At 59.6% G+C, this 57671-nt stretch carries 43 protein-coding genes and 2 pseudogenes (1 of these 45 running past the window's edge); 23 read left to right on the forward strand and 22 right to left on the reverse strand.

Going from position 1 to position 57671, the window contains the following annotated elements; genetic code table 11:
- Positions 1–287 precede the first annotated feature (287 nt).
- Positions 288–1031 (reverse strand): phosphatase PAP2 family protein, encoded by a 744-nt coding sequence (locus B3N48_RS04080; protein WP_296179807.1) that lies wholly within the window; start codon positions 1029–1031, stop codon positions 288–290.
- Positions 1032–1265: 234 nt separating this feature from the next.
- On the opposite strand from B3N48_RS04080, the gene colR reads away from it, so the two are divergent.
- From colR to B3N48_RS04105, 5 genes are all read left to right on the forward strand, one after another.
- A complete protein-coding gene (gene colR, locus B3N48_RS04085) occupies positions 1266–1949 on the forward strand; it encodes a two-component system response regulator ColR (protein ID WP_296179810.1) in 684 nt (227 codons plus the stop codon).
- On the forward strand, positions 1939–3219 hold the full coding sequence (locus tag B3N48_RS04090; RefSeq protein ID WP_296179813.1) for a sensor histidine kinase: 1281 nt from the start codon (positions 1939–1941) through the stop codon (positions 3217–3219). Before colR ends, B3N48_RS04090 begins: the two co-directional genes overlap by 11 nt.
- Positions 3220–3424: 205 nt before the next feature.
- The gene (locus tag B3N48_RS04095; protein WP_296179815.1) at positions 3425–4093 is read left to right on the forward strand and encodes a class I SAM-dependent methyltransferase; all 669 of its coding nucleotides are present in this window, start codon (positions 3425–3427) and stop codon (positions 4091–4093) included.
- Between the two features lie 4 nt (positions 4094–4097).
- A complete protein-coding gene (locus B3N48_RS04100) occupies positions 4098–4817 on the forward strand; it encodes a lipopolysaccharide kinase InaA family protein (protein ID WP_296179817.1) in 720 nt (239 codons plus the stop codon).
- A complete protein-coding gene (locus B3N48_RS04105) occupies positions 4814–5041 on the forward strand; it encodes a hypothetical protein (RefSeq protein ID WP_296179819.1) in 228 nt (75 codons plus the stop codon). The genes B3N48_RS04100 and B3N48_RS04105 overlap by 4 nt, the downstream gene beginning before the upstream one ends.
- Before the next feature lie 269 nt (positions 5042–5310).
- On the opposite strand, the gene B3N48_RS04110 is transcribed toward B3N48_RS04105, so the two are convergent.
- The 8 genes and pseudogenes from B3N48_RS04110 to B3N48_RS04145 form a co-directional block, all read right to left on the reverse strand.
- Positions 5311–6408, reverse strand: a complete 1098-nt coding sequence (locus tag B3N48_RS04110) for a DUF1513 domain-containing protein (protein WP_296179822.1) — start codon at positions 6406–6408, stop codon at positions 5311–5313.
- A 1-nt stretch (position 6409) separates the two neighbouring features.
- Positions 6410–7474 (reverse strand): imelysin family protein, encoded by a 1065-nt coding sequence (locus tag B3N48_RS04115; protein ID WP_296179825.1) that lies wholly within the window; start codon positions 7472–7474, stop codon positions 6410–6412.
- Between the two features lie 27 nt (positions 7475–7501).
- On the reverse strand, positions 7502–8929 hold the full coding sequence (locus B3N48_RS04120; RefSeq protein ID WP_296179830.1) for a di-heme oxidoredictase family protein: 1428 nt from the start codon (positions 8927–8929) through the stop codon (positions 7502–7504).
- A gap of 148 nt (positions 8930–9077) precedes the next feature.
- On the reverse strand, positions 9078–9617 hold the full coding sequence (locus B3N48_RS04125; protein ID WP_296179832.1) for an AP2/ERF family transcription factor: 540 nt from the start codon (positions 9615–9617) through the stop codon (positions 9078–9080).
- A 225-nt stretch (positions 9618–9842) separates the two neighbouring features.
- Positions 9843–11201: an imelysin family protein gene (locus B3N48_RS04130; RefSeq protein WP_296179836.1), complete on the reverse strand. Its 1359-nt coding sequence runs from the start codon at positions 11199–11201 to the stop codon at positions 9843–9845.
- 300 nt (positions 11202–11501) lie between these two features.
- A complete protein-coding gene (locus B3N48_RS04135; RefSeq protein ID WP_296179838.1) occupies positions 11502–13553 on the reverse strand; it encodes a putative bifunctional diguanylate cyclase/phosphodiesterase in 2052 nt (683 codons plus the stop codon).
- 303 nt (positions 13554–13856) lie between these two features.
- Positions 13857–14453: a superoxide dismutase gene (locus tag B3N48_RS04140; protein WP_081565283.1), complete on the reverse strand. Its 597-nt coding sequence runs from the start codon at positions 14451–14453 to the stop codon at positions 13857–13859.
- A 264-nt stretch (positions 14454–14717) separates the two neighbouring features.
- A pseudogene (locus B3N48_RS04145) lies at positions 14718–15320 on the reverse strand (LysE/ArgO family amino acid transporter).
- 105 nt (positions 15321–15425) lie between these two features.
- Here B3N48_RS04145 and B3N48_RS04150 point away from each other — a divergent pair.
- The 3 genes from B3N48_RS04150 (at position 15426) to B3N48_RS04160 (ending at position 18357) form a co-directional block, all read left to right on the forward strand.
- The gene (locus tag B3N48_RS04150) at positions 15426–16325 is read left to right on the forward strand and encodes a LysR family transcriptional regulator ArgP (RefSeq protein ID WP_296179842.1); all 900 of its coding nucleotides are present in this window, start codon (positions 15426–15428) and stop codon (positions 16323–16325) included.
- 88 nt (positions 16326–16413) lie between these two features.
- Entirely contained in the window at positions 16414–17412 is a 999-nt protein-coding gene (locus B3N48_RS04155; protein WP_296179844.1) for an NAD-dependent epimerase/dehydratase family protein, read from the forward strand.
- A gap of 81 nt (positions 17413–17493) precedes the next feature.
- Entirely contained in the window at positions 17494–18357 is an 864-nt protein-coding gene (locus tag B3N48_RS04160) for an ATPase (RefSeq protein WP_296179847.1), read from the forward strand.
- Positions 18358–18619: 262 nt separating this feature from the next.
- On the opposite strand, the gene B3N48_RS04165 is transcribed toward B3N48_RS04160, so the two are convergent.
- The 3 genes from B3N48_RS04165 to B3N48_RS04175 form a co-directional block, all read right to left on the reverse strand.
- Complete coding sequence (locus B3N48_RS04165; protein WP_296179849.1) at positions 18620–19669, reverse strand: alkene reductase; 1050 nt, start codon at positions 19667–19669, stop codon at positions 18620–18622.
- Between the two features lie 80 nt (positions 19670–19749).
- Positions 19750–20916, reverse strand: a complete 1167-nt coding sequence (locus B3N48_RS04170; protein ID WP_296179852.1) for an MFS transporter — start codon at positions 20914–20916, stop codon at positions 19750–19752.
- Positions 20917–20938: 22 nt separating this feature from the next.
- Positions 20939–21241 (reverse strand): ArsR/SmtB family transcription factor, encoded by a 303-nt coding sequence (locus B3N48_RS04175; RefSeq protein WP_296179854.1) that lies wholly within the window; start codon positions 21239–21241, stop codon positions 20939–20941.
- 302 nt (positions 21242–21543) lie between these two features.
- Here B3N48_RS04175 and B3N48_RS04180 point away from each other — a divergent pair, with 302 nt between their 5' ends.
- The gene (locus B3N48_RS04180) at positions 21544–22140 is read left to right on the forward strand and encodes an ACP phosphodiesterase (protein WP_296179856.1); all 597 of its coding nucleotides are present in this window, start codon (positions 21544–21546) and stop codon (positions 22138–22140) included.
- Here B3N48_RS04180 and B3N48_RS04185 read toward each other — a convergent pair.
- Together B3N48_RS04185 and olsB are read right to left on the reverse strand one after the other, a co-directional pair.
- Positions 22101–22907 carry a lysophospholipid acyltransferase family protein gene (locus B3N48_RS04185; protein ID WP_296179859.1) on the reverse strand — a complete coding sequence of 269 codons (807 nt, stop codon included), beginning with the start codon at positions 22905–22907 and terminating at the stop codon, positions 22101–22103. The genes B3N48_RS04180 and B3N48_RS04185 overlap by 40 nt on opposite strands.
- Complete coding sequence (gene olsB, locus B3N48_RS04190) at positions 22907–23662, reverse strand: L-ornithine N(alpha)-acyltransferase (RefSeq protein WP_296179861.1); 756 nt, start codon at positions 23660–23662, stop codon at positions 22907–22909. Before olsB ends, B3N48_RS04185 begins: the two co-directional genes overlap by 1 nt.
- Positions 23663–24026: 364 nt before the next feature.
- On the opposite strand from olsB, the gene B3N48_RS04195 reads away from it, so the two are divergent.
- The 4 genes from B3N48_RS04195 to B3N48_RS04210 all read left to right on the forward strand — a co-directional run bounded on the left by B3N48_RS04195 (position 24027) and on the right by B3N48_RS04210 (position 27264).
- On the forward strand, positions 24027–25115 hold the full coding sequence (locus tag B3N48_RS04195) for a serine hydrolase domain-containing protein (RefSeq protein ID WP_296179863.1): 1089 nt from the start codon (positions 24027–24029) through the stop codon (positions 25113–25115).
- The gene (locus B3N48_RS04200) at positions 25112–25450 is read left to right on the forward strand and encodes an amidase (protein ID WP_296179866.1); all 339 of its coding nucleotides are present in this window, start codon (positions 25112–25114) and stop codon (positions 25448–25450) included. The genes B3N48_RS04195 and B3N48_RS04200 overlap by 4 nt, the downstream gene beginning before the upstream one ends.
- A 72-nt stretch (positions 25451–25522) precedes the next feature.
- Positions 25523–26104, forward strand: coding sequence for a YceI family protein (locus tag B3N48_RS04205; RefSeq protein ID WP_296179868.1), 582 nt, complete (start codon positions 25523–25525; stop codon positions 26102–26104).
- Positions 26105–26106: 2 nt separating this feature from the next.
- A complete protein-coding gene (locus B3N48_RS04210; RefSeq protein ID WP_296179871.1) occupies positions 26107–27264 on the forward strand; it encodes a phospholipase D-like domain-containing protein in 1158 nt (385 codons plus the stop codon).
- Positions 27265–27288: 24 nt separating this feature from the next.
- On the opposite strand, the gene B3N48_RS04215 is transcribed toward B3N48_RS04210, so the two are convergent.
- Complete coding sequence (locus tag B3N48_RS04215; protein ID WP_296179874.1) at positions 27289–30216, reverse strand: RHS repeat domain-containing protein; 2928 nt, start codon at positions 30214–30216, stop codon at positions 27289–27291.
- 188 nt (positions 30217–30404) lie between these two features.
- On the opposite strand from B3N48_RS04215, the pseudogene B3N48_RS04220 reads away from it, so the two are divergent.
- The 3 genes and pseudogenes from B3N48_RS04220 (at position 30405) to B3N48_RS04230 (ending at position 35738) form a co-directional block, all read left to right on the forward strand.
- Positions 30405–30989: pseudogene (locus B3N48_RS04220) on the forward strand (DJ-1/PfpI family protein).
- 44 nt (positions 30990–31033) lie between these two features.
- Entirely contained in the window at positions 31034–31264 is a 231-nt protein-coding gene (locus tag B3N48_RS04225; RefSeq protein WP_414704203.1) for a ribbon-helix-helix domain-containing protein, read from the forward strand.
- A 118-nt stretch (positions 31265–31382) separates the two neighbouring features.
- Complete coding sequence (locus tag B3N48_RS04230; RefSeq protein ID WP_296179877.1) at positions 31383–35738, forward strand: SpvB/TcaC N-terminal domain-containing protein; 4356 nt, start codon at positions 31383–31385, stop codon at positions 35736–35738.
- A gap of 63 nt (positions 35739–35801) precedes the next feature.
- On the opposite strand, the gene B3N48_RS04235 is transcribed toward B3N48_RS04230, so the two are convergent.
- From B3N48_RS04235 to B3N48_RS04250, 4 genes are all read right to left on the reverse strand, one after another.
- A complete protein-coding gene (locus B3N48_RS04235) occupies positions 35802–37325 on the reverse strand; it encodes a fumarate hydratase (protein ID WP_108236967.1) in 1524 nt (507 codons plus the stop codon).
- Positions 37326–37563: 238 nt separating this feature from the next.
- On the reverse strand, positions 37564–40005 hold the full coding sequence (locus B3N48_RS04240; protein ID WP_296179886.1) for an RHS repeat-associated core domain-containing protein: 2442 nt from the start codon (positions 40003–40005) through the stop codon (positions 37564–37566).
- Between the two features lie 75 nt (positions 40006–40080).
- A complete protein-coding gene (locus tag B3N48_RS04245; RefSeq protein WP_296179888.1) occupies positions 40081–42696 on the reverse strand; it encodes a hypothetical protein in 2616 nt (871 codons plus the stop codon).
- A gap of 96 nt (positions 42697–42792) precedes the next feature.
- Entirely contained in the window at positions 42793–43722 is a 930-nt protein-coding gene (locus tag B3N48_RS04250; protein ID WP_296179890.1) for a hypothetical protein, read from the reverse strand.
- Between the two features lie 327 nt (positions 43723–44049).
- Between B3N48_RS04250 and B3N48_RS04255 the strand changes: the two genes are divergently transcribed.
- The 3 genes from B3N48_RS04255 (at position 44050) to B3N48_RS04265 (ending at position 49025) form a co-directional block, all read left to right on the forward strand.
- Positions 44050–45171: a GGDEF domain-containing protein gene (locus B3N48_RS04255; protein WP_296179891.1), complete on the forward strand. Its 1122-nt coding sequence runs from the start codon at positions 44050–44052 to the stop codon at positions 45169–45171.
- Positions 45164–46093 carry an iron-sulfur-binding ferredoxin reductase gene (locus B3N48_RS04260; RefSeq protein ID WP_296179892.1) on the forward strand — a complete coding sequence of 310 codons (930 nt, stop codon included), beginning with the start codon at positions 45164–45166 and terminating at the stop codon, positions 46091–46093. Before B3N48_RS04255 ends, B3N48_RS04260 begins: the two co-directional genes overlap by 8 nt.
- Positions 46094–46235: 142 nt before the next feature.
- The gene (locus tag B3N48_RS04265) at positions 46236–49025 is read left to right on the forward strand and encodes an RHS repeat-associated core domain-containing protein (RefSeq protein WP_296179894.1); all 2790 of its coding nucleotides are present in this window, start codon (positions 46236–46238) and stop codon (positions 49023–49025) included.
- Positions 49026–49083: 58 nt separating this feature from the next.
- Here B3N48_RS04265 and pyk read toward each other — a convergent pair whose 3' ends face one another.
- Complete coding sequence (gene pyk / locus B3N48_RS04270) at positions 49084–50535, reverse strand: pyruvate kinase (protein WP_296179896.1); 1452 nt, start codon at positions 50533–50535, stop codon at positions 49084–49086.
- A 188-nt stretch (positions 50536–50723) separates the two neighbouring features.
- On the opposite strand from pyk, the gene B3N48_RS04275 reads away from it, so the two are divergent.
- The gene (locus B3N48_RS04275; protein ID WP_296179897.1) at positions 50724–51098 is read left to right on the forward strand and encodes a tetratricopeptide repeat protein; all 375 of its coding nucleotides are present in this window, start codon (positions 50724–50726) and stop codon (positions 51096–51098) included.
- 320 nt (positions 51099–51418) lie between these two features.
- The gene (locus B3N48_RS04280; RefSeq protein WP_296179899.1) at positions 51419–51778 is read left to right on the forward strand and encodes a PilZ domain-containing protein; all 360 of its coding nucleotides are present in this window, start codon (positions 51419–51421) and stop codon (positions 51776–51778) included.
- A gap of 11 nt (positions 51779–51789) precedes the next feature.
- On the opposite strand, the gene B3N48_RS04285 is transcribed toward B3N48_RS04280, so the two are convergent.
- Positions 51790–53145 carry a DUF58 domain-containing protein gene (locus B3N48_RS04285; RefSeq protein WP_296179903.1) on the reverse strand — a complete coding sequence of 452 codons (1356 nt, stop codon included), beginning with the start codon at positions 53143–53145 and terminating at the stop codon, positions 51790–51792.
- Complete coding sequence (locus tag B3N48_RS04290; RefSeq protein WP_414704193.1) at positions 53142–54233, reverse strand: AAA family ATPase; 1092 nt, start codon at positions 54231–54233, stop codon at positions 53142–53144. The genes B3N48_RS04285 and B3N48_RS04290 overlap by 4 nt, the downstream gene beginning before the upstream one ends.
- A 411-nt stretch (positions 54234–54644) precedes the next feature.
- Between B3N48_RS04290 and B3N48_RS04295 the strand changes: the two genes are divergently transcribed.
- On the forward strand, positions 54645–56948 hold the full coding sequence (locus B3N48_RS04295) for an AAA family ATPase (protein WP_296179910.1): 2304 nt from the start codon (positions 54645–54647) through the stop codon (positions 56946–56948).
- On the forward strand, positions 56945–57671 hold the 5' end (the start) of the coding sequence (locus B3N48_RS04300) for a UvrD-helicase domain-containing protein (protein WP_296179912.1). Its footprint extends 1238 nt past the window's final position; the window shows 727 of its 1965 coding nt (coding positions 1–727); the start codon lies at positions 56945–56947; its stop codon lies off the right edge, out of view. Before B3N48_RS04295 ends, B3N48_RS04300 begins: the two co-directional genes overlap by 4 nt.

Here is a 57671-nt window from a genome sequence, read left to right on the forward strand (position 1 = left end):
AACCCCGCTTCGGCGGGGTTTTTTTATGGGGTTTTACGGGTGTTGGCTTGAGACGCTTACTTTGATGCCCGTTGGGCCTATTCGCCACCAAGGCGGCTCCCACATCTTTTGCAACGTGCCACAGTCTGAAGGAACCCATTGTCCGCCTTGTGCGTTCGACGCGATATCAAGGCGGGCCCAAAGTCAGGCGATGGGGACTGTCAGGCCACGGCACGTTGCAGCAAATCTGGGAGCCGCCCTGGTGGCGAATAGGCCCAAAGGGCATCAGCGTAACGATCTAAAGCCGACTACCCAGAAACCCCCACCCCCTCAACCACCTTCTCTTGCCCACCCACCGGCCGATACAGCACAGCGTAATAAGCCCCCAGACAAATCAGCCAGCAGAACACCGCCGTCCAGATGTTATGGGAAAAGAAGTGCGCGCCCTGCAACATCCGCCCCACCGAGAACACCGTTCCCAAGCCGAAGGCAAAGATCAGCCCGGCCTTGGCCAGGCGTGGCTTGCGATCACGAAACACGAAGAACAGCGCAAACAGCGTAAAGCCTGTCGCCGCGTGGCCACCCGGCCAGCAACGGCCAGGCTTGTCGGTCGGAGGGCGAGGGCTGAGCAGCTCGCTGTAGGTCTCCTGCCCGCCGAACTGCGTCAGGCTCCACGGGCATTGCACTGAGGTGACTGCCTTGACCGGCGTGACGAAACTGGTCGACAGCGCCATCGACAGCACCAGGCAACCGAATTCGCGTTTCCAGGGTTTCAAACGTCCCACAAAGAACGCTGCGACGAATCCCACGAATGACAGCACGCCCAGCGCGATGACCACCTGTTTGGCGCGATCGTGCAGGACGTTTTCCAGAAAATAACTGTGTTTGCCGATGAACCCGCCTGCCGCAGGGTCGTAGGCCAGTTTGGCGATGTCCATGTCCAGGGAAGTCAGCTCCAGCAACAACAACGCTATGGCGGTGACGGCCGGGATGCCGAGGTAAACCCACAGGTTAATCGGGCGTGAGGCCGGGTGTTCGAAGACTTCAGACATGTTGAATCCCGTGTGAGAGCAATATGGAAAGCAGGGAGTGGACCGACAGCGTTCGGCAGTCTGTTCGCCAGCCTGTTGCGGAGCCGTGAACCGGGAGTGAAAAAAACGTTATGTGCGCTGGTGCTGGCCCTTGGGCGAACTTGGCCTTAAGCTGCCGCCAACTCTGACCCATTGCGCAGGTCGTCTGGTGCTGCGGCGGGTCATGCCGACAACCGCATATGGAGACATGCACCCATGAGAATTCTGCTGGTTGAAGACAACCGCGACATCCTCGCCAACCTGGCGGACTATCTGGGCCTGAAGGGCTACACCGTCGATTGCGCGCAGGATGGCCTGTCCGGCCTGCACCTGGCGGCCACTGAACATTACGACCTGATTGTGTTGGACATCATGCTGCCAGGCATCGACGGCTATACCCTGTGCAAACGCCTGCGCGAAGACGCCCGCCGCGACACCCCGGTGATCATGCTGACCGCCCGCGATCAACTCGATGATCGTCTTCAGGGCTTCCGATCCGGAGCAGACGATTACCTGCTCAAACCTTTTGCGTTGTCCGAACTGGCCGCGCGCATCGAAGCGGTGCTGCGTCGGGCGCAGGGCGGAGGGCGTCGTACGCTGCAAGTGGCTGACCTGATCTACGACCTCGACACGTTGGAAGTCACCCGCGAAGGCCGGTTGCTCAAACTCAACCCGGTCGGACTGAAGCTACTGGCAGTGCTGATGCAGAAGAGCCCGCACGTTCTGCGCCGGGAAATTCTTGAAGAGGCCCTGTGGGGCGACGACTGCCCGGACAGCGACAGCCTGCGCAGTCACGTCCACCAGTTGCGTCAAGTGATCGACAAACCGTTCGACAAGCCTCTGCTGCAAACGGTGCATGGCGTCGGTTATCGCTTGGCCGAGGGCCGTGATGGAGTTTAAGCAAAGCCTTGCCCAGCGGATCATCATTGCGTTCGCGCTGATGAGTGCGTTGGTGGCCGGCTCGTTCGCCATGGGCATCGTGGCGACGGTTCATCTGGTTGAGGAGAAGCTGATTTCGGCTGGCCTTGGCGGTGATCTGACGCGCCTGTTGCTGATGGACAGTGTTGAGGATTGGAGTCATCGGCCGGAGCCTGATCAGCTGTTCTATTTCAGTGGCGGCCCGGGAGATTTCGAGCTGCCCAAAGACCTTCGGCATCTTGAGCCCGGTTTCCATGAAGTGTTCCGAGGGCCGCTGTCGTACCACGCGATGGTCGAGGTGGTCGACGGTCGACGTTACGTGTTGCTTCAAGACCAGAGCGATTTTGAAGAGCGCGAGCGCGTGTTGTTCGCGGTCGTGCTGGTCGGTTTTGTGCTGGCGCTGGCGCTGGCGATTTTCCTTGGATGGGTACTGGCCCGTCGAGTCATGGCGCCGGTGGTGCGGCTTGCGCGTCAGGTGCGTCATCGCGACCAGTTGCTCGGCCTGGCACCGCCGCTGGCGCCGGATTATGCGGCGGACGAAGTGGGCGAACTGGCGGTGGCGTTCGATGCCACCCTCGGACGCCTGCGCGATGCCTTGACCCGCGAGCGAATGTTCACCAGCGACGTCAGCCATGAATTGCGCACGCCACTGATGGTGCTCGCCAGTTCGTGTGAGTTATTGCTCGAAAACCCGGCCCTCGACCAACGCGCCCGTGCGCAGGTCGAGCGGGTGGGACGCGCCTGCGAAGAAATGCGCGACCTGGTGCAAACCTTCCTCATGCTGGCCCGCACCCAGCGCGATGACGCGGGCATGACCCCGCAGTTGACGTTGCAAGGGGCTGCCCAGCAGCTGCTGACCCTGTGGCGCGAACCTATCGAAGCCAAGGGTTTGCATCTGGAGTATTACCCCGACGGCGCCTTGCAAACGTCGTACAACGCGACCTTTCTGTATGCCGTCATGGGCAACCTCCTACGCAATGCCCTGCACTACACCGATCACGGCTTCATTCGTTTGACGCTGCTGCCCAATGGCTTCGCCGTGGAAGACTCGGGCGTCGGCATTCCGGAAGAAAAACGCGAAGCGATGTTCCAGCCATTCGTCCGTGGCAATGAAAAACGGGGTGAAGGGCTGGGGCTCGGCTTGTCGTTGGTGCAGCGTATTTGCGAGAACCAGGGCTGGACCGTGAGCCTCGACACCATGGAGCCAAACGGCTGCCGGTTCAGCGTCGAGTTCGGTCAATCAAAGGACTGAAGCACCCGCTGACTGTTTGCGCGGCAATGTATACGCAATGTAAATGTTGCTGCGATTTGCCTATACGTAGCTTTATGCTTGCCCACTTTCCGGACAAACCTCGTAACATTTGCGCACATAAATGGATGTTTTTTTCACATCGTACTCACCTGAGCACGACGTAGGTCCACTTAGTTTTGGCGGCATCACTTACGGAGATGCAGCCATGAGCAAACGGATCGAGTTGGATTTTTCGCGCAAATACAACGACGAACATGCCCGAAAATATTTGCATAAGCATCGGGACGGATGGGCGCGGCAGCTGTCTGATCGTCGCGACAAGCAGCTGGCACGGCGTGCGCTGGCCCTGGCAGGCGAGCCCGGGCTGGTGCTGGACCTTCCCTGTGGCGCAGGACGTTTCTGGCCCTTGCTGGCGGAAAAAGCCAATCGGGTGATCATCGGCGCTGACAATTCAGCCTCGATGGTCAAGACGGCCTGCCAGTCGCAACCGACGGACGTGGTGAAACGGGTACAACCTTTGCAGACCTCTGCATTTGCCATCGACATGCCTGACAACGCTGTCGACAGCATCTTTTGCATGCGCCTGCTGCACCACGTCGGCAAAGCCGAGGACAGAGCGGTTTTGTTGAACGAGTTTCACCGCGTGACCCGCGACAGCGTGATCCTTTCGCTGTGGGTGGATGGCAATTTCAAGGCCTGGAAACGCAAGCGTGCAGAACGTACCCGCCATCAGGAGGGTTACCAGAATCGCTTCGTGTTACCGGCCGCCACAGTAGAAGCCGAATTCAAGAAGGCAGGATTTCGTATCCAGGAGCGCCTGGATTTCCTGCCGTTGTACGCCATGTGGCGAGTGTATCTATTACGTAAGAGGTAACAGGATGGCCGTGGATTTTGCAGCAGAGTTGACCGTTCCCGCCAAGGATCGCTTCGCCTATTTCTGGAACACCAAGGGTGACTGGGTGGAAGAGCCCAATGTGCGCCGTGGTGGCGAGAGTGGCGTGCAACGCGTGGTGTCGGAGAACGGCCGCCTGCTGTACGTCAAACGCCAGGTCGGTCATATCTATCGCAGCTGGCTGCATCCGTTCGGGCGTCCGACCGTGCTGCGCGAGCGCGATGCGCTGGAAGGGCTGCGCCAGCTTAACGTCAATGTGGCGCGCATTGTCTTCTGCGGCGCCGAGCGTGATGAACACAACGAATGGCGCGCGCTGCTTGTCACGGCGTCGCTGGACGGCTTCGACGAATTCGAGAACTGGCTCAAGGCTGGCGGTCGCGAGCAGTACGGCGAAGTGGTTTATGAGCAGATGCTCAAGGAACTGGCCGAGAATCTGGCGCGCATGCACAAGGGGCGCTGGCAGCACAGTTGCATCTATATCAAGCACGTTTTCGTGCGGGTAGTCGGCGAGGGCGCCAATGCCAAACCCGAAGTCGCCCTGCTGGATCTGGAGAAATGCCGTCAGCGGCTGACCGCTTACGGGGCGGCTCAACATGACATGAAGCAGCTGCGTCGCCATTCGTCGTTTGCACCAGCGGACTGGAGCAAGCTCGTCTACTTTTACGAAACGGCGTTTGGCAGCCCCATCAAAGGTTTAGAGCGATGAAGTTAGAACTGGCGCGAGGTTTGTTTTTGGTCGGGGCATTGGGCATCACGTCTATCGCCATGGCTGCCTGGGAGCAACCCAAGGCCCAGATTCTGAGTGCGGTCCACGGCGAAGGACGTTGTTCTTTGCCGCGTGTGGCGAAAGCGGCTTCGCCGGTACGGCCTGATCACGATTTGCTGTTGTTGATGTTTGGGTTGGCGCAGGGGGCAGGGCCACAGCACTGAAATCACTGTCCGACTGAAAAGCCCCGATGATTCGGGGTTTTTTTGGATTTGGCTTGGGATACTTTACGCTGTTGCCCTCTGGGCCTATTCGCCACCGAGGCGGCTCCCGTATTGGCTGCAACGTGCCAAGGCCTGACAGGCCCTATCGTAGGCTTTAGCGCCAGCTTCGATAGTGTGTCGAACGCACAGGGCGGACAATTGGAGTTCAAATACGGTGGCACGTTGCGAACACTGTAGGCGCGAGCCAGCTCACGCCTACGACGACTGCATCACACCAGATGCAAATGGTTGTCCCACAACCCCGCAGGTAACGCTAACGGCTGCGCTACCAACGTATCCTGCCGACAATCGTAGAACCGACAGCGCCCTTGCCCGGACGTGACGACGAACCCATCCTTCACCGCCCCAACCCCGGCGCAGTCTGGCAGAGGCGCGTCGAGCTTCACGAGGCCGCTGTCCAGATCCCATATGAAGAACCGATTGCCTCGCGGCGCCGTCAAGGCAACCAGCCGCAAGTCATCGTGGATGGCTACGCTGGCGGTGTAATGGGCCATTGCCTGCAACTGTTGATCGGCCACCGGGAACGCCTGGAACGGCTGGCCAGGGCGTTTGATCGCCAGCAGTTCGGCAGACTCGTGAGACGGCCCCATGAACTGCTGACCGGCGACGATCGTGCCGTCGCGGGCGATCGCCATGTGCCGCACACTGTTCATTGGCTGCGACAACGTCTCTTTGCTTAACAGCGTGCCGTCCCGCTGCATCAGCACCAGGCTCGGCTCCATGGCATTGAGGTTCATCTCGACCCGGCTCTCTGCCTCGGTGCGAATACCGCCGTTGGCCACCGCGAGCGTTTCGCCATCCGGCATCCACGACACTTGATGCGGGCCGATGCCGTGGGTGGATATTTCGCCGGCATGTTCCAGACGCTCGCCGACGAACCGATAGACGCCCAGCACGCCGCGCCCCGGCTCGGAGGTGTCGTTTTCAGTGGCGTACAGCCATTCGCCGCTTTTGTGAACGACCGCGTGACCGTAGAAATGGCGGTTCGGCCGGGACGTGATCGTCTGCAACAGGCGCCCGTTGCGCAGATCGATCAAGTAGCTCTCGGTGCCGGGACGTCGGGCGACGAACAGCGCAATGGGCTGCTCGGGATGATTGATGATGTCGTGGCAGCGTTGAGCAACCTGCGTGGCGAACACCTGGGTGCCATCCACGCGATAGCCCACGGCATAGTGCTGGCCGTTGCCGTCGTCACGGGCCGACAGCAGCAGTGGGGCCTCACCTTGCTTCTTGAATAGCGTCCAGCCGCCCAGCGTGCACGCGCTGAGGACGAGGCTGCCGAGCGCCAGAGCTTGACGTCGCAACATATCAGTCACCATCGTTGGCGTTGAAACCCAGTTGAATGCCCAACGCCTTGGCCAGCTCGCCCTCATGCAGGCGGTGGACCACGTTGAGGCTGTCATAGAACGCGTTCAACTGTTGACGGCCTTGTTCGGTCGCCAGCAGCTCGACCAGTGGCGGCTTCAGCGCGGCCAGCTGTTTGCGACTTTCTGCGTAGGCCGCGTCGATCTTGTCGGCCAGCGGTTTCTGCTCGGCCGTCAGCAGCCCGCGCAAGCCTTTGTTGTCCACGCCCACCCACACCGTCTCGGCGCTGGCCAGGCTGGCTTGCAGGCTGCTCAACGACGCCTTGCTGCGCCATGCTTCGGCCTGGAACGGTTGCGGCACACCTTTGGATTGACGACCCAGCGGCGTACCGAGTTTTTTCTTCAGCGTGTCGAGGGCCGTGACTTGCACGCGCAGCAGCTCGGCGATGGCTTCATGGGCGTCGGCGTAGCGTTGATTCGGGAACTTGCTCAGCTGCGCGAGCATGCCGTCGGTGCTGTTCCAGCGGTCGAGAATCTCTTCGGCCAGGGTCTTCTGGCGCTCGCCGATGGCCGTCAGCAAGGGGCAATAGCGCGCTTTCTGTTCGGCGGTGGCCATGTCGATGTCGGCGTCGAACAGGATGTATTCATACGCGGACAAACCCTGAACCACGACGCTGGATTTGGCCAGCGCATCGACGCCGATCTGCGGTTGCGCGGTCACCAGTTGTTCAACCTGACGCCCGACGAGGTTCTTTTTATCCGGCCAGAACTGAATCTGCCAAGACCGGTTGCCCTCGGCCAGCGGCCCGATCAGCAACGGCTGCAATTCGGCCCAGGCTTTCTGTGCATGAAGGAAGTCGGCACGGGCGCTGTCCAGATCGGATTTGCCCTCGCAGAACGCCAGGGCGCTGACGGCCAGTTGCCGATCCGCGTCGACCCAGCGGCTGTACGTCGGCAGAATCACTTGCTTGGCGATGGCCGCGGACGTCACGGCCTGTGGGTCCGATGGCGCGCAGGCACCTAGCGCAAGCGCGGCGAGGCTGGTGAACAACAGCTTGGGACGGAACATGTCCGGCTCCTTATCGTTTGAAAGGTTTTATAGGGAATTCAGGAATGCCAGCAGGGCCGCGCGCTGCTGGGCGTCGAACGCCAGGACCTGACGCTGCGCGGGCAACGCTTCACCGCCATGCCAAAGCACGGCTTCCATCAGGTTGCGGGCGCGTCCGTCGTGGAGAAATTGCGTGTGGCCGCTGACGGTTTGAGTCAGCCCGATGCCCCACAAAGGCGGGGTGCGCCACTGCTGGCCGGTCGCTTGAAACTCGCTGAGGTTGTCGGCCAGCCCTTCACCCATGTCGTGCAGCAGCAGGTCGGTGTACGGGCGGATCACCTGATTGGCCAGCTCGGGTTCGGCCGCATTGGCCGCAGTGGTGAACTGTGGCGTATGGCATTGCTGGCATCCGGCTTTGAAGAACAGATTCTTGCCTTCCAGCACTTGCGCGTCGCCCGCATCGCGACGGGCCGGAACGCCCAGGTTGCGGGTGTAGAAGGTGATCAGACGCAGAATGTTATCGCTGACTTCCGGCTCACCGTTCGGGCCTTCGCCGTTGGGCGCTTCGCGGCAGGCAGTCTGCGAGGGCGTGCAATCGTCGGCGGGCTTCAGGTGAGAGGTCAGCCCCATGTCGCCGGCCAGGGCGTGAGCATTCTGTTGATGAACGCTGGGTTGTGCCGCTTTCCAGCCGAAGCGTCCCAGCACGGTTTTCTGCTGAGCGTCGTCCCACACCCAATTCGGTGTGCCGGTAATCCCGGTGCCGTTTTCATCGTCGGGATTGGCGTTGGCCAGGATCGCCGCTTCAGGGATGGCTTCAAGCAAACCGAGGCCGATCATCGGCGGCGCTATGCGGGCGGATGCGCGAGTTTGCGGGTGCATCGGCCCGTAGCCAAGCTGGGTGATCTGCAATGTCGGGCGACGTAAATGGGCGGGTGTACCGTCGCGGAAGTGCACGGTCATTGAGTCGTATTCGACCCGCACCTTCGCCTCGGGGGGGACGCCGGGGATCGCCATGTCTTGCAGTTGCGTGCCGTAGACCGGCTCAGGCGTCAGGCCCAACTGCTTGATGTGTTCGGCATACGCGGGCGCATCGGGAATCGACAGGCGCACCAGCATCGACACGGCATTATCGGCGCCGGGCTCGGGCGGGTGACCGCGGCCATCCTTGATGTGGCAGTTCTGGCACGCGTTGGTGTTGAACAGCGGTCCGAGGCCGTCCCGTGCCGTGGTGGTGGACGGCGCAATGATCCAAGGATTGCGAAAGAAACTGTTGCCGACGCTGAAGTCCAGGCGCCGGACGGGGGAGAGGTTGGCAGAGGGCAGGGAGAAGGCATTGCGATCGCTTTTATTGACCGTACTCGCGCCGCCAGACAGTGCTTCCCCCGGTTCCGCAGCCGTAAAACGCGGGGCGTCATCGCACCCGCCCAGGGCGAAAGCCATCGGCAGGAAAAACGAAAAACGGAACCGCGCAGTCATACACATCCTGCAAAGGGGTGGAAATCGGGGCGAGCAAGCTTACCAGCCCCGTCCGTGATGAATAAGAGCAATTAGCGTTTGTAACTGCCTCTCGAAACGTGTTGTAACCAATTTGCTGGCAGCGCGGGTGCACGGCCAGAAATCCCCGTCAGAAGCCCGAAATGTCCAAGGACGGGTTCTCCACCAACAGTTGCATCATGCGTTTCTCGCCTTCCACGACTTTGAAACATCGGTAGTCGCCGATGCTGTCGAGCTGTCGCTCGCGCTCACGTATCGCCAGTTCCTTCGCGCGTTCGTAGCCGTAATGTTCAACCCTGAACGACTTGGTCACGCTGCTGCCGTTGCGCAGGGTGGTGCGCGCCACCCAATAGGCGATGCCGGTGTAGCAGCGGTAATGCACGCCGGGATAGCCGCTGGTGTTGGTGGCGATGATGCGTTGACGGATGTCGCGGCTGAGCTTGGGCAGGTAGGTCAACAGCAACTCGTCCCGGCAGGCATCGGCGGCCTTGCGCGCGGCTTCACGACCTCCGTAGCGAGAGAATGAGAAAAGCCGGTTGAGGGTCTTGCCATCGCGATAGATCGTCACTTTCCAGGCACGCGGTCCCTTGATACCGACCAGCAAATGGATTCCATAGTTGTTGGCTTTGTGCTTGCTGACGCGGCGCCTTTTATTGTTTCTCTTGGGCACTGTCTGTCTCCTCCTGGATGGGATGGGGTCTAGGAAGTGCGCATGATCGGCGGCGAATTGGGGGTGTTCAATCCGACAAATAATGAACAGGAAAAGGCCTACAAAACTTACGGAGCGGTCCTCAGAAACCCTTTATTTACTGGGGATTCCGACTGCTGATGAGGCACAAAAAAAGGCCAATCCGAGGGGGATTAGCCTTCTTTTGACGTTTATCGCAGATGTCGATCAGAACTCGTGATCGGCGTTGTCCGGATTCAGATCGCTGATGCCGAGTTTGCCCGCCGCCTGTTCGATCGCGCCGGTCTGTTTGACCAGCGCGGCGATGGCATCGCGCACCACTTGATTGCCGGCAGTGTTGCCCGCTGCGATCAACTGATCGAAATGCTCGCCTTTGTTGGCGTGATCGACGATCACCTGCAACTTGGCCTGGGTTTCATCCAGATCGGCGCGCAGCGTGGTGTCGGTCGCCGCATCAGCCTTGGCCACCAGCGAAGACAGGCTCGGACCGCTGACCTTGCTGCCGTCTACGCGGGTGTATTCGCCCAGGTAAACGTTGCGGATGCCCAGCCCGTTATAGAAGTGCGAATTGTGGGTGTTGTCGCTGAAGCAGTCGTGTTCGTCTTCACTGGAGTTGGCTTCCAGCGCGACCTTCATGCGCTCGCCCGCCAATTCGCCCAGAGACAGGCTGCCCATGCCGAACAGCATCTTGCGCACTCCGCTTTCGCCGGATTCACCTTCCAATGTGGCGCGGTAGTTGTCGGCGACGCCAGGCTTCCAGTTGCCGACCATTTCTTCCAGGTCGCTGACCAGCAGATCGGTCGCGGCTTTCAGATAGGCCCGACGGCGGTCATTGTGCCCACCTGTGCCGCCTGCGCCTTCGATGTAATCGCTGGCAGGGCGCTCACCGGCGCCTGCGCCGTTACCGTGCAGGTCCTGGCCCCAGAGCAGGAACTCGATAGCGTGATAACCCGTGGCCACATTGGCCTCGGCGCCACCCAGCTCGTTCAGGCTGGCGAGTTTTTCAGGGGTGATTTCGGTGACATCGACTTTGTCTTCGCCGACTTGAATGGACGTATTGGCGATGATGTTGGCTGTGGCGCCCGGGTTGCCCAGCGCGTGCTGGTAGTCCTTGGCGACGTAATCGATCAGGCCTTCGTCCAGCGGCCAGGCGTTCACCTGACCTTCCCAGTCGTCAATGATGGTATTGCCGAAACGGAACACTTCGGTCTGCATGTACGGGACCCGAGCGGCCACCCACGCCTCGCGTGCGGCTTTCAGGGTTTGGTCGTTCGGGGACGCGAGGAACGCGTCGACCGCCGTGCTCAGTTTCCTGGCAGTGGATTCGGCATCGCTGAAGGCGGCGAATACGATGTTCGCGTAGTTGGCGACCACCGCCTTCGCGGCGGCATCACTGGTCTGCGCGGGCGCAGCGGCCGGTTGGGCTGCAGGCGCGGGGGCCGCAGCAGAGGCGGTGGGAGTGGACGTCGGAGCGGCGGCAGCGGGCTTGTCCTTGCCTTGGTCGCAACCGGCCAGGGCGATAGCGATGGCCAGCAGACTGGCAGTTGCCAGGGGCGTACGAATCATGACGGAATCCTGCGTCGAGAGGTCTGTGAACGGTGGCGAACGCCAGAAAAAGCCGCGCAATGATGCGAAAGATTTGCATTCTGTGTAAAGGCCAAATGCCCTGAGGCGGGCGGGGAGGTATTTCAAGCTGTTACAGGGCGTTTCAAGTCGGCGGCTCGGTTCCTGGCCGCAGCCCATGGGCGCCGGCGTGCTGGCGAATGGGGTGTGCCATTCAACGCAGGGTTTTCTGACACCCCGCCTTCGCCAGCACGCCGGCTCTCACAGACATGCAACAGCCAGTTCCCATAGATCAGCTGGTGGTTAGAGCACGCCGATATGCGTGCGCTGAGCCTGCTTCAGATACGCCAGCAATTCCCGGGCGGGCAGCGGCTTGCTGTAGAAGTAGCCCTGTCCTTCGTGGCAACCCTCGGAAATGATGTACGCCTCTTGTTCGGCGGTTTCCACGCCTTCGGCGATGACCTGCATGCCCAGGCTTTTACCCAGCTGGATGATGGCACGCACGATGGTGGCGTCGTCATCGTCGTCAATCAGGTCCTGAACGAAGCTCTTGTCGATCTTGATCTTGTCCAGCGGCAGGCTCTTGAGATAACTCAGGGATGAATAGCCGGTCCCGAAGTCGTCAATGGCGATCAATGCGCCGGAGCGGCGTAGGCTGAGGAGGTGCTGCGCGGCGGTGCTGATGTCTTCCATCAGGCCGGTTTCGGTGACTTCCAGTTCCAGGCTGCGCGGCGGCAGGCGGTAGATCTGCAGCAGGTTGTTGACGACCCGCGGCAGCTCGGAGTGGTGCAACTGCACGGTGGAGAGGTTGACCGCCATGCGCAGGTCGGTGAAGCCCTGGTCGTGCCATTCGCGCAGCTGTTTGCAGGCCTGGTCCAGCACCCATTCACCGATGGCAATGATGGTGCCGTTCTGTTCGGCCAGCGGGATGAATTGGTCCGGCGGGACAAAGCCGTGTTCAGGGTGGGTCCAGCGGATCAAGGCCTCGACGCCCACCACGCGTTGATCGCGGTAGCTGATCTGCGGCTGGTAAACGAGGTGGAACTGGTTGCGCACCAAGGCCTCGCGCAGGTCTTTTTCCAGCTCACGGCGCCGACGCATTTCGCTGTCGACGCTGGCGATGTAGAACTGATAGCGATTGCGCGAACGGGTCTTGGCCAAGGTCATGGTCTGTTCGGCTTTTTGCAGCAGCTTTTCGGTGCTGTCGCCGTCTTCCGGGAACAGGGTGATGCCGATGGTGGCGCGCAGGCGGATTTCCTGCCCGTCCACGGCGAACGGCGCTTCGAGGTCATCGAGGATGTTCTGTGCCAGTTCGGCGGCTTCGTAGGGCTGTTCAATGTCGGCCTGAACCAGCGCGAATTGATCGCCGCCCAGCCGTGCGAGCGCGCCGAGGCGTCCGCTATGGCTGCGTAAGAGGTCGGCCAGTGCCAGCAGCAATTGGTCGCCCGCCTGATAGCTGAATTGCTCGTTGATGCCTTTGAAATCGTCGAGGCCAACGCACAGCACGGCCACACGATGCTGCACACGCCCGGCATCGATGAGAATCTTGTCCAGCTGCTGTTGCAACTGCTGTCGATTGGGCAGGCCGGTGAGAAAGTCGTATTGCGCCATGCGCAGCAGGCTGGATTCCGCTTCATGGCGCAAGTGCGTGTTGCGTTCGATCGAGGCCAGTAACTCGTTGGCAGTGTTGACCCAGATGCCCAACTCGTTTTTCTCGTGGCCCTTGAGCAACGGCAATTGGTGTTCGCTGGGGCGGTCTGGGTTGATGCTGGTCAGGTGTTCGATGATGCGCGACAGCGGTTTGGTCAGCAGCCAGTGATAGACCAGATACAGCACCAGGCCCATCGCCAGTGCCCGCAGTACGCCGGAGATGAAGATGATCATCGAGTTGATCAGGAAGCCTTCGCCGTAAGTCGCGGTATCCAGGGTGATGCGCAGGTCGCCGTAATATTCGCTGTATGGGCTGCGGCCCACCAGTTGCGTGGTGAAGCTGCGCTCCTGACCGAGAATCGGATCGGTCAGCCAGCGCGTCGGAGAGGGTTTGAGGTCGCGGGTTTTTTCAGCGAGTAACGTTTCGTTCGGATGGCCAATGGAGGCCATGCGCACGGCTTTGTCCTGAAACAGACCTTCGATGACCTGCATGCCCATTTCCCGGTCCAGGCTATAAACAGCCTGAGTGGACGGGTCCCTGAACATGTCGAGGATTCGCTCGGCGTCAGTGGCCACGGCCTGCCGGGTCTTGTAGGCGTCGTACACGATCTGCGCGCAGCTGAGGACCACGCCCACGATCAGTGCCGAAAGCAGCACCACACGCAGCAGCTTTACCGACAAGCTGTTTTTGAGTTCCAGCTTCAAATGGGCATTCCTTCATCCATGCTGGGTGACTGCTTGCAAGCATTGGCAATGCAGACCTTCGGGTCGAAGTCGTCATAGACCCCTGACCTGTTTCATCCGGATAACGATTCGCCGGCGGGCAGGAAAGGCTATCAACACTGTGTCGGTAAACGGTGGGCGGAACTTGAATGGTGTTTCGTCGATTCCGGATCGAGTCTGATATTAGTCCGCTATCGCTTTCTGACAATACATAAAGGACGAACAGAAGGCGAAAAAAAACCCGGCCAGGCCGGGTTTCTCTTGAGACCGCTGTTAGAGCAGTGATCAGGCAGTGAAGGTCTTGCCTTCGAATTGCTCAGCCACGAACTTCCAGTTCACCAGGTTCCAGAACGCCTCGACGTATTTTGGACGCAGGTTGCGGTAGTCGATGTAGTAGGCGTGTTCCCAGACGTCGCAGGTCAGCAGCGGGGTGTCGCCGCTGGTCAGCGGGTTGCCGGCGCCGATGGTGCTGGCCAGTGCCAGGGAGCCGTCAGCCTTTTTCACCAGCCAGCCCCAGCCGGAGCCGAACGTACCGATGGAGGTCTTGCTGAATTCTTCCTTGAACTTGTCGAACGAACCGAACGCGGCGTTGATGGCATCTGCCAGCGCGCCAGTCGGTTGACCGCCGGCGTTTGGTGCCAGGCAGTTCCAGTAGAACGTGTGGTTCCAGACTTGGGCCGCGTTGTTGAAGATACCGCCCGAGGAAGACTTGACGATTTCTTCCAGCGTCTTGCCTTCGAACTCGGTGCCAGGGACCAGGTTATTCAGGTTCACGACATAGGTGTTGTGGTGTTTGTCGTGGTGGTATTCCAGCGTTTCCTTGGAGATGTGCGGTGCCAGAGCATCATGGGCGTACGGCAGCGGCGGCAATTCGAAAGCCATGGTAATTCTCCTAATCAGGTCAGGTTGCGGTTAGCGCAAGGCCGATCACGGGCGGCCAGACAGAACATACGCCGGCGAGTTTTTACTCTTTGCGACGCAGGGGCAGGATCATAGCACCGGCCCCGGCCCATAACCACGCAACAACTGTGTGGGATAGAGGTTCCGGCCCACGGACAGGAGATGATGGAAGGTTCTGACGAAAGGCGTCGCGGTGACAGTAAACGTGGCCACGTCTGGGGGAGATTTCCACCTGTGCATCGCATGTCACGCCGTTCTCATCAACTGCACCGCCACGCTGAACATCATCACCGCAACCATCACATCCAGCAGCCGCCAGGTAGCGGGGCGTGCCAGCCAGGGGGCCAGCCAGGCGGCGCCGATGGCCAAGGTCGAGAACCACAGCAATGACGCACTGGCGGCGCCGGCGACATAAGCGCTCGGCTCGGTCTGTTGAGCGCCGAGGGAGCCGATCAGCAACACGGTGTCGAGATAGACGTGAGGGTTGAGCAGCGTGACGGCCAATGCCGTCAACAGCACCGCGCGCCGTGAGCGCTAGCCGTTGCCGTCGCCCTCCAACAGGCTTTGCGGCGAGATCGCGCGGCGCAGGGCCTTGGCGCCGTACCACAGCAAAAACACCACACCGCCCCAGCGCGCTACCGCCAAAAGAGTGGGGTTGTGTGCCAGCACGTTGGCCAGGCCAAACACCCCGGCGGCCACCAGCACCGCGTCACACAAAATGCACAGCACCGCCACGGACAGGTGATGCTCGCGACGCAAGCTCTGCGCCAGCACATACGCATTTTGGGTGCCGATGGCCATGATCAGACCGAACGCGACCAGCAGTCCGTTGAGGTAGCTTTGCCACATGGGAGGGGCTCCGAATTAGCGGTGATGCGAAGAAGAGGTGGCGATTATCTGGCTCAAGCCTGTATAAGAAAAACCAATAATGCTGATCGCTCATTAGGAAAAGTGATGTTCGATTACAAACTGCTCTCTGCACTGGCAGCGGTCGTTGAACAGGCGGGGTTTGAGCGCGCCGCGCAAGTGTTAGGGCTCTCTCAGTCGGCCGTGTCTCAACGCATCAAATTGCTGGAGGCGAGAGTGGGGCAGCCGGTGTTGGTGCGCGCTACGCCGCCGACGCCCACCGAGATCGGTGGACGCCTGCTCAATCACGTGCAGCAGGTGCGCCTGCTGGAGCGTGATTTACAGACGCTGGTCCCTGCTTTGGACGAAGGCGGCGCCCCCGAACGGCTGCGCATCGCTTTGAATGCCGACAGTCTGGCGACCTGGTGGGCGCAAGCCGTGGGAGATTTTTGCGCCGAACATCAAGTGCTGACCGAGCTGGTAGTCGAAGATCAGGACGTGGGCCTCAAGCGCATGCGCGCGGGGGAAGTGGCGGCGTGTCTTTGTGGCAGCGAACGGCCTGTGGCAGGGGCCCGGAGTTTGCTGCTCGGCGCTATGCGCTATCGTGCACTGGCCAGCCCGGGGTTCATCGCCCGCCATTTTCCGGAAGGCGTCACGCCACAGGCAGTGGCCCGCGCCCCGGCGCTGGTATTTGGCCCGGACGACTTCCTGCAGCATCGTTATCTGGCATCGTTAGGCGTCGAGGGCGGTTTTCAGCATCACCTGTGCCCTTCGTCCGAGGGCTTCATGCGCATGACAGAAGCAGGCATGGGCTGGGGGCTGGTGCCCGAGCTTCAGGTTCGCGCGCAGCTGGCGAGTGGAAATCTGGTGGAATTGTTGAGCGATCACTGCATCGATGTGCCGCTGTACTGGCATCATTGGCGCAATGGCGGACAGTTGCTGACGCGGCTGACCGATCATCTGGCGAAAAAAGCCGCCCACTGGTTGGTGCCACTGGCGGCGGAATGAGCGTCAGTACCCGGTATCGAACTCAAGACTGTCCGACGCCATTGCGGCGGCATTCGATGCGAACTGTATAGATGAGATGGAGCGGTAAATGAAGATTCTGGTCACCGGCGCAGGCGGCTTCATCGGCGGACGCTTTGCGCGTTTTGCGCTGGAGCAGGGGCTGAGCGTTCGGGTCAGCGGCCGTCGTGCAGAAGGCGTCGAGCATCTGGTGCGCCGCGGCGCCGAATTCATTCAGGGCGATCTGAATGACCCGGAGCTGGTGCACGCGCTGTGCGAGGACGTCGAAGCCGTGGTGCATTGTGCCGGAGCGGTGGGCACGTGGGGGCGGCGTCAGGATTTCCACCAGAGCAACGTGCAAGTCACCGAAAACGTGGTCGAGGCCTGCCTCAAACAGCAGGTACGGCGGCTGGTTCATCTGTCGTCGCCGTCGATCTATTTCGATGGCGATTCCCATGTGAACATCCGCGAGGAGCAAGTCCCCAAACGTTTCCACAATCACTACGCCGCGACCAAGTACCTGGCTGAACAGAAAGTCTTCGGTGCAGAAGAGTTCGGCCTCGAAGTGATCGCGTTGCGCCCTCGTTTTGTCACGGGCGCGGGTGACACCAGCATCTTCCCGCGCTTGTTGCAGATGCAGCGCAAGAAGCGCCTGTCGATCATCGGCAACGGCCTGAACAAGGTCGATTTCACCAGCATCCAGAACCTCAACGAAGCCTTGCTCAGCAGCCTGTTGGCCGCCGGTCCGGCACTGGGCAAGGCGTACAACATCAGCAACGGTACGCCGATCCCGATCTGGGACGTGGTCAATTACGTGATGCGCCAGATGCAATTGCCGCCCGTGACCCGTTATCGCTCGTACGGCCTGGCCTACAGCGCGGCGGCAATAAATGAGGCGGCGTGCCTGCTGTGGCCCGGCCGGCCTGAACCGACGCTGTCGAGAATCGGGATGCAGGTGATGAGTCGAGATTTCACCCTTGATATCAGCCGCGCCCAGTATTATCTGGATTACCAGCCCAAAGTCAGCGTCTGGACCGCGCTGGACGAGTTTTGTAGCTGGTGGCAAGCCCAGCATGGCGCAGCGCTGTAACGCGTTGCGATTAGGGTGGTCCTAACCTTCGGCGGACAGCGTGCCGCCCTCCAAGATTCAACGGATTTCAAAGGGAAACGCATGCGCAAAGATCCGTATGACGACGTCGATGACGTCCCGAGCCTCAGCGCCAAAGATGACGACGACGATTTCATCCCGACCACCGCAGGCGCGCGCGAGCGCACCACGGTTTACTCGCGGACCACGCCCGTCGTGAAAGTCAAAGCCCCCGGCACCGGCGCCCTGTGGGCGTTGATCGGCGCGCTGTTCATCGCGTTCTGTGGTCTGGGCTGGTGGAGTTTTCAACAGGTTTCGCTGATGGAGCAGCAACTGGTCGCGACCCAGGAAAGCTTCGCGCGGATCAGTGAGGAGGCCGCCGGGCGGTTGCAGGACATCTCCGGCAAGGTGGTGGCAACCGAATCGGTGGCCAACAGCGGCGGCGAGGCGTTGAAAGCGCAGATCAAGGCCTTGCAGGATCAATTGGCCGAGCAGAACAAACAGCAGCAAGGCGTGGCCGGATTGCAGGGCGGTCTGGACAAACGTCTGGAGCAGATGACCGCTCAGGCGACGCAACAGCAAGCCACGAACCAGCAGTTGCAGGATCAGCTCAAGGCTGTGACGTCGGAATTGGCGGCGTTGAAAGCATCGGTAGCGGACGGTAAGTCGGCACAGGCGGATCAGGATCGTCTGGATGCCCAGCTCAAAAGCCTGAGCGCCGATGTGGCAAACCTGAAGAAGAGCAACAACAGTCAGGCGATCGAGCGTCTGGAACAGGACATGATCGTACTCAAAAGCGAGCAGGACAATCGTCCGGCGCAAGCCGCGTCGTCAGGGGCAAGCACGCAGGAATTCGATGCGTTCCGTGGGCAGATGACCCGGAGTTTGAACACATTGCAGAGCCAGATTCAGACGTTGTCGCAGCAGATCAATTCGCGAGCGCAGTAGCGGTTTGGCGTAGGCCCGCGACTTTGCTGCCCTGTGGGCCTATTCGCCACCAGGGCGGCTCCCACATCGGTTGCAACGTGCCATGGCCTGACAGTCCCCATTGCCCGCCTTTGGGTTCGCCTCGAGATTGAGTCGAACAAATCAAGCGAGCAACGGGATCTTCCGGACTGTGGCACGTTTCAAAAAATGTAGGAGCGCGCTTGCCCGCGATAGGCCCGAAGGGCATCAAATTATCGATTCAAAGCCCCAAGCCCCTGAAGCGTTACAACGCCGGGTAGTCGATATAGCCCACTGGCCCCTTGGCGTAGAACGTCTCGGGATGCGGCTCGTTGAGCGGTGCATCTTTTGCCAGGCGCGCCGGCAGGTCCGGGTTGGCGATGAAGGGCACACCGAACGCCACGGCATCCGCTTTGCCGCTGGCCAGCCATGCGTTGGCGCTTTCCTTGGTGAATTTCTCGTTGGCGATAAAGACGCCGCCGAACGCTTGTTTCAGGCGCGGCGACAGGCTGTCGTCCAGTTCACGCTCGCGGGCGCAGATAAAGGCGATGCCGCGTTTGCCCAGTTCCGTCGCAACGTAGGTGAAGGTCTCGGTCAGGTTGTCGTCGCCCATGTCGTGCAGGTCGGCGCGCGGCGAGAGGTGCATGCCCACGCGGCCCGCGCCCCAGACTTCCACCACGGCATCGGTCACTTCCAGCATCAAACGTGCACGGTTTTCCACCGAGCCACCGTAGATGTCGGTGCGCTGGTTGGTGCTGGTTTGCAGGAATTGATCGAGCAGGTAGCCATTGGCGCCATGAATTTCCACGCCGTCGAAACCGGCAGCCTTGGCATTCTCGGCACCCACACGATACGCCTCGATAACGTCTTCGATTTCCGCCAGTTCCAACGCGCGCGGGGTCGGGTAATCCGACAGCGGTCGAACCAGGCTGACGTGGCCTTGCTGCTGGACAGCGCTCGGCGCGACCGGCGCTTCACCGTTCAAGTACATCGGATGGGACACCCGACCCACGTGCCACAGTTGCAGCACGATCTTGCCGCCTGCGGCGTGCACCGCTTTGGTGATGTTGCTCCAGCCGCGCACCTGATCGTTGGACCAGATACCGGGAGTGTCCGGGTAGCCCACGCCCATCGGGGTCACGGACGTCGCTTCGGAGATGATCAAACCTGCCGACGCGCGCTGCACGTAGTACTCGGCCATCATCGCGTTGGGAACGCGGCCTTCGTCGGCGCGGCAGCGGGTCAGCGGCGCCATGATGATGCGATTGTTCAGTTCGAGTTCGCCAATCGTGATCGGGTCAAAAATCGTGGTCATTTGGAGAAATCCTTCAGGAGTCTGGAAACGTTGAATCCGCAGTTTTTTACGCACATGGCTGTCGCACTGAAGCTTGAAGCTCAGTTGGCAACAGCGGCCAGCCCGGCATCGCCGCGCTGACGGAAAACGATCAGGGTCACCAGCAGGGCCAGCACTGCCAGTGCGCCCGCTGCCAATGGCACGCTGGTCAGGCCGAGGCCGTGGGCGATGACGCTGCCACCGACCCACGCGCCCAAGGCATTGCCGACGTTGAAAGCACCGATGTTCAGGGTCGAGACCAGATTCGGCGCATCTTTGCCGAAGGTCACGACGTTGATTTGCAGGGCGGGTACGGCAGCGAAACAGGCGACGGCCCACAGGAACAAGGTCACTTCCGCTGGAATCAGCGCAACGCTGGTCCAGCTCAGAACCGTCGAGACCACGGCCATGGTGATGAACACGCCGATCAACGTGGCCGCCAGCCGACGATCCGCCAGCTTGCCGCCGATGAGGTTGCCGAGGGTCAGGCCCAGGCCGATCAGCATGAGCGTCCAGGTCACGCCATGGGGCGATACGCCAGTGATTTCGCCCAGCAGCGGCGCCACGTAGGTGAAGAGCGCGAACACCGAGGCGGCGAACAGCGCGGTCATGCTCAGCGACAGCCAGATGCCGGCGCCTTTGAGCATCGCCAGCTCGGCGCGCATGTCGAGTTTTTCTTCGTCACGTTTCGCGGGCAGAAAGCGAATCAGCCCGATGAACGCGATCACACCAATGACCGTCACGGCGTAGAACGTCGAACGCCAGCCGGCCTGTTGACCCAATGCCGTGCCCAGCGGCACCCCCAGCACGTTGGCGAGGGTCAGGCCGGTGAACATCAGGGCCACGGCGGAGGCACGGCGGTTGGCCGGCACCAGCCCCGCGGCGACCACCGAACCGATGCCGAAGAACGCGCCATGACACAGGGCCGTGATCACCCGGGCGAACATCAGCACGTTGTAATCGGTGGCAACGGCGCAGAGCAGGTTACCGACGATGAAGATGCCCATCAGGATCACCAGCGCGGCTTTGCGCGGCAAGCGTGAGGTGGCCATGGCCATGAACGGCGCGCCGATCGCGACGCCCAATGCGTAACCGGTGACCAGCCAGCCTGCGCCGGGAATGCTCACGCCCAGGTCAGCAGCAACGTCGGGCAGCAGGCCCATGATGACGAACTCGGTCGTGCCGATGGCAAAGGCGCTCAGGGCCAGAATAAGGAGTGAAAGAGGCACGCGGCGTCTCCTGTGAATGGGTTCAGAGCTGTTCAGTCAGCTCTTTCAAAAACGCCTGAACGGCGTCTTCGTTACGTTTGAAGAAATGCCACTGACCATGCTTTTTGCTCGTGATCAGCCCGGCGCGTTGCAGCGTTGACAAATGGGCGGAAATGGTCGATTGCGAAAGCCCGGCGCGTTGGTCGATCTGACCCGCGCAGACGCCGCCATCAAAGGTGTGTTGTTGGTCCGGGAAGCACGTCGCAGGGTCTTTCAACCAGGAAAGAATCTGACGGCGCACCGGGTGCGACAGGGCTTTTATGATGTCGTCGAGGTCGATAGGCATGTCGTTCTCACTCCGCGTATAGCGGTATATCGCGATGGGGCGAACCTTATATCTGTCCATCGCGATATACAAATATGAATGTGTGCTAAGGGCTGTGTGAATGGGTATATCGGGTTATAACGATACGAGGTTGTAAGGAAGCGATGTAGGCTAATGTCGAAAACTTCAGTCGAGGCATACGTGTAGGAGTGAGCTTGCTCGCGATACGCCCTGTCAGGCAGCTCAATGTTGAATGAGAAATCGAAATCGCGAGCAAGCTCACTCCTACAGGGTTTGTCGAATATGTGAGATAGGCGTTTCCCATGAATTACCTCGCACACCTCCACTTGGGCGGTCAGACGCCCCCACAATTGCTCGGCAGCCTGTATGGCGATTTCGTCAAAGGGCTGCTGCCGGGGCGGTTTCCTGCCGAGATTGAGGACGCCATCCGCTTGCACCGGCGCATCGACGCGTTCACCGACGCCCACCCTGTCATCAAGCGGGCCATGGCGCGTTTTCCGGCTGAGCGCAGGCGTTATGCCGGCATCGTGCTCGACGTGTTTTTCGACCATTGCCTGGCGCGGGATTGGGCGCAGTATTCGGACGTTCCGCTCGGGATGTTCACGGCCAGGGTGTACCACGTCCTGGCAAACGAGCCGCAGTTGCCTGAGAGGCTGGCGCTCATTGCCCCGCGCATGGCGGCGCAGGACTGGCTCGGCTCGTACGTGGCGTTCGAGGTGGTAGGCGGAGCGCTGGCGGGCATTGCCCGACGCCTGTCACGCCCCGAGGGACTGGCCGGCGCCATGCAGGAACTGCAGGCGCTTTATGGGCCGTTGAGCGAAGATTTCCGTACGTTTTATCCCGAGCTGCAAGCGTTCGCTCAGGCGGCTCTCGCGGCGGAACGCACGTCGGCGGACTGACCGGCGTGTGCAGGTTGATTCGAGTCACCGAACAGCGCGGCGTGCACGGCTTGTTGCGCTTCGAACGCCAAGACTGCGCGTTCCTTCCCCTGAGACGCGATCGGCGTCAGCAAGTGAATGTGCACGTCACTCACCTCATTGGCGAACAGGCGACGCAGGTGCGACAACAAATCGTCATCGCCAATGAACGGGGCGATCTGGTCCGGCTTGCCATCGCGCAGGTATTGAATCGCCACCGGCTGCACAGCCACTTCGGTTTCGATCGCGCTGGACAGCAGGCGACCGTGGAACGTGCGCAAGCTGCGGCCATCGGTGGTGGTGCCTTCGGGGAAGATCACCAGCGAGTGATTGCCCAGCAGGTGCTGGCCCATTTGTTTCTGAATCAGCTTGCTATCCCCCGACCCGCGGCGAATGAACAGCGTTCCCGCCTTCAACGCCAACCAGCCTGCCACCGGCCAGGTGCGCACTTCCGCCTTGGACAGAAACGACAACGGGGCGAGCATGCCCAGCAGCGGGATGTCGGTCCACGAGACGTGGTTGCTGATCCACAGCATCGGCTGGCTTGGCACTTGGCCGCTGACCTTCACGCGAAAGGGCAGGGCGGCGGTCAGGCACACCATGAACCAACGGGTCCAGCGCTGGCGGCGGGCCATGGAATTGCCGATGCGCAGACGCTCCATCAGGGCGAACGTGCCGGCAATCGTCAACCCCAAAGCGATGACGCTCAACACCCGAATGACCCGCGCATGACTGCGCAACCGGCTCATCACACCGCTGCCTTGAAGTGGCGAGCGTAGCGCGGGCACAGCTCGTCGCGCTTGAGCAGGATGAACACGTCGGCGACCTGGAAATCTTCGTCCCAGCAAGGCTCGCCGCAGATCTTCGCACCCAGGCGCATGTAGGCCTTGAGCAACGGCGGCATTTCGCAAATGACGTTGTTAGGCAGGTCGAGGGTGGGCAATGGATTTTTCGGCTCGGCACGCAAGTGTTCGGTGCTCAGGTAACGTTCGCGCAGGCGCTGCATGATGGCGTGGGCCTGAATGCCGCCGTCTTGCATCGGGATGCTGGCGCAGCCCATCAGGTAGCTGTAGCCGCCTTCGTTCAGCACTTCGGCCAGCTCACTCCACAACACGGCGATGGTGCCGCCGTTGCGGTAGGCAGGATCGACGCACGTGCGGCCCAGTTCGAGGATCGGGCCTTGCAGATGGCCGAGGCCGTGCAGGCTGAATTCTTCTTCGCTGTAGAACCGGCCCAAGGTGTTTGCAGCCTTGTGATCCAGCAGGCGTGTGGTGGCGACGAGGCGACCGGTGCTGAGGTCGCGCACGCCGATGTGCATGCAATGTACGTCGTAATCGTCGATGTCCAGGCCCTGCTCGGCGCCATTGAGCTTGGCGTTGAATTCGCCGCTGAACACTTGAAAGCGCAACGCCTGTGCTTGCTGCAAGGCGTGAGGACCGATCAGACGCTCGGCCTGCAGGCGACGGTCGGAGGAGGTGTCTCGAATGCTGGCAATCTGAGTCATGTGGCGTCTCCGTGGGCCAGCCTTGGTCCAGGCCGGTCGACTGATTATTCGAAGCAATGCGGTACGAATGCAGGCTAGGGAGGGCCCGTGTCATCACCATTAAGCTTTGGTGATGGTTGCGTGACAGGGAAAACGCGACAGGCAATTGCGTTTGATTCTGGTCGTAGGCGCGTCCCGAGACCTGCCGCATTGCAGCAGTCAATCCGGTTTACGCGGTGTGCCAGACACATCGAGTGAGTCAGTTTGTTGCCGGTTCCCGGCAGATCGCGGGACAGGCCACGCTCCTACAGAAAGCGCATCGCGTTGCGCAGGTTGTCATCATTGCCTGCTAGGGTTTCGGGCATCCCGCATTCGAGACTCGTTCATGCGCCGTCCGCTATTCACGCTGTTTCTTTTTCTGATCGCCTGCCAGGCCGCGGCTCAAACGTGGCCGGGTGATCAATGGGCCGTCCATTCACTGGCATCGAGCCCAGCCCTCGACGATCTGGAGGCCTACGCCTTCCCTCCTCGCAATGAACAGGAACGCAAGGGCATTCGCACCGACGCGCTGTTGATTATCCGCGACGGTGAGGTGATCTATGAACGCTACGCAGGCGTGACGAACGCCGAGACGCCGCACCTCACCTGGTCGATCAGCAAGAGCATTCTCGCCACCGTGCTCGGCGTGGCGTTCGGGGAGAACCGGTTCAAACTCGATGACCCGGTGGCCAGATTTTACGGGCCGTTCAGCGCCCATCCGGCCATCAAGATCCAGGACCTGCTGCATTGGGCCTCGGGCCTGGACTGGCAGGAAGACTACGAATACGCGCCGCTCAATTCCTCGGTCGTCGCCATGCTGTACACCCGAGGACGCGGCGACATGGCGCGGTTCACGGCGCAACAGCCTGTCGCCTCCGCACCCGGCACGGCCTATCGCTATTCGAGCGGCGACAGCACGGTACTCGCCGCCGCATTGAAGGGGATGGTGGGCGACAGCGCTTACCCCGATTACCCGTGGACCGCGTTGTTCGACCCGCTGGGCATCAAAAGCGCGGTCTGGGAAACCGACGCCACCGGGACCTTCGTTGGCTCGTCTTACGCCTACATGACCGCCCGGGATCTGGCGCGTATCGGCTTGTTGATGCAACGCGGCGGGCGTTGGCAGGGGCGTCAATTGCTGCCCGGTGCCTGGGTCGATTTCAGCCTCAGGCCGTTCGCTTCCGAGACCGTGATCAATGAAGCGCCGGGCGGACACTGGTGGCTGAACAGGACCGCGAATGGCCAGCCGGGCAATTGGCGGGACGCACCGCCCGACACTTTCGCTGCCCTCGGGCATTGGGGGCAGGCGTTGTACGTGATCCCCAGCGCCGGGTTGGTGGTCGTGCGTTACGCCGACGACCGAGACGCCACTTACGATCACGACCAGTTGCTCAAACGAGTGCTGAAGGCCGCGGCCGGGGAGGTCGCCCAATGAGCACGCGCAAACGCTTCATTCAACGACGTTCCTTCAGCTGTCTGGCCATCCTGATCCTGTTGGCGTTGATGGCGGTGATCTGGGTCTGGCGCGTTCAGTTGCAAGCCTTCCCGACCATCATCAGCGCCTACACTGCCAAGGAATATTGCTCGTGCCGGTATGTCATGAACCACCCGGCGGACTACTGCGAGAGCTACGTCAAACAGTGGCTGCCCAGCACGTTGACCGAAAGCCACAGCGACAAGCGCATCACCGCCAGCGGCCTGGGGCGTGAGAGCAGCGCCCAGTGGCAGGGGGCGCGGCAGGGCTGTCGATTGCTGCCTGCCGGGCCATGAGGGCGAACGTCCCCGTTTGTCAGCGGTCAGACAGCCGGATAAGGTTGCCTCAATCGCGCCGCTGGAGTTCACATGCCCACATTCACCCGCCTGCTCTTGGCCGCGCTCGCCGTGCTGGCGCTGCCTGCCCAGGCAAATTGGTATCTGGACAACGAGTCGTCGCGACTGTCGTTCATCTCCACCAAAAACGCTGACATTTCTGAAGTTCACCGCTTCCTTAATTTGCACGGCAAAGTCGATCTCAAAGGCGTCGCGGAGCTTGAGGTCGAGCTGGATTCCGTCAGTACGGGCACTCCGTTGCGCGATGAGCGACTGCGTCGGCAGCTGTTCGACGTCAAGCAATTCCCCGAGGCGAAAATCACCGCGCAACTGGACATGCGCCCGATCAACGCACTGGCCCCCGGCGCTCAGCTCGAACTTCGCTTGCCATTACGGGTGCAACTGCACGGCCAGTCGCAAAGCTATAGCGCCGAACTGCTCGCCACGCGTCTCGACGACCGACGTTTTCAGGTCGTGACCCTGGAACCGCTGGTGTTGCATGCCGAGGATTTTGGCCTGTTGCCAGGCCTGGATGCGCTGCGCACGGTCGCTGACTTGTCGGCCATCGGCTTCTCGGTGCCGGTCGGCGCCGTGCTGATCTTCACGGCGCGCTGAGCATGAGAGGCGCGATCTTTCCGTGGCGTGAAGACAACCAATTCAATCTGCTGATCGACGGCCCTGCCTTCTTCCCGCGCATGATCGCCGCTATCGAAAACGCCCAGCAGCAGGTCGAATTGGAACTGTATCTGGTGGAGGCGGGCGCTTGCGCCGAAGCTGTGGTGCAGGCGTTGGTGAACGCAGCGACACGAGGGGTGATCGTGCGCTGCCTGTTCGACGACTTCGGGTCACTGGCGTTTACCCTTGGCCTGCGCAAGCGATTGACCGATTCGGGTGTGATCCTGCGCTTTTACAACCCTGTGAATTGGCGGCGCGGCATTCGCAATTTCTACCGCGACCATCGCAAGCTGCTGTTGGTGGACAAGGCGCTGGCGGTGGTCGGGGGCACCGGGGTGACCGACGAGTTCTGGCGCCCGGACCAGGACGCCAGTGAGTGGCATGAGGTCATGGTGGAAATTCGTGGCCCCATGGTGCTTGACTGGCAGGCGCTGTTCGATCGTCAGTTTCACGCCAACCCAAGGCGTCGCGCCTGGCGCCCGGCCGAAAACTTCGGCCTGCCGCGCTTGCCGAAAGCCCCGGTCAGCGGCGAGGGCCTCGGGCGTGTGGCCTACGCCGATTCGCGACAACACCGCGACATCCTGCAATCGCTGGTTCGCTCGCTGAACACCAGCAAACAGCGCATCTGGCTGGCGACCCCATACTTTCTGCCCACCTGGAAAGTGCGCCGCGCCTTGCGCCGGGCAGCCTCCCGAGGTGTTGACGTGCGCCTGCTGCTCACCGGCCCGCGCACCGATCACCCCTCCGTGCGCTACGCCGGGCATCGCTACTACCCCCGTCTGCTCAAGGCCGGGGTCAAGATCTTCGAATACCAGCCGTGCTTCCTGCACCTGAAAATGGTCCTGGTGGACGACTGGGTGAGCATCGGTTCGTGCAATTTCGACCACTGGAACCTGCGCTTCAACCTTGAAGCCAACCTTGAGGCCATGGACCCGGCGCTGACGATGGCCGTGCAGGAAAGCTTCGAGCGGGACTTTCTGGTGAGCAACGAAGTGAGCCTCAAGGACTGGCAGAGCCGACCGCTGTGGCGCCGAGTCCAGCAGCGGTTGTGGGGGTGGGTGGATCGGTTGGTGGTGAATGCGCTGGATCGTCGGGGCTGATTGGCTCTCACATGGGCTGAACATTTACCTACGGTGGAAAGACAGGAAATTCCCGATGGGTCTGGCGGGCCTGGAGGCTCTTGAATTGATCTTCAATGTATCAACCCGCATCGCATGCGCGCCGTTTTCATCAATGACCCCGAGCGTTGAGGAGTCTCCACCGTCCAGATTCCATGATGACGCTGCCACAAGCCCTGGTTCGGAATCACCGTTAACTGGATTGTCATTCAATGCGTCAAGGCGAGTCATGACAGCCGTCCATTCGAGCATGGTAAAGCCCGGTTCGTCAGTTTTACGTGCGTAGGAACCTCTGCCCTGATTCAGACCCACTGCCAACCGTGTTTTTGCCGTGTCTGCTGCCGCCAGGCTGATTCCTGAGCGGGCATTGGGATCACCGGCATGTCCCAACGCGCCAACATGTGATGTCTCAGCGCTGTATTGGTTTTGCTTAAGACCACTGTCCTGTCTCGTAAAGCTAGGTCTCCGATTCATTGTCAATTTGGGGGCCACATGAATAAACGAACCATCTTGCAGCGTTAGCTTTGAATAACTGTTGGCATAGGTCGCTGGAATCGGTACGGATGCCTTGGCTCTGCCATCAATGAGGTTCTCGCCAACCGAGGCGTATTCAGCAATGCCTTGATTGGGCGCAGGGCTTCCCATGTTGAAGTAGCTGCCATTTATATAGGCGGTTGGCATGGAGCCGCTGGCATTGGCAATTTCCCCACTTGAGGCTGAGCTCAGACGTATTGTGGCATCACCGCCAGAAACCTTGCCCTGCAGACTGTTGTCCAGAGCAAGATAAAAAAGTTGTCGGGCGGCTTTCGCTTCACGGTCGAGAGCAATGCCCACACGGTCAAAGACTGAGTTGTCGCCTTTGATCGAAACACTGATGACGCCCTGAACGGGGGTTTTGACTTTGACGGGAGACAGAAACCTTCGGACGTGGCTCTGAATGAGAATCGCGGCCTGATTGGGGTCGACTCCGTTCGCTCCTTGTACGTCGAGTTTGCGAACCGGTGTATTGCTGACGAAGCAGTATCGGTTCAAGTGATCGACACTGCCTGCCGGATCGGTGTTTATCCATCGCATCAACCACGGAGCGTAGTACCTCAAACCGTAGTAATACAGCCCGGTTGCATCGCGCTCTTTGCCTGAATAGCGAATGGTTTTGTATTTGGCGTCCATCGCATTTGTCGCCGCCCACCATGATGTGCCGCCGAATGGGTAGTAGATTTCCTGGCTGATCAAGTCGCCTGTGTCATCCAGTTCCAGTGTGCTCGAACCCAGATGATCGTTGAGGTTGTAACGCACCTGATCGTTTTTGATACCGTCGGGTGTGTTGGCAACCCAGTGCAGTGTATGGACAAGGTTGTGCGCGGTGGGCATCGTGCAGACATGCAGGATCTCTCCATTGGGTTGCGTGCGGATTTCGAGGCCGGGCAGATAGCGGGTTTCGGCCATCAAAGTACGGCGTTTGGCTCGTGTGCTGCGTACCTTGCGGCAGCGCTGGTCATTACCGTCGTAGACATAGGTTTCGTCGTCATCGTTGGCGTCGTCACGTTTTACGCGGGTGACCTGCGCCAACTGATTACGCAGATCCCACGTCAAATCCTGTCCGCGTATCAACTGTTGCAGATTGCCGTTGGCATCGAATCCGTTGTCAACATCCGGATCAACATCCGCCTCAGGCAAGCTGCGATTGCTGTCCGGGGCGACCAGCATCGCGCGCGTAAACGACTGCGCGCCGACATGGCGCATTTCCAGCAGATTACCCCCTGCGTCGTAGTCATACGTTTGGGTGTAATTGCTCAGGTGATTGGGGTCTTGCGGCAGGTTTTGCAGTGCTGGCAGTGCAGGGCCATGGCTCGCGCCGTTTGCCACTTCGCGGCCTGTGGCTTCGATCAACTGATACAGCGTGTCGTAGCGATAGAGGCTGACGGGGTCGATGCGTTGGTTGGCGAAAAAACGAGTGGCCTGAGCGGCATCCTCGATTTCGAGGACGTTGCCGACCGGGTCATAGCGGTAGTTCAGGTCTTGCAGGACGGTATTGTCAGCTCTTGAAGAGAAGATGCGCGTCAACTTTCCACTTTGCGGCTCGTAAGTTTTTTCGCTGACGACGCCGTTACCCAGACGCTCGCGTTCCAGTTGACCAGTTGGGTTGTAGTGAAGGTCGCTGATGAGTGTCTGAAAAGTCTGTGCGTCCGCCAGCTTCAGGCGTATTTCACGCAGAAGTCCACCCGTATTATTGAAGTGTTCAGTGCGATTGCCGACAGCATCGGTCTGGACAATAAGCGCAGCCGCAGCATCGAAAACTGTCGTGGTGGTGTGCCCAGTCCCAGGCTCCAGCAAGGCATCGCGTTGGCCGGAATCGAGAGGCCAGTCGGGCTGTTCGTCTGTCTGCAGAAACCTTCGATTCTCGATGAGCACACCCCCTGCCAAGCCGAACTCTTGAGCGCACAGGGTTCCTGCCGGATCGTCATGACGAATCAACCGCCCGCATTGATTGTGCTCTGCGCACAGTCCTGAAGCATCGCCATAGGTAAATCGCTCAACCACGTTCGGCTGGGCATCGATCAATGTTTCAGTCACCGAAACAGGCCGCAGGCACTCGTCGTAATCGATCCGGCTGTAGCTTGCCCGACCATCCCATCGCTCGACCGATTGCCCGTCAGCGCCCGACAGCTCCAATCGCCAACCCGCATCGACGTTCTCATCAAGCAGGGGTTGACCCGATAACGAAGGTGTTTTTCTGTTGTTCGCGGTTGCAGCCGTTTCCCACAGGCGAGGATCCCATTCGGCCACCGAGCGACCTGCTTCATCCCACACATGACGCGTCACACGCGCCTGCGCTTCTGCGGCCTGATCGATTCGATGCCAAGCCACTTCACGCGCCAACAATCCCCGAGGGTCGATGATGCGCAATTGGGGCGTAAAGGAATGGAGGCTCATGCCAGTGACATCCGTGTCGGCTCATTACCCAAGCCTAGAACCCGTTTGACCGGACGAACGGGACTCGCGACCAACGGCGCTCCGGTCATCCATCGGCCGATGTGTCGACCCTTCACTGTGGTACTAGGCTGTTACCCGGGACGTGAAGGCTGTGCGAATACTCGACGTCACACATACAGAGGAGATTGATAATGGCTGCGAAGAAAATTCTCATGTTGGTCGGCGATTACGTCGAAGACTACGAAGTGATGGTGCCTTTTCAGGCGCTGCAAATGGTCGGTCATACCGTGCACGCGGTTTGACCCGGTAAAAAGAAGGGCGACGTCATTCGCACGGCGATTCATGATTTCGAAGGCGATCAGACCTACAGCGAAAAACGCGGCCATAACTTTGGACTGAATTTCGATTTCGACAGTGTGAAATCCGCAGACTTCGACGCGCTGTTGATCCCCGGCGGGCGCTCGCCCGAGTACCTGCGCCTGAACCAGCAGGTTCTGGAGCTGGTGCGCGAGTTTGGTCGCGACGACAAACCGATCGCGGCGGTCTGCCACGGACCGCAGTTGCTGGCGGAAACCGGCGTGCTAAAGGGGAAGTCGCTGAGCGCGTATCCCGCATGTGCACCAGAGGTCAGGCTGGCGGGTGGCGAGTATGTCGAGATCGGCATGGATCAAGCGCACACCGATGGCAAGCTGGTGACCGGCCCTGCCTGGCCTGCGCATCCCGCCTGGCTGGCGGCGTTTCTGAAGGTGCTCGGCACACAGATCATTCTTTGAGAGCAGAGGTTTGACCCTGTGGAGTCGACGTAAAAGTTGACCCGATCCTCTACGAGCCCGGTTCTCGCTTGCTGCGCATTTGCGGCATGGCGACGACACTGCGCCTGGACAATCAGTTCTGGGACATCCTTGCCGAACTCGCCGGGCACGACGGCATCACCAGCTATCACCTGATCGGCAAGCTGTACGAAGAGGTCATGGATCACCGGGGTGAAGTGATCGAAGGCGCAGCCATTGAGTGGCTGAGAAGGAACCGAGCGGCGTTACCGCGATAAGCCCCATCGCGATAAGTTCTAACGCCTTTACCCTCTGCCCCCTAACCTGAACACAGCGAGGACATCACGACGATTCGATACGTGATGCCTTTGTTCAAGGGTAAAAGGGAGCACGGCCATGGCCGATCAGGAGCAATACGTCAGCGTTTCTGCCCCCTCTCTGCCCAAAGGCGGCGGGGCGATTCAGAGCATCGGCAAGGGCTGGGGTGCAGTCGGCGCCATGGGAGCGGCATCGATGGAGATCCCGCTGCCGATCACGACGGGACGTGGTCATGCGCCAGCGCTGAGGCTCGGCTATCAGAGTTCTGTGGGCAATGGCCTGTTCGGGTTGGGCTGGCAAATGAACGTTGGGTCGGTGTCCCGGCGAGCGAGCAAAGGCGTGCCGATGTACACCGACAAGGACATCATGCTCGGTCCCGATGCCGACGTGCTGCTGGCGGACCGCGATGCCAGTGGTGCGTTGGTCGAAACTACCGTCGACACGTACGGCGGGCTCACGCTGGATCATACCTATCAGGTCGTTCTGTACGTTGCCCGTGCGGAGGGTGCCTTTGCACGGATAGAACACTGGCGTCATGAGAGCGATCCGGCGGGGTTCTGGCTGATTCACAGGGCTGACGGCACGCTCGCGATGTACGGACGACAGCCGGAATCCCGACTGTGTGATCCTGCGGACCCGACGCGTGTCGCGGAGTGGCTGCTCGAAGAAACCATGAATCCCATCGGCGAGCATGTTCTGTACGAATACAAGCCCGAGGATTCAGAGGGACTGGTCGACGACACGACGCCTGGGCCTGGACGCAATTTCAGCGCCCAGCGATACCTGTCCCGGGTGCGTTATGGCAACTTCAAGGCCCATCCCGATCTGTACCTGTGGCAGCCCCAACAGCTTGCCGACCTGCAATGGCATTTCGAGCTGATCGTCGATTATGGCGAGCGGACATTCGCCAACGACACGCTGGCCTATGCCGAAGACAAAGCCTGGGAGGGCCGCGCCGATTTCCATTCGTCGTTCGGCTACGGCTTCGAGTTGGGCAACCTGCGCTTTGCCCATTACGTGTTGATGTTTCATCACTTCCCCGATGAGTTGGGCGCCGATACCCCATCGCTCGTCAGCGCGCTGAAATTCAACTATGTGGACCTTCAGCAGGGCGCCAAAGTGCTGGCTTCCGTGGAGAGCCTGGCGTGGGGGGAGCGGATTGTGCCTGCCCTCAGTCGTCGCCCTCCGGTGATGTTTGCTTATCAGGATTTCAATGTCGCAACCGGGGTGTTTTCGCCCTTCGACGCCTTGCCGGATCTGGACGACGGGGAGCCCTATCAATGGGTGGATCTGTACGGAGAGGGCCTGCCGGGCGTGCTCTATCAGGCGGACAAAGTCTGGTTGTACTGTGAGCCAGAACGCGACAGTGAGGGGACTGATCCGGATGCCGTGCAATATGGACCGCCACGGGAATTGCCGAGCAATCCTGCAGCAGATTCGAAGGCCTCTGTGCGTCAATCCCTTGCCGATTTGACCGGCGACGGGCGTCTCGACTGGATCGTGGGCCAGCCCGGCATGCTCGGATTCTTCACATTGAACCCCGATCGCACGTGGGCTGACTTCGCGCCTTTTTCCGCGATCCCCTCAGAATTCTTTCAGCCTCAAGGGCAACTGGCAGACCTGATGGGCGGTGGGCTCCAGGATTTGGCGCTGATAGGCCCTCGTAGTGTTCGGGTGTACCCCAGCCTGCGAGCGGGCGGGTTTTCCCGAGGTCAGGATGTGGCCCACGACGCAGAAGGCGATACCCTGCCTCTGTCGAGCGACAGTTCTTCAGAGTTGGTCGCGTTCTGCGACATCTTTGGCAGCGGTCAGCAACACCTTGTGCGCATTCGCCATGATGAAGTGCGCGTCTGGGCAAATCTGGGAGGAGGGCGGTTTGGCAAGGGGCAAGTGTTCGCGACGCTGCCCTATACCTATGAAGATTTCGATGCTGGACGCATTCGGCTGGCAGACATGGACGGCTCCGGCGCTGTGGACCTAGTGTACCTGACCTCCACGGGCTTCGAGCTGTTCATGAACCAGTCGGGCAACCGGTTTGCCCAGCCGTTCACGCAGCCGTGGCCGGAAGGGGTTCATTACGATCAGCTCTGTCAGGTGCGCATTGCAGATCTTCAGGGGCTGGGGTGCTCGAGTCTGGTGCTGACGGTTTCCCACATGGCGCCGAAACACTGGCGATTCGACTACCCGTCGATCAAGCCGTATCTGCTGAAAAGCACCCAGAACGGCATGGGCGCTTCGGGGACCATCACCTACCGCAGCTCTCTGCAGGAGTGGCTGGACGAGAAGGTCGAGCTACGGGCGGCAGATTTGAAGGTCGAATCGGGTGTGCCATTCGCGTTGCATGTCGTTGTTCAGCAAACACAGCGGGATGAGGTGACCGGCAACGAGCTCGCCCAACGATTCAAGTTTCGGCAAGGCTACTACGATGGTCACGAGCGTGAGTTCAGGGGATTCGGACTGGTGTGTCAGATCGACAGCGAAGTCACCCAGGCCGCTGAGCAGGAAGAAGGTTTCACTGCCCCAGTGCTGACGAAAACCTGGTACCACAGCGGGCGTTATCCGTTGCGCAGCATTACGGGTTTCTATGAGGGTGACGAGAATGCCGTGGCGTTGGGCAGTGACCTGCTCACCACATTTGCGAACAGCAGCGATCAGGTGATCTTGTCACCTACGGACAGTGATCGGCGGGAAATGGCGCAATCCCTGGCTGGGGCCGTGCTCAGGGTTGAGGTGTTCGGTCTCGAAGGCGATACGCCCCATGCGGTGCCGTATTCTGTCCAGAGCTCGCGCTATCTGGTGCGTCAGCTCGCCGCCGTGAGCGAGCATCAGCCCTATGCCCGCCAGTTGTCTCTGATGCTGGAGTCGATCGGTTATCAGTACGAAGGGCGTGCGGATGACCCCATGTGCCAGCGGGTGATCAATCTGAAATGGGACAAGTACGGTGTGCTGACCCATGGGGCGGGCGTCAATGTTGCCCGGCGCAAGTCGCCAGACGATGCCCCACCCTTCGACGATGAGCACCAACAGCGCTGGTGGCAGGCCGCCTATGATGAGGCGCAGCAAAATATCTACCTGACCGAAACCCGAGCGCAGCCCATTCACCTTGAGGCGGCGCAAACCTGGCGGTTGGGATTGCCCTATCTGAGTCGGTCCAATGCCATGGTCGCGCTGACGTCCAGCGTCAGCGCCGACGACATCAGTTACGAACGTTTCAGTGATGAAACGGGCTGGTTCGCTTCGTTGCCAAGGACCCTGGTGTCACTGAGCAAGCAGCGCTACCACAGCGCCGGAGAGGGTGAAGCGGGCTTTCAGGCGCTGGCCGATTACATCGAGCTCGCAGAACTGGATGAACATGCATTGACGGCTTACGAGCGCGTCATGACCTCCGACGAATTGACCGCGAAACTGACGGAAATCGGTTATCAGAAGATGGCGTGCTTCCTGCCGGACGAGCCCCAGCGCATCCTGTGGTCCGTGAGACGAGGGTTCAACACCTACGCCGGTGCCGAACGTTTTTACCGGGTGGAAGCCTTCAAACCCACGTTCAGCCACGGACTCAGCACCGTCGAATATGACCCGTACAGTTTGATGGTGAAATCAGTGACAGCGCCTGACGGTTGCGTGACCTCGGCGACCTACAGCTACCGGGCCATGCAGCCTGTCAAAATCATCGACCCCAATCGCAACGCCCAAGAGGCGCTGTATGACGGGTTCGGCGTCCCTCGAGTGACGAGTTTCTATGGCACCGAGTTGGGCGAGGAGGTCGGGTTTCAATCGCTGGTCGATGCCGTTCTGGAGGACGCGAAACCGGGAGATGCCATCAAACATCCGTCGTCGATTGACTTCGCAACGGCCCATTATTACGACGCGTTCAGTTGGACCCATGACAAGGTGCCGGTTCACAGCCTGACCCTGCAATGGGACCGCTACCCCGGCGACTCCGAGCGGCAGTTGCGCATGGCCCTCGTGTCTGTCGATGGCTTTGGTCGAGCCCTGCAAACCCGGCAGTTGGTCGAACCCGGTAAGGCCTATCAGGTGGTCGACGGGCAGCTGGGTCTTGGGGACGATGGCCACTTGGCCGAGGTCGAGGCCAATCCTCGCTGGCGCGTCAGCGAACGGGTCGATTACAACAACAAGGGTTTGGCGGTGAGGATTTATCGGCCTTACTTCACTAATACCGAACGCTATGTCGATGACAGCAGCGTTCGCGAGCACTGGTATCACGACAAACAGTTCTACGACCCGCTCGGCCGCCCGACCATCACCATGACTGCAAAAGGCTGGATGCGCCGGATCACTTACGAGGGCTGGTACACCATCAACGAGGATGAGAACGACACGGCCGAAGAGGTCAACGCCTGGAGAGAGGAGCAGGGGCTGCCGTTGCTGGACGACGGCTCGCCGCGCAAACGGAAAAATCAGTTTCCGTGGTGAGCTGTCCAGAAACGAAAAAGCCCGGCACGCAGGCCGGGCTTTTCGTTGTAGCAGGTGGAGCGCTTACTGCACTTCGACCGCCAGGCTTTCACTGATCTTCTTCTGCCAAATCGCAGGACCGGTGATGTGCACCGACTCGCCTTTGCTGTCGACCGCGACAGTGACCGGCATGTCTTTGACCTCGAACTCGTAGATCGCTTCCATGCCCAGTTCCGGGAAGGCCAGCACTTGCGACTTCTTGATCGCCTGGGCGACGAGGTAAGCAGCACCGCCGACAGCCATCAGGTACACCGCTTTGTTGTCCTTGATCGCGTCGATGGCGGTCGGACCGCGCTCGGATTTGCCGATCATGCCCAACAGGCCGGTTTGCTCAAGGATCTGGCGGGTGAACTTGTCCATACGGGTGGCGGTGGTAGGACCGGCTGGGCCGACCACTTCGTCACCGACCGGATCGACCGGGCCGACGTAATAGATGAAGCGACCCTTGAGGTCCACCGGCAGGGTTTCGCCCTTGTTCAGCATCTCGACCATGCGTTTGTGCGCCGCATCGCGACCAGTGAGCATTTTGCCGTTCAGCAGCACGGTTTCACCCGGCTTCCAGCTCTGCACATCTTCAGGCGTCAGGGTGTCGAGGTTGACGCGACGGGCAGACGGGCCGGCTTCCCAGACGATTTCCGGATAGGCGTCCAGCGGTGGCGCCTCCAGCGACGCTGGGCCGGAACCGTCGAGCACGAAATGGGCATGACGGGTGGCGGCGCAGTTCGGAATCATACAGACCGGCAGGGACGCTGCGTGGGTCGGGTAATCCATGATCTTGACGTCGAGGACGGTGGTCAGACCACCCAGCCCTTGGGCGCCGATGCCCAGTTGGTTGACCTTCTCGAACAGTTCCAGACGCATCTCTTCCAGACGGTTCGACGGGCCGCGAGCCTTCAGCTCATGGATGTCGATGGATTCCATCAGCACTTCCTTGGCCATGACCGCTGCCTTCTCGGCGGTGCCGCCGATGCCGATGCCGAGCATGCCAGGCGGGCACCAGCCAGCGCCCATGGTCGGCACGGTTTTCAGCACCCAGTCGACGATTGAATCGGACGGGTTGAGCATCGCCATTTTCGATTTGTTTTCCGAGCCGCCGCCTTTGGCCGCCACGTCCACTTCCACGGTGTTACCCGGAACGATGGAGTAATGGATGACGGCCGGAGTGTTGTCTTTGGTGTTTTTGCGAGCACCGGCCGGGTCGGCGAGGATCGAAGCACGCAGGACGTTTTCCGGCAGGTTGTAAGCCCGACGCACGCCTTCGTTGATCATGTCGTCGAGGCTCATGGTGGCGCCATCCCAGCGCACGTCCATACCCACGCGTACAAACACGGTCACGATGCCGGTGTCTTGGCAGATCGGACGATGGCCGGTGGCGCACATGCGCGAGTTGATGAGGATTTGAGCCATGGAGTCGCGCGCGGCGGGCGACTCTTCGCGCAGGTAGGCCTCATGCATCGCCTGAATGAAATCGACGGGGTGGTAATAGGAGATGAACTGCAGCGCGTCGGCGACGCTCTGAATCAGGTCATCCTGCTTGATCACGGTCATGGGTGTTCTCCTCGAATCAGGCGGGAACAGGTGTAGGGCGGTTTGCGCAACAAACACGGACTTGCATGCAAACGGCCATTGGCTCGGTTGCCGCTCAGGCGCTGCGGCAGGAAAAAGGCGCGGCAGTATACCGCGTGACACTCGGCGCGACACCCTGTCGCAGGGTAAACATCGGACAAGCGTGCCGGGCGGCGGCCCGGCACGCTCTGAACGGCCTGAAGGATCGAGGACACTTCCGTCAAATGGCAGTGATCCTGCCATCAGGATGAAAAATCTTCGCAGTTGCCTCCCTGAAGGTGGTTTTCCAGGCTTTAAAGGGATTGCCCGTGGCGCGCAGCCGCTCCAGGTACGGGATAGCTTCGAGGGGGGTATTGGCTGCGTTACCCGCCATCTGCAGGTTCGTGAAGCCGCGGACGTAGGTTTTCTGGACGAATCCCTGAACAGGGCGGCCCAGCTCTCGGGCCATTTCCATCGCCGCACCATTCTTACCGCTCCAGCAGGAAAGCAGGACAAAGGTTTCGTTCGACGGGTAGTTCATGGCTTGCAGCCGTGGCGCGATGAAATCCCTGGCAATGTCAGCGGCGCGGGCCACCTTGCCATCCGGTCCCATCAACAGTGCCCGTACCGGATCGCCATGGGTCAGCAGCGCGGCCTGATTCGTGCCGCGATACGTTTCGATGAAACCGACGTCGACCGCTCTCGAGGTCCCTTGATAGATCAATTCGCTGTTGCCCAGACGGTGCGGCTTCGGCGAGGACCAGCCGCGCTTGATATCCATCGCGCGTTGCTGTGATCCCGCGCGCCTCAGACTGTGCATCTTCATGCCAATCCCTGCGCCGGCCAGGCCCGTCACCAGCGAAATGCCGCCGAGAATGCCGGCTGCCGATCCTTCATGACCGCTGATTTCCAGCGCCAGACTTGCCGCGCCGGTCGTGAGGGAAACCACATCGAGCACGGCCGCCGCCAGGCAGGCGATTTGCGCGCTGCTCAATGTCGAGGTGGCACTGAACAGTGCAGCCGCCGCAGGAAGCGCCGCCTGCAAACCCGGAATGAGTGCAATCGCCGACAGCGCCAGGCCTGTGCCTGCGACTGCGTAACTCACCCAACTGTGTCCGTCAGGGTCGATCCGGTTGACCGGGTCACCTGCACAATAGGCGTAAGGGTTGATGCCGCCTCGACCGAACGGGCTTTCGTTGTCAGGCGCAAGAAAGCACATCAAGACAGGGTCGTACGGGCGATGGCCGCCGGGGAGGTACCAGCCCGTCAAAGGCTCGCGCCTCTCGCCGGTAAAGCCGAAAGGCGCCCGCCCTTCATTTGCGCCGCACGCTCCGTGGGCGGTGTAACCCAGCGTACGAACGGCGCTGTCGGCTTCCAGGCGTACGCTGCCTTGACCGTCGGTGCCGATCAGAACCGAGTCGCGCACCCCTTTGGTCACTCTGCTCAATGCGAACATGGCACCGTCGTCTCCGATGCGCTGCAGGCTGTCATCGCCCGTCTGCTCGTGCGTGAGCTGATCGGCGCTGTAGAAGCTGCGGGTCAGCAATCCGTCGATGATGCGGTCGACCAGTCGGCCTTTGGCGTCGTAGCGATAGGTGCAGGCACGACCCTCAAGGCTGACTTCGGTGAGGCGACCCTGTGTGTCCCATTTCATGCTGCGACCCAGACTATCGCTTGAAACGCGGCCACTGTCGTCGTACGTCAGCGTCACCTCGGCTGGCCAGGTCTCGTGGGTATGAGTCACCTTCACCACTTTCGTCGGATCACCTTCGGCATAACTGAAAGACGCTTCGTCCCGAGTGCCGTCGACGAAGGTATTGACTACCGTTTCGTAGCCGTTCAGCGCGTTGAAGGTGAAGACTTGCTCGACGATGCGGTTCCCGTAAGGATCCTCCTGGGCCGCGTCTTTGTTGGCGGTGTAATGCACCAGCCGGTTTCGGGCGTCGTAGGCGAACGTCTCTTCCCCTTGCTGCTCGCCGTGGGTCCAGGTTCGTGTAGTGATCTGATCGTGGGCCGAATAACCCAAGGTCTGCGTGACGGTCCGAGGTGATTCATCCCCTTCGTCCGGGCCGAGCGTGACGACGAAAGTTCGGCTGTGTTCGCGGCCCAGAGAGTCGTAGGTCAGGGAGGTCGTCAGTGTGCGTTGGCTGTCGCGGTCCGTCACCTCTATCGCGGCCAGGCGCGAGAGTGCGTCGTACGTATAGCGGGTTTCGACGCTACCCACACGTGTTTGCTGCACCCGCCCGGCACTGTCGAATTCGCGACGATGGGGGATGCCCTGCGCGTCATCGAAACCTTGCAGCAGGCCCGAGAGCGAATATTTCCAGTGCGTGGTGTGAGTCGTGTCATCGACCGTCCACTCGTCTCGCAGCGCTTGTCCGGAGGGGGTGTAGGCGAACGACTGAACGCCGAGTTCGCCGGTGGCCGTGGCCAGTTGGCCAATGTCCGCTTGATAGGTCATGCGCACAGGCGTTTCGTCCTGACCCTCGACACTCAACAGTTGATGATTCAAATGGCGTTCGTAAGCGAAGGCCACTGTGCGGCCATCGGCAAGGGTATTGCCTGCAGGGGCGAGTTGCCCGTTGACGTAATGAAAGCGGGTTGTATGCCCGCCAACCTCCACAGAGAGCTGGCGGCCCAGTCCGTCGTAGGTCTGCCGACCGATGATCATGGGTGTGTTCATGGTTTCCGATCCTTGGAAGTGTGCGGGGCAGGGCATGCCGATACCTCCCCGACTGAACGTGAATGGACGGGTGGCTTAGTCGGCCCGCGCTTCAGGCGATGTCACCGCGATCGACTCGGGATGTTGATCGTCGCTGTGTTGCGCGTAGGTCCAGTTGATGACAGTGCCGTCTGGAAGCTGCTGTTCGACAGTGCGCCCGTAGAAGTCGAGGCGTTGAGCGGTGACGCGAGCGTCTTCATCCGGACCGTGGGTCCTGGTTTCGATGACACGGTCCAACCCGTCTCGAGTCCATTCAACGGTACGGATCAGGGTTTCCTCCGTGTCGTACAGCTGCTCCCGGATGATGCTACCCGCGGTGTTGAACAGGCTGACGGTGCTGGGCCCCCTCATGTCGCCATTCACTTGCCACTGTTTGACGGTCAGTTTTGCAGGACTGTGCTCAGTGCGGGTCTGCACGCCATCGGGTGTCGTGACGCAACGGGTCTGGCCCCAGTCGTCGTATTCGGTGGTCGTGGTGAGCGGCAGGGCCGTCACTGAGGCGGGATCGTCTTCGTCACGCAGCCAGTCAGTCTGCGTCTCGCGAATGATCCGGCCTTCGGGATCGAAAACCGTACGGGTGATTTCCCTGAACTCGCCCGGCGCATGGTCAATGTCTTCCAGCTCCACGCGGACGGTCCGCCCTTCGCCATCGAGCCACTGACGACGGCGCTGGCCTGTGGCGTGGGTGTGTTCGATCATGACCGGGTTTTCTTCGCCCGCCCGCGCCGCCCGCGCTGCGTCGTCACCGACGTGATACGTGGTCGTCCGGCTGGCTTGGTAGGGGCTGTCATCGGCAGTGATCACGCGTGTGACCCGGCCCAACGCGTCGTATTCATAACGGCTCAGCACGCCTGCCAGGCTACGGTCGCGGGTTATCTGTCCTGTCGTCAGCGAGCGCGCGCTGTCTTGGGTCTGGCGCACCGTTTCGGTGTTCTCGAAACCCATGATGCTGACGTGCGTGGACAGTTCGTCGTCCGTCAACGCATAACGGTAAGTGGTCGTGGTCGCCTTGTCATTGAGTTGAGTGACGCTGCGTTTCAGTCGCCCGTAGCCGACGCCCTCGGAGACGTACGTTTGTACTGTGGTTTCCATCAGACGGGACTGGGTCTCGTCGTAAGTATGTTCAGACGCCACCAGTACAAGGGCCGGTTCGTTTTCAATGAGCGACGCAAGGGACCCGTAGGTATAAGTGGTGGACACTTCGCTGGCGCCGCCGAAGCTCCCGTCTTCCAGACGAGCAGGTGTCACACGTTTGCGCTTCAGATACCGGACTTTTCCTTGTGGGTTCGCAGGGCAGCCTTCCGCGCCTTCTGCGGGGTAAAACTCGCGATGTTCTTCAACGCCGGAGGGGGAGCGGCTGAACACCAGATTCCCGGCTTCATCGTAACGATACTGGGTCGTTTCGCTGCGCTGCGTACCTGTTTCGCTGCGGTCGATGTAAGTGACCGTTTGTTCGTGAGGAAGCTGACACCAGGTGGGCTGATCCGCCCAGCTCGTGTCCGGTTCAATGCCAAAGGTGTTCTGAGTGTGGACCTCACAGTGACCTCGTTTGACGACTTCCGAGGTCAGCAAATGAAAGCGGTTCCAAGTGCGGGTAATGGTGGAAAGTGTTTTGCCCTGCGGATCCTGCCGGGTTTCAACCACTCCGTAATCGTAATCCTGCTCGACTTCGTAAAGGTTGTCCCGGCCCTGTTTCCAATCGAACGCCTGTTCACTGCCGTAGCCCAGAAAATTGTGGGCGCTGGTCCACTCATAGGTGCGCGTCAGTTCAGTGTCGGGTGTTCCGGCCGAATGTTTCCACTCGACAACTCGAGGCAACACGGGGAACGGTGCGCCTTCTGGCAGTGAATGACCGAATTCCCCGGTGCCCCAGGTCACGGCATCCGAGGCGCCCAAGGGGCTGGTCAGGACAGTGGGCAGCAGCAGGTGATGCTCGTCGTCCAGTTCATGGCGGTCATACGTCACGCTGAAAGGCGTATCGATACCTGGCAAGTAAACATCGCTCAGCGTGTCATTGGCCAGTTGCACACGCAGGGTTCTGGCTGCGGCCCCCGGTACGACGAACCGGACTTCGCCTTCGTCGCTTTCGACCTGCAGCAACGTGCGGGATTCGTCCCGAATGCTCTCGAGCATGAAGTCGTCGTTGGCGAACGCCGCCCATTCCAGGAACAGACGGCGGCCTTCCGAGCTTCGGATTTCGCTGACCAGATAGCGAGCGCTGTCTTGTTGTTGCGTCAGTATTTCCGTCTGACCGGAGGTGTGATCGATTCGAAAGACCGTGTCGCTTTGACAGGTGACGACCATGGCTTTCAGCTTAGCGTCGAACAGCACCAATTCCTGGCCTTCCGACAGGTCGGAGGCGTCCATATCGATGGCGAAGCTCTCGCCAGACGACAAACGCAAGGACGGTGCCTCCTGATGCAGATTGATTTCACTGAGGTCCAGAGACCAGCCGAAACCGAAGCCCCGGTTGCGGGTTGAACCCAATAGGCTGAACGAGAGGGTAGGTGAGAGCGCTGGCCCCGCAAGGTTGTTGGCGGGAATGAGCGGAAGCTGGAATGCCAGGGTGAACTGACCGGTGCGCGCGTCGACGCCGGTCTTGATGAAATCCATGAAATTGGTGGCTTGAGTATGAAGGGTGTCTACAGACATGTTCTCGTCACTCTTTGAAAGGGGCACGTGAGTCAGGCGTGCGTGCCTAACGACAGCGTGATCGAAAGGCACGCACGAAGGGTGAGCGCTGAACGGTCAGTCGACCATCACAAAGTCGATGTACTGGCCATTATTGCGTTGCGTCATCTTGATCCTGTGCTCATTGCCGTATTGGTCGAGCAACCCCCACCGAGACTCAGTGGTGGCGACGCCTGTGAGGTTCACGGTCCCATACGTAAAGATGCGAACGAACACCATGCTGTGAGGGACTCTGTTGACGGAAAGCACCGCTTGAGGTACCGGGAATTCACGCTGATCGCTGACCTCATAACCAATATGGGTGAAGCTTCGAGAAATCGTAGGCGCGAGCCCGTCGAAGTCCCAACCCGCGTCTTCTTCAATGACCTTCTGAAAGTAGGCTTCACCCGACCCCGGTCCGTAGGGAATGGCATCTGCCAGTCTCAGCCCACGGCCTTTGATGAAAAGCTGATTGATGTCGTAATTCCACTCGGTCGTGCCGATTTCCTGGAAATGGTTATCCTCTGCTTCAAAGGCAAAATCATCCCGCGTCAGCCGCAATGGCGTGAGGGTTTCGAGGGTAATGGACGTGTTGAATTTGCTGGTATTGCTCACGTACTGCGTCTCCTCATCCTTGGAGATCGCTGCATAAACAACGTCCAGCGATCCGCCGGAGCGAGTCGAAGAAACGTAAAATCGACGGCGCCGCGAGTTCGCTGCGAGCAAAGCTCTTGGTGCACCGCCGGTATCGGCGTAATACTCGAACCGCTTGTCCCGCTCTTTGGACACATGCAGCTCGCCGTCCAGTTCCTGATAAGCGCCGTCATCGTCCAGAGTGACCAGGCGAATGCTGTCAAGCTGCTCATCGGAAATCTCTACACCTGCCTTGGGTGTAACGCTGACGGACACCTCCAGTTGGTGACGTCCGTTGCCGAACACCTTGTTAGAGTTCGACGTGACGTGGATATTGAATTTGGTGATCCAGTTTGTATCGTTTGCCGGGTTCATGGTGTGCCGTCCTTGGCTATGGAAGAGGCCCCAGTGTACGCAGCGGGACTTGGGTACTTGATATACATATATATAGGGTCGGCGACGTATGTTTCTTCATATGTCATTCGTCGACCTTTATCACCGCCTTGAATAGTGCTCCCCGGCCCGAAATGCGCTGCACACGGCTGAGAGGCCTGAGTGCCGGACACATTGGCGAACGGGCCGGTTTCCTCTACATTGGCAACCTTGCCAGATGATTGAAGTGCCACTGCATGTTCGCCGAGGGCACGACCGGCCCACGATGTAACGCACATCGACCCCGCCGGACAGGATGACCTTTAGCCGATGATGAACCAACCTCATATAGACGGATCTATCCAGCGCCTGCGGTTCAAGCGTTTCGCATTGGCGGCAGGTACGTACGTGCTGCTGATCGTGCTGGTCTGGGTGGCCTATTGCGCCGGCTACTACGACGCCAATTTCTTCGGCCTGTGGCTGACCACGGTCTTGGTGCTGTTATCCCAAGGCATCATGAGCCTGGTGTTTTTTGGCGAGTACAACAAACGCTTCAAAGACCCCAGCCTGACCGAGTTTCAGGTGTTGATGGGGCTGGGTTGGCAAACGTTTCTCCTGGCGCATCTGGCGTCGGCGCGGGGCACATTTCTGGTGCTTTACGTGCTGGTGCTGTTGTTCGGCCTGTTTCATCTGCCGCCGAAGGTCTTTGCCCGATGCGCGGTCTTTGCGCTGTCGGGCTTCATCGGGCTCAACCTGTGGGAAGCGCTTCAGGACGAGCTGGCTGATCCGGGCCTTGCGGCCTTGCAGGTCTGTGCACTGTTCATCGTGCTGGTCTGGCTGTGTCTGTACGCGCGATTCGTTCAGCATTCACGTCAGCGCATGCATCAACACCGCATCACGCTTCAAGCCCACCAGGAAACCTTGCGCGGCATGATGTTTCAGCTGGAGGAGCTGGCCTCCACCGATGAACTGACCAATCTGTTCAATCGTCGCCATTTCCTGCGCCTGGCCACTCGCGAGTTGGAAGCGATGGATGGTTCCTACACCGAAGGCCTTGCCCTGATTGACATGGACCATTTCAAGCGCGTCAACGACGTGTTGGGGCACGCGGCGGGTGACCGGGTGTTGCAGGTGTTTGCCGCAACAGCGTCGGAGTGCCTGCGTTCGGACGACATTTTGGCGCGTTATGGCGGCGAGGAGTTCGTGCTGTTGATTCCCCGCTGCACCCGTAGCCAGTTGGTGGAATGCTGCGAGCGCGTGCGTCTGGCCTTCGAGCAGGTGGTCATTCCCGAGCTGCCGGAATTGGCGTTGAGCCTGTCGGTGGGCATGACGCTCATTGATCGCGACGATGACATGGACCGCGCCCTGCAGCGGGCCGACCAGGCGCTCTACCGCGCCAAGCATCAGGGTCGAAACCGTTGCCACGGCGCGTGGGAACATGCCGATGCCTGAGCTGCGTGCGGGTGATCAGCAGTGGTCGGTCGCCTTCGGAAGCAATCTGCTCGACGCACTCAATGCTGCACGGCTCCGCGTTCCCTACAGTTGTCGGGCGGGCAGTTGCCACGCCTGTCTTGTGCGCTGTGTCCGCGGCGAGCCACAGGATGCGCTGCCTGAGGCGCTGGACGCCCGTAAGCGCGAGCAGGGCTGGCGTCTGGCGTGTCAGTGTCGGGTCGTAGACGATCTGGACGTTGAAATCTTCGACCCGAAACGCGACGGTTCACCGGCTCGCATCAGCGGGGCGGACTGGTTAAGCCCTTCGGTATTGCGCCTTCGCCTTGAACCCGAGCGGCCCCTGCGCTATCGCGCCGGGCAGCATCTGGTGCTGTGGACCGCGAGCGGCATTGCGCGCCCTTATTCGCTGGCGAGCGTGCCGGGAAACGACGCTGCGCTGGAGTTTCATATCGATTGCAGCAAACCCGGCGCTTTCGCTGACGTCGCTCGCACACTGATGCCCGGCGACGTCATCCGGCTGGGCGAATTGCGGGGTGGCGCGTTGCATTACGACCCTGACTGGCAAACGCGACCGCTCTGGCTGTTGGCGGCCGGGACAGGGCTGGGGCCTTTGTGGGGCATTTTGCGCGAAGCGTTGAACGCTGGGCATCAAGGGCCGATTTGGGTCGTGCACGTGGCGCGTGAGCATTATTTTGCTGATGCGCTTGAGACCCTTGCGCAGCAACATAGCCAAATACAGGTTGCACTGGTCAATACGCAGGAGGCCCAAACCGCGCTTGCAGGCGTGCGCCTCGCCTCACGACAAACCGTTGCCCTCGTTTGCGGATCGCCCGCCAGCGTCGAGCTGTTCTCCAAACGCCTGTTCATCGCCGGTTTGCCAAGGGGCCAGGTGCTGGCGGATGTATTTCTGGAGAAGGGCTGATCGGTTGAGTGCGGCGTGAGCGGTGGTGCAGTTCACTGTCATTTCTGACAGTAGAACCCCCTGGGCAAAGGGTGTATGAAAGAAGCCTCTTGTGGAGTCGCACACGGGTGGCTGTGCCAGCGCCCTGACATGGGAGGTCAACATGCATTCATTGTCGTCCGTGCATACCGCAACGCCCCGTCTGGCGGTCCAGGATCCCCGAGGCCTGAATGTCAGAACGGTAGAGTTCTATCGAGACATCCCCGACGCCATCCCTCAGGTGCGTGCGACCCGTCAGCGCCTCGACGCCGCAGGGCGTCATGTCGCCAGTCAGGACGCACGGCTAGGGCAGGCGTCGGAGATCATCGAGAATCGGGTCGATAGCCTTAGCTTGTCCGGGGCCGGATTGGCCTCGCGAAGTGTCGACTCCGGCTGGCAGATCAATCTCTCAGGGCCAGCCGGTGAACCGTGCATTCATTGGGACGGGCGGGGGAGTGTGCGTCATACCACTTTTGATGAGCTGCTCAGGCCTGTGGTTGTCAGTGAGCAATCACCTGAAGGGATTTTGCGAGTGGTTGAACGCATGACCTACGGCGCTGCTGAGGAGCATGGGCATAACGTTTGTGGGTGTCTGACCCGCCATGACGACACGGCAGGCAGTTTGTCGGTGTCGGACTATGGTCTGAGCGGAAAAGCCATCGTCGAGCAATGGCGATTTCTGTCGGAGCTGGATGACCCCGATTGGCCGCTGGAGATCACATCCCGCGACGCGTTGCTTGAACCGCAAGCTGCGATTACCCGACGGCTCGATAACGCATTGGCTGAGCAACTGCAATTGACGGATGCGCGACTGAACACTCAATGCATTGCGTATGGGGTCGATGGCCATGTCCGCGAAGCCTGGTTGCAAGTGCCGGGTGCTGAAGCTCGATCGGTCGTCAGTCGGGTGCTTATCAACGCCTTGGGTCAGATAGAACGCGAAACCGCCGGCAACGGGATCGTGACGACCGCGACTTACTGCCCTCGCGATGGTCGCTTAGTGCGGCTTGAGTCTGCACTGCCTGGCAAGCCTTCAATTCAGCATCTGAGCTATCAGTACGATCCGCTAGGCAATGTGACGGCCATTGAGGATCTTGCGCAATCAACGGCTTTCTTCCGTAATCAGCAGATTGATCATACAAACACGTATGTTTATGACTCGCTGTCTCAATTGATTGAGGCCACGGGCTTTGAGTCGGTTCGATCTGAAAGCTGGCAGGGGCTGACAGCGTCCTACAGGGCGCTGCCAGATCCAGGTCAACTGGCCAATTACCGTGAACAGTACGCCTACGACGCTGCCGGCAATATGCAGACGTTGACTCACGTCGGTGGCCATTCATTTACGCTGCGCACTGTCACCTCGTTATCGAGCAACCGCAGCTTGCAGGTTCAGGGCGAGTGGGCGCCGGGGGAGTCGGACATCGCCGAAGGCTTCGATAGCAACGGCAATCCACTTGAACTGCTGCGCGGGCAGCGTCTGGAATGGGGTGCGCGCAACCAGCTACGGCAGGTGACACCCGTGACAAGGGAGTCTGCTGCTGACGATTGCGAGCGATATCTCTACAACAGCGCAGGGCAGCGAGTGCGCAAAGTCCAGCTGTTACATGGCGCCCGTTATCTGCGCACGCGAGAAGTGCGTTATCTGCCGGAGCTGGAACTGCACCTTGATTCGGTGGGCGACAAAGCGTGGCATCGCGTACACATTCAAGTGGGCAGAACCACCCTATGCTGGGACCGGTGGGAAGGGGGCACACCCGATGGCGTTCATGAAAGTGCCGCTCGTTATTCGCTGGCCGATCACCTGAACTCGGCGACGCTGGAATTCGATGGCGCTGGCGTATTGATCAGCCAGGAAAGTTACTATCCCTATGGGGCGACGGCTTGGTGGGCTCAGCCTCATGCAGAGGGCTACAGCTTTAAGTCTCGTCGCTTTGCAGGCAAGGAGAGAGACGCTACCGGCCTCTACTATTACGGGATGCGTTACTACGCACCGTGGCTGGGACGATGGGTCAACCCCGACCCCGGTGGCGATGTCGATGGGCTGAACCGGTATCGTTTTGTCAGAAATAACCCGGTCACGATGACCGATCCGGATGGGCAAGCGCCTACGGTGACGTTGCTGTATGGGTTCGATCCTGCACGGGATCTTTATTTAAGCGCAGGGGACGACGTCGTCTCGCAGAGCATCACAACGATTGACCTGTTGAATGCCGGCGTAGGAATCACTCCCGACACGCTCATGGATTACTACAGCGACACCATTGAGGCCTTCTTTGAAAGTAGCGGTGAAGAGGACGATATGGACGAGGATCGTGAAGTGCCTGATGACGGCGTCAAGCTATTTCTTGAGAAAGCCGAGTATTACAAGGGGGGTGAAGACGATGCTCGCAAGATACTGCAAAGCTGGTCCGATTTTCTTTACGCCAACAGTAAAAAATTCAACGTGCAGAATAAGCTTCAGAAGCATATGGCCAATCCGGCGAAGATAGCTGAATTCTGGAAAAAAAATCTTGATGTCCCTCTCTCTGAAAGGGCTTTAGAACAAGCGACGCATCTATTGAGAAGTGAGCCGGCGAAGCTCTTTGAGGAGGCCGATGCTCAGATGAAAGAGGCGGCAAAAGGGGTCACAAATTGGGTCTTCAGGCAGCTTTCGAAGCTAGGGCTGGACTGGGCGCACAGCGCTTCTTCTTCAGTACCTGACGAGATTCACTTTGCCGATATAGGCTTGAAGAACCCTGCTGACCCGTCTAGCGGGTGGGAAGATTTGAGCCCTGAACAATATCAAGCGAGGCGCTACAGGAGGCCTTCTTCACACAGTGCCTACGAACCCATCACGTATTCAGAGCGTAGGCACGTAGAGCGTAACAACCTGCAAAAGGTGAGGCTCATCAGAGCGAATCAACTGCAACACTAACCCACAAAAAAGCCCCTCCTGCATGACACAGGTGGGGCTTTTTCATTGCCGCAGCGTCTTACACGATCGGGTCGCCAACGTGCAGGATCTTCATGCCATTGGTGCCACCGATGGTGTGGTAGCTGTCGCCCTTGGTCAGGATGACCCAGTCGCCTTGCTCGACCAGACCGCGCTTGACCAGTTCGTCCACAGCCGATTGGCTGACCTGCCCCGCCGGCAGCGATGCCGGGTCGAACGGAATGGTGTAAACGCCACGGAACATGGCCGCGCGAGCCTGAGTGTCGCGATGCGGCGAAAACGCGTAGATCGGTACCGAAGAGCGGATGCGCGACATGATCAGCGGGGTGTAGCCACTTTCGGTGAGCGCGATGATGGCTTTCACACCCGGGAAGTGGTTGGCGGTGTACATGGCCGCCAGCGCGATGCTCTCGTCGCAACGGGTGAACGAGTGACCAATGCGGTGGCTGGAGGTCTTGCCAGTCGGGTGACGTTCGGCACCGACGCAAATCCGCGCCATGGCCTCGACGGCTTCGACAGGGTAGGAACCGGCAGCACTTTCAGCAGACAGCATCACGGCATCGGTGTAGTCGAGCACGGCGTTGGCCACGTCGGAGACTTCGGCGCGAGTCGGCATCGGGCTGGAGATCATCGACTCCATCATCTGCGTGGCCACGATGACCGCTTTGTTGTGGCGACGTGCGTGCAGAATGATTTTCTTCTGGATGCCTACCAGTTCGGCGTCGCCAATTTCCACGCCGAGGTCGCCACGGGCCACCATGACGGCGTCACTGGCGCGGATCAGGGCATCAAGGGTTTCGTCGTTCGCCACGGCTTCGGCACGTTCGATCTTCGCTACCAGCCAGGCGGTACCGCCGGACTCGTCACGCAGCTTGCGCGCATATTCCATATCAGCCGCGTCGCGCGGAAAGGAAACAGCCAGGTAATCCAGGTCCATTTCTGCCGCGAGTTTGATGTCTTGCTTGTCTTTCTCGGTCAGGGCCGGTGCAGTCAGGCCGCCACCGCGACGGTTGATGCCCTTGTGGTCGGACAGCGGACCGCCGATGGTCACAGTGCAGTGCAGGGCATCGGCGGTCTGGGTGTCGACGCGCATGACCACTCGTCCGTCGTCGAGCAGCAGTTCGTCGCCTACGCCGCAGTCCTTGACCAGATCGGGATAGTCGATGCCGACGACGTCCTGCGTACCTTCCGTCAGAGGATGGCTGGTGGAGAAGGTGAATTTATCACCGACTTTCAGCTCGATCTTCTTGTTGGCGAATTTCGCGATACGAATTTTCGGGCCTTGCAGATCGCCCAGCAACGCGACGAAGCGGCCGTTTCTGGCAGCGATGTCACGGATCAGCTTCGCGCGAGCCTTGTGCTCGTCGGGCGTGCCGTGGGAGAAGTTGAGGCGGGCAACGTCCAGGCCCGCAAGAATCAGCTTCTCGATGACTTCTGGCGAATTACTGGCTGGGCCAAGTGTGGCTACGATTTTGGTGCGGCGAACGGACATGCACAAACTCCTTAAATGAAGCGCAGCGGAAGGCTACTACTGTATTGCGCTGTAGTCATTGTTCCTTTGCACTACGTGTTGACGCTTCGATGAGCGAATGGCCCAGTGCGCGCAGGCTGTCGGGGAGCAAATCGCACTTGAAGAAATTCCCCGATGCGCCGATACACTGCTGAGCACAGGAGACTCTCATGCGAATCGTGATGATATTAGTGGCGCTGCTGGCCTTGGGCGGTTGCACCCGCTGGGCGATGAACAGCCATCTGAACAATGCCAACCGTGCGTACGCCAAGGGCGACTGCGACGCGGTCATGTACAACCTGTCGAAAGTGGACCGCGAAAGCCGTGCCCGTCGTTACGTGCAACCGGAGGTGTCCATGCTGCGCGGCCAGTGCCTGGAGCGCCAGAAGTTGTATGTGGATGCGATCCAGACATACCAGTTCATCCTCACCCAGTTCCCGTACAGCGAGTACGCGTTCCGGGCCAAGGCGCGGATCGATACGCTGCATCAGTTGGGTCATGACAACATTGCGCCCCCGGCCATTCCAAGACCTGCTTCATTGTGATTACACCCGCTTGGATGGACGGTCTTCTTTTTGGGTGGCCTTTATCAAAGCTTGAGCTAGTCTGGATTCGGTAGGGACCTAAAGATTTTTCACAGGAGTGGCGAAGGGCGCTCCGATGGTCGATACGCTGAATACCTCACCTGAACGGGAGGGTTATCGCGAAATCGAATAGTCGGACACGTGACTTCGGTCAAGCCTGTTGAGTCAGATGACGTCCCTGTTTCAATCGACAGGTTTCCGTCTTCCATGCCGTTGACGGGTGACCAGACCCTTTGCATTAGCAAGGCCATGCTCAATGGTCATTCGAGGACCTTTGTCCAATGCTCAACGAAAGACGAATCGAGCGCCACCAGCTCCCGTATTACCTTCAAGTCTTCAATCGGTATACCGATAGGCCACTGGGCTGCCTGGGAAACGTCTCAGAACAAGGCCTGATGTTGATCAGCGATCTTCCCATTCTGGTCGGTGCGGATTTCCAGTTGCGTCTCAAGGTGCCGGACGGGAAGAACGGGCTTTATAACATCGATATCAACGCCAGCTGCCTGTGGTGCCAGGAAGACGAAACACCGGGCGTTTATGACTCGGGGTTCAGGCTGCAGGCCGCGCCCCCTGAGTACGATCATCTGATCCAGGCGCTCCAGCGTTACTTCAGCTTTTATCCGCTGGAGGCATCCGCTTGAGCACGGCATCGTCATAAGGTGCCTGCCTTTTTCCAGCTCAAATAGCGACTCACCAATTGCGGCCCCAACTCCCCGGGCCGCACATCCAGCACCGGGATACCGTGGGCCGTCAGCCGCTCGTGCAGGTTCGCTCTCGCGTTGAGGAAATCCACCGTGCCGCAGTAATCCAGTGCCTGTTGCCAGGTTTGCACAGGAGTGTGTCGGCGTTCATCCAGCACGTCCTCGCGCAGACTGGCGATCAGCACCCGATGGTGACGGCCAAGCTGCTTGACGGACGCCAGCAATTCCTCGTCGTCCTCGTCTCGCAGATTGGTCACCAGTACGACGAGCGCGCGGCGTTTCTGGCGGATCAGCACCTGTCGAATCGCGGCGCTGTAGTCGGCGGGGCGCTGTGTGCTATTGAGGTCGTAGACGTGGTTCAGTAGATGATTGAGCTGCGCAGCGCCCTTGACCGGTGACAGGTGTCGATCGTCCTCGGCGGCGAAGGTCGACAAACCCACGGCATCACCTTGTCGAAGGGCGACGTAGCCCAGCAGCAGGCAAGCGTTGAGGGCATGGTCGAAGTGGGTCAGTTCGCCATCCTGGCTGCGCATGCGCCGACCACAGTCGAGGAGAAAGACGATCTGCTGATCGCGCTCCTCCTGGTATTCCCGGGCAATCGGCGTGCGTTGCCGTGCGGTGGCCTTCCAGTCGATCTGACGCAAGCTGTCGCCTTCGCGAAATTCTCGCAATTGATTGAATTCGAGGCCCAATCCCCTTCGCTGGCGCTGACGGACACCGATCTGGCTGAGCCAATTGTCCACTGCCAGCAATTGGCCGTTATGTAACCGTGCGAAATCCGGGTAAACCCTGGCTGCATTGGTCACGGGGATGTAACGCCGGGACAGCCACAGGCGCAGCGGACTGTGAAGCTGAACTTCAATCCGTTCGAAGGTGAAGTGTCCACGACTGGTCGGGCGCAGGCGATAAGTCAGCTGCGCCTTGCGCTGGGGCCGCAGCACCACGTCCTGAGGCAGCGACGCCACTTCGAACTGATTGCCAAGCCCTTGAGGACCATGATCGAACAGGGTCAACGCCACGCTGCGGCGAAAATCATGCGCCAGCTCGACATGCACATCGCTCCAACGCCCCAGTGCCAGACTGCCCGGTACCTGACGTTGGAGGCGAGGCGAGGGCAGCCGCCACAGCCAGAACGCATCCAGCGCCAGCAACACGGCGATCCCGCAAAACAACGCCCAAAACAGCCCGTCGAGTCTGGCGGCAGGGCCACGTCCAAGCGCCTGGAACACACCCAGCAACAGCGCGACAGCTGCCAGAACGGTCAGCCACCACAACAGGCGCGTGGAAGGCTTAAGCAGTTGTTTCATTGGCGCGGGGCCGGAACCTGATCCAGCAGCTGTTTGAGCACCTGATCCACCGAGAGGCCTTCGATGTCCAGCTCCGGCGACAGCCTGACCCGGTGGCGCATGACGGCCAGCGCACAGCCTTTGATGTCATCGGGAACCACGAACTCGCCGCCACGCAACAGCGCCCGGGCACGACCGCCGCGGACCAGCGCAATTGACGCCCGCGGGCCCGCGCCCAAGGTCAACCCAGGCCATGTGCGAGTCGCGCGGGCCAGGCGCACAGCGTAATCGAGCACCTGTTCGTCCACCGGCAACTCGCTGGCGATGCGCTGCAGGGCCTGAACGTCTTTCGCCTGCATCAGCGTGCGCAGTGGCTGGACGTCGAGCATGTCCGAGCGTGTGGAACGCGTGACCTGGCGCACCATGTCCAGTTCTTGTTCGGCCTGGGGATAATCCATGCGCAGTTTAAGCATGAAGCGGTCAAGCTCGGCCTCGGGCAAAGGGTAAGTACCTTCCTGTTCGATGGGGTTCTGTGTTGCCAGCACCATGAACGGTTGCGGAACGGGCAGAGGGCGACCTTCAAGCGTCACTTGCCTTTCTTGCATCGCCTCCAGCAACGCCGCCTGGGTCTTGGCCGGGGCGCGGTTGATTTCGTCGGCGAGTAGCAGGTGGGTGAATAAAGGCCCTTTGCGCAGTTTGAACTGTTCGGTCTGCATGTCGTAAACAGCATGGCCGGTGACATCGCTGGGCATCAGGTCCGGCGTGAACTGGATCCGGGCGAAATCGCCACCAAAGCAGCGGGCCAGCGCACGTACGAGCAAGGTCTTGCCCAGACCGGGAACCCCTTCAAGCAGCACGTGACCTCCGCCAATAAGCGCCGTCAGCACGTCATCGATCACCGCATCCTGGCCGATCACGGCTTTCTGCAATTCATGCCGCACCGCCTGCGCGAGATGGATGGCGCGCTGCCGCTGCTGCACGGTATTGCTGGCGGGAGGCGCAGGCGTGTCCGCGCTGTTGCTCTGGACGTGTTGCGGACTCCCGGGACGCTCGTTGTGTACGGGATCGGTGTCTACGCTGCTCGACGATGGTGTCGGATGATCGCTCATGCGTTCCGGAGCCTTGGTAACTGTTAAATCTGTTTTATCTTCCATAAATCAATGGGTTACCTAAATTAACTATTTTGAGCATTTTTTTAGCGTATTCAGCGACTGAGTGACACTCTGACTTGCTTCACGAAATCGGCCTGTTCGTGATTTTTTTGAAGGTTGTTTGATACTCGTTTCCTAGCTTTGACACACCACAATTTTTAGGCATTCCATCGAAGGATCGGATTCAGCTCTCTATGTGCGGTGATTCGATAATGAGTCCGGGACAGCTAATGGCCGTTCTCCTTCCCATGCTTACCCTGCTTGGTTCATTGAGGCGTGGCGTGTGGCCATTAATGACATGTAGCATTAGCCCGACGGCCAAACCATTCGTGTACTAGGCATCTCAAAAAATCGCAAGGAGGCGTGAAAATGCCAGCAGTTCCAAGGACCCCTGTATCCAGTGAAATCAAGCTCCGATTCATCGAGCTGTGTCAATTTCGTCGGCTGACCAAAGCTCAACTGGATATCGACCCAAAAACCACAATCTTGGTCGGCGCCAATAACAGCGGAAAGACGTCAATTCTCGCTGCCTTACGCCATTTTCTCGCAGATGGGTCTCCATTCAGCGCTTTCGACATCAGCCTATCGCAATGGCCAAAGCTAAGAGCACTTGGCAAGACTTGGGAATCGCTGACTGAGGACCCCTCTACAGTAGCTGGAGAACAGCATCACTGGGAAAATCAGCTCCAGTTGCTTCTCGGGGCCATGCCTACTTTGGACCTTTGGTTCGACGCTGAGGCCGGCACGTACCATCACGTGGCACCATTTCTCTCTAAATTCAGCTGGAAAGGAGGAGCGGTTGGCGTTCGCCTTAGGCTCGAGCCTGCCGCCAATATCGATGAAATCAAGCAACTGGCATGGACGTATCACGTTGCTCGTTCACCGATAAAGGATATGGGTGCAGACTCGCTTGCGTGGCCTATCGATCTTCTCGATTTCTGGTTGCGAGAACCATCTAAACTTGGCCAAGTTCGTGCTTATAAGCTTGACGCAAAGAATGACCCATTAACAAATTTCTCGGCGTATTCGACTCAGACGCTCTCAGGCGCAGTTCCAGTTGAACGTAAGCATCTGTCGAGACTGATTCGGGTTGACTTCGTTGCGGCTCAACGTGGGCTTGGTAGTGAAGAGGCAGATTCACGATCTGCGTCCGGACCACATCGGGTCGGTATGTTTTCCAACCAGCTCCTCAAGTTTGCTCGACAGCACTTGAACGTGGCGAGCACTGGTCATGGCCACCGGGCAGATCTGATAAAGGCTGTCGCCGAGGCACAGAGTGAGCTAGATAAGAAGATTCACGAGGCTATAGCAGGCTCGGTTGAGGAAGTGAAGGAGCTGGGCTATCCCGGACTGCATGACCCTCAGGAAATCCGCTTTCGGACACGTATTCAAACGGCAGATCTACTCGACCATGGAACTGCTGTCCAATACAGCATGCATAAGGAGTCGCTTGAAGAGCTTCTGCCGGAGTACTCCATCGGGCTCGGATACCAAAATCTTCAATCCCTTAGCTATCAGTTGGTGTCTTTCAAAGCAGCCCGGCTTAGGCCTGAAAAAGGATTTCCCGCACCCGTTCATTTGGTAATGATTGAGGAACCAGAAGCTCATCTACATGTGCAAGTTCAGCGTGTTTTTCCTGGAAAAGCGCACAAACTAATCAGTCCGAATGAAAAGGACGCATCGGGGCTAAAAAGCCAGTTACTCATTAGTACTCATTCCAGCCATCTTGCACATGCAGAAAGCTTTGACCGGCTGCGGTACGTACGTCGTGTCGCTAAAAGCGCCGAAACCCCAATGGCGACGACTGAGGTGGTCAACCTCGGACAGGTTTTCGGAAGTGACAAAAAGACACGTCAATTCGCTGAGCGCTACTTCCGTGTACAGCACACTGACTTGCTGTTCGCTAACGCAGCGATTTTCGTTGAGGGCGTTGCAGAGCGCATGCTTGTTCCTCTATTCATCGAGCGCGACTTCAGTACCTTGAACAGTCGGTACGTCTCTTTTCTGGACATCGGGGGAAGTCACGCCCACCGGCTCAAACCTCTTGTCGAAAAGCTCCGAATCCCTACCGTGATCATTACTGATATTGACCCTGCTGAGGAGAAAGAAGGAAAGCCGAAGAAAAATGGGGATCCGACCCTAAAGCTCGTTGCTGTTGCGAATACCGGACAGGCTGGTTTGCAGTGCGGCAACCAAACCCTTCGTGGATGGCATCCGAAGCTACAGCAGCTCGATGATTTTAAAGACCCCACTGGTGCACAACTGGTCTGGAAAGAGATTGCAGGTTGCTCTGTGCGATTCGCTTGGCAATTACCTGTAGCAGAAGCTGGCAACAGTTGGCCTAGCACCTTCGAGGATTCACTCGTTCTTACCAACATTCCTTGGTTCAAGCAGCTATTGGATGAAAAAGTTGATGAGTGTGGCGGGGAAATCGAACCACCTACTGGGGCACTTGCTGCCGTAGCGAAAAAAGTTGCCAAGGCCGGGAGTGGCCCAGAGCTGTTAGGTTCGCTTCATGACCTAATGCATGGTTCATTTAAGAAGGGTGATTTCGCGGCAAGCATTTTCGAGATGATTTCATCAGGAGAGCCTGTTAACTGTCCGAAATACATTGCTGACGCTTTGAACTGGCTGCAAGGGCAACTGGAGCCAGGTCAGGAGGCTATGGAATGAGTCAGGCACCCATGTTGACTGACAACAACCGCGATGCTGGAGTTGTCGAAGAAATCTGCGGCTATCTCACCGAGGAGCCTTCGCGTAGTTATTTCTTATTCGCGGGCGCCGGCTCAGGAAAAACACGCACGTTAGTGGAAGTCTTGCGTCGGATGACAGGTGTCGTGGGGCATGAGAAAGGCGGTCAGGTAGCTCGACGTCTGCGAATGCATGGACGCTCAATACGCGTGATTACCTATACGAAGAACGCAGTGTCGGTCATCAAAAGTCGCCTTGGCGACAACGACTTAGTGGGCGTTTCAACGATCCACGCTTTCTGTTGGGAACTCATCAGCGGATTTAATGATGACATTCGTGCCGCTCTCATCGCTGTAAAGGAAACACAGCTCGAGAGGGAAACGGCTGAAGCGTTAGCAAAACCTAGAGGAATCACAGCAGCAAAACAGCGCGACTTGGACGAGATCAAGGATGACATAGCAGCCTTTAGAACTACGGATGTATTTCTCTATCACCCGGATCGCGAGACGTACGGTCCCGGAGCTCTCGCTCACCAGCACGTCCTTAGCGCAACTGCATGGCTTCTCAGAAACAGACCTACACTCCAGATCATCCTCAAAGACCGGCATCCGATCGTTCTCATTGATGAGTCACAAGACACGATGAAGGGGATGCTTGATGCTTTGATGGAGCTTTCAGAGTCGGCTGGGAGTGGGCTAACTCTCG

This window comes from Pseudomonas sp. UBA1879, from assembly GCF_002338065.1.
Classification (GTDB): Bacteria; Pseudomonadota; Gammaproteobacteria; order Pseudomonadales; family Pseudomonadaceae; genus Aquipseudomonas.

Coding starts and splice junctions, on each gene's coding strand:
- B3N48_RS04080 (WP_296179807.1), bottom strand. CDS start 1,031: ATGTCTGAAGTCTTCGAACACCCGGCCTCACGCCCGATTAACCTGTGG.
- colR (WP_296179810.1), top strand. CDS start 1,266: ATGAGAATTCTGCTGGTTGAAGACAACCGCGACATCCTCGCCAACCTG.
- B3N48_RS04090 (WP_296179813.1), top strand. CDS start 1,939: ATGGAGTTTAAGCAAAGCCTTGCCCAGCGGATCATCATTGCGTTCGCG.
- B3N48_RS04095 (WP_296179815.1), top strand. CDS start 3,425: ATGAGCAAACGGATCGAGTTGGATTTTTCGCGCAAATACAACGACGAA.
- B3N48_RS04100 (WP_296179817.1), top strand. CDS start 4,098: ATGGCCGTGGATTTTGCAGCAGAGTTGACCGTTCCCGCCAAGGATCGC.
- B3N48_RS04105 (WP_296179819.1), top strand. CDS start 4,814: ATGAAGTTAGAACTGGCGCGAGGTTTGTTTTTGGTCGGGGCATTGGGC.
- B3N48_RS04110 (WP_296179822.1), bottom strand. CDS start 6,408: ATGTTGCGACGTCAAGCTCTGGCGCTCGGCAGCCTCGTCCTCAGCGCG.
- B3N48_RS04115 (WP_296179825.1), bottom strand. CDS start 7,474: ATGTTCCGTCCCAAGCTGTTGTTCACCAGCCTCGCCGCGCTTGCGCTA.
- B3N48_RS04120 (WP_296179830.1), bottom strand. CDS start 8,929: ATGACTGCGCGGTTCCGTTTTTCGTTTTTCCTGCCGATGGCTTTCGCC.
- B3N48_RS04130 (WP_296179836.1), bottom strand. CDS start 11,201: ATGATTCGTACGCCCCTGGCAACTGCCAGTCTGCTGGCCATCGCTATC.
- B3N48_RS04140 (WP_081565283.1), bottom strand. CDS start 14,453: ATGGCTTTCGAATTGCCGCCGCTGCCGTACGCCCATGATGCTCTGGCA.
- B3N48_RS04150 (WP_296179842.1), top strand. CDS start 15,426: ATGTTCGATTACAAACTGCTCTCTGCACTGGCAGCGGTCGTTGAACAG.
- B3N48_RS04155 (WP_296179844.1), top strand. CDS start 16,414: ATGAAGATTCTGGTCACCGGCGCAGGCGGCTTCATCGGCGGACGCTTT.
- B3N48_RS04160 (WP_296179847.1), top strand. CDS start 17,494: ATGCGCAAAGATCCGTATGACGACGTCGATGACGTCCCGAGCCTCAGC.
- B3N48_RS04165 (WP_296179849.1), bottom strand. CDS start 19,669: ATGACCACGATTTTTGACCCGATCACGATTGGCGAACTCGAACTGAAC.
- B3N48_RS04175 (WP_296179854.1), bottom strand. CDS start 21,241: ATGCCTATCGACCTCGACGACATCATAAAAGCCCTGTCGCACCCGGTG.
- B3N48_RS04180 (WP_296179856.1), top strand. CDS start 21,544: ATGAATTACCTCGCACACCTCCACTTGGGCGGTCAGACGCCCCCACAA.
- B3N48_RS04185 (WP_296179859.1), bottom strand. CDS start 22,907: ATGAGCCGGTTGCGCAGTCATGCGCGGGTCATTCGGGTGTTGAGCGTC.
- olsB (WP_296179861.1), bottom strand. CDS start 23,662: ATGACTCAGATTGCCAGCATTCGAGACACCTCCTCCGACCGTCGCCTG.
- B3N48_RS04195 (WP_296179863.1), top strand. CDS start 24,027: ATGCGCCGTCCGCTATTCACGCTGTTTCTTTTTCTGATCGCCTGCCAG.
- B3N48_RS04200 (WP_296179866.1), top strand. CDS start 25,112: ATGAGCACGCGCAAACGCTTCATTCAACGACGTTCCTTCAGCTGTCTG.
- B3N48_RS04205 (WP_296179868.1), top strand. CDS start 25,523: ATGCCCACATTCACCCGCCTGCTCTTGGCCGCGCTCGCCGTGCTGGCG.
- B3N48_RS04210 (WP_296179871.1), top strand. CDS start 26,107: ATGAGAGGCGCGATCTTTCCGTGGCGTGAAGACAACCAATTCAATCTG.
- B3N48_RS04215 (WP_296179874.1), bottom strand. CDS start 30,216: ATGAGCCTCCATTCCTTTACGCCCCAATTGCGCATCATCGACCCTCGG.
- B3N48_RS04230 (WP_296179877.1), top strand. CDS start 31,383: ATGGCCGATCAGGAGCAATACGTCAGCGTTTCTGCCCCCTCTCTGCCC.
- B3N48_RS04235 (WP_108236967.1), bottom strand. CDS start 37,325: ATGACCGTGATCAAGCAGGATGACCTGATTCAGAGCGTCGCCGACGCG.
- B3N48_RS04240 (WP_296179886.1), bottom strand. CDS start 40,005: ATGAACACACCCATGATCATCGGTCGGCAGACCTACGACGGACTGGGC.
- B3N48_RS04245 (WP_296179888.1), bottom strand. CDS start 42,696: ATGTCTGTAGACACCCTTCATACTCAAGCCACCAATTTCATGGATTTC.
- B3N48_RS04250 (WP_296179890.1), bottom strand. CDS start 43,722: ATGAACCCGGCAAACGATACAAACTGGATCACCAAATTCAATATCCAC.
- B3N48_RS04255 (WP_296179891.1), top strand. CDS start 44,050: ATGATGAACCAACCTCATATAGACGGATCTATCCAGCGCCTGCGGTTC.
- B3N48_RS04260 (WP_296179892.1), top strand. CDS start 45,164: ATGCCTGAGCTGCGTGCGGGTGATCAGCAGTGGTCGGTCGCCTTCGGA.
- B3N48_RS04265 (WP_296179894.1), top strand. CDS start 46,236: ATGCATTCATTGTCGTCCGTGCATACCGCAACGCCCCGTCTGGCGGTC.
- pyk (WP_296179896.1), bottom strand. CDS start 50,535: ATGTCCGTTCGCCGCACCAAAATCGTAGCCACACTTGGCCCAGCCAGT.
- B3N48_RS04275 (WP_296179897.1), top strand. CDS start 50,724: ATGCGAATCGTGATGATATTAGTGGCGCTGCTGGCCTTGGGCGGTTGC.
- B3N48_RS04280 (WP_296179899.1), top strand. CDS start 51,419: ATGCTCAACGAAAGACGAATCGAGCGCCACCAGCTCCCGTATTACCTT.
- B3N48_RS04285 (WP_296179903.1), bottom strand. CDS start 53,145: ATGAAACAACTGCTTAAGCCTTCCACGCGCCTGTTGTGGTGGCTGACC.
- B3N48_RS04290 (WP_414704193.1), bottom strand. CDS start 54,233: ATGAGCGATCATCCGACACCATCGTCGAGCAGCGTAGACACCGATCCC.
- B3N48_RS04295 (WP_296179910.1), top strand. CDS start 54,645: ATGCCAGCAGTTCCAAGGACCCCTGTATCCAGTGAAATCAAGCTCCGA.